The 55,070-nt window shown below is 72.0% G+C and carries 53 protein-coding genes and 1 pseudogene (1 of these 54 only partly in view); 26 read left to right on the plus strand and 28 right to left on the minus strand.

All coding sequences use genetic code 11. The features are described from left to right. The 9 genes from ABZ564_RS16495 to ABZ564_RS16535 form a co-directional block, all read left to right on the plus strand. Positions 1 to 1,633, plus strand: the 3' portion of a protein-coding gene (locus tag ABZ564_RS16495) for a SpoIIE family protein phosphatase (protein WP_360856106.1). It extends 434 nt beyond the left edge of the window; 1,633 of the gene's 2,067 nt are visible here — the last part of the coding sequence; the start codon falls outside the window, past its left edge; its stop codon occupies positions 1,631 to 1,633. Between the two features lie 148 nt (positions 1,634 to 1,781). Continuing rightward, positions 1,782 to 3,161 (plus strand): wax ester/triacylglycerol synthase family O-acyltransferase, encoded by a 1,380-nt coding sequence (locus tag ABZ564_RS16500; RefSeq protein WP_360856109.1) that lies wholly within the window; start codon positions 1,782 to 1,784, stop codon positions 3,159 to 3,161. Positions 3,162 to 3,292: 131 nt separating this feature from the next. After that, positions 3,293 to 4,276: an aldo/keto reductase gene (locus tag ABZ564_RS16505; protein ID WP_360856112.1), complete on the plus strand. Its 984-nt coding sequence runs from the start codon at positions 3,293 to 3,295 to the stop codon at positions 4,274 to 4,276. An 84-nt stretch (positions 4,277 to 4,360) separates the two neighbouring features. Continuing rightward, positions 4,361 to 5,218, plus strand: coding sequence for an amidohydrolase family protein (locus tag ABZ564_RS16510; RefSeq protein ID WP_360856115.1), 858 nt, complete (start codon positions 4,361 to 4,363; stop codon positions 5,216 to 5,218). Between the two features lie 33 nt (positions 5,219 to 5,251). Further along, entirely contained in the window at positions 5,252 to 6,112 is an 861-nt protein-coding gene (locus tag ABZ564_RS16515) for a DNA-formamidopyrimidine glycosylase family protein (RefSeq protein ID WP_360856118.1), read from the plus strand. Between the two features lie 37 nt (positions 6,113 to 6,149). Beyond that, positions 6,150 to 6,902: a LytTR family DNA-binding domain-containing protein gene (locus ABZ564_RS16520; protein WP_360856121.1), complete on the plus strand. Its 753-nt coding sequence runs from the start codon at positions 6,150 to 6,152 to the stop codon at positions 6,900 to 6,902. Positions 6,903 to 6,966: 64 nt separating this feature from the next. Beyond that, positions 6,967 to 7,329, plus strand: coding sequence for a hypothetical protein (locus ABZ564_RS16525; protein WP_037710719.1), 363 nt, complete (start codon positions 6,967 to 6,969; stop codon positions 7,327 to 7,329). Continuing rightward, entirely contained in the window at positions 7,326 to 8,807 is a 1,482-nt protein-coding gene (locus tag ABZ564_RS16530) for a cation acetate symporter (RefSeq protein WP_360856124.1), read from the plus strand. Before ABZ564_RS16525 ends, ABZ564_RS16530 begins: the two co-directional genes overlap by 4 nt. Then, the gene (locus ABZ564_RS16535; RefSeq protein ID WP_360856127.1) at positions 8,804 to 9,994 is read left to right on the plus strand and encodes a histidine kinase; all 1,191 of its coding nucleotides are present in this window, start codon (positions 8,804 to 8,806) and stop codon (positions 9,992 to 9,994) included. Before ABZ564_RS16530 ends, ABZ564_RS16535 begins: the two co-directional genes overlap by 4 nt. Positions 9,995 to 10,010: 16 nt before the next feature. Here the strand turns inward: ABZ564_RS16535 and ABZ564_RS16540 are convergent, their stop codons facing one another. After that, complete coding sequence (locus ABZ564_RS16540; RefSeq protein WP_360856130.1) at positions 10,011 to 10,514, minus strand: hypothetical protein; 504 nt, start codon at positions 10,512 to 10,514, stop codon at positions 10,011 to 10,013. A 151-nt stretch (positions 10,515 to 10,665) separates the two neighbouring features. Between ABZ564_RS16540 and ABZ564_RS16545 the strand changes: the two genes are divergently transcribed. Next, positions 10,666 to 10,863 carry a zf-HC2 domain-containing protein gene (locus tag ABZ564_RS16545; protein WP_360856133.1) on the plus strand — a complete coding sequence of 66 codons (198 nt, stop codon included), beginning with the start codon at positions 10,666 to 10,668 and terminating at the stop codon, positions 10,861 to 10,863. Here ABZ564_RS16545 and ABZ564_RS16550 read toward each other — a convergent pair. Together ABZ564_RS16550 and ABZ564_RS16555 are read right to left on the minus strand one after the other, a co-directional pair. After that, on the minus strand, positions 10,797 to 11,366 hold the full coding sequence (locus tag ABZ564_RS16550; RefSeq protein WP_360856136.1) for a sigma-70 family RNA polymerase sigma factor: 570 nt from the start codon (positions 11,364 to 11,366) through the stop codon (positions 10,797 to 10,799). The two genes, ABZ564_RS16545 and ABZ564_RS16550, sit on opposite strands and share 67 nt — an antisense overlap. Before the next feature lie 164 nt (positions 11,367 to 11,530). Then, positions 11,531 to 11,992 (minus strand): universal stress protein, encoded by a 462-nt coding sequence (locus ABZ564_RS16555; RefSeq protein ID WP_360856139.1) that lies wholly within the window; start codon positions 11,990 to 11,992, stop codon positions 11,531 to 11,533. A gap of 164 nt (positions 11,993 to 12,156) precedes the next feature. Between ABZ564_RS16555 and ABZ564_RS16560 the strand changes: the two genes are divergently transcribed. Next, positions 12,157 to 12,999: a polysaccharide deacetylase family protein gene (locus ABZ564_RS16560; protein ID WP_360856142.1), complete on the plus strand. Its 843-nt coding sequence runs from the start codon at positions 12,157 to 12,159 to the stop codon at positions 12,997 to 12,999. Positions 13,000 to 13,008: 9 nt separating this feature from the next. Here the strand turns inward: ABZ564_RS16560 and ABZ564_RS16565 are convergent, their stop codons facing one another. Further along, a complete protein-coding gene (locus ABZ564_RS16565) occupies positions 13,009 to 13,668 on the minus strand; it encodes a class F sortase (RefSeq protein ID WP_360856145.1) in 660 nt (219 codons plus the stop codon). A gap of 313 nt (positions 13,669 to 13,981) precedes the next feature. On the opposite strand from ABZ564_RS16565, the gene ABZ564_RS16570 reads away from it, so the two are divergent. Next, entirely contained in the window at positions 13,982 to 14,755 is a 774-nt protein-coding gene (locus ABZ564_RS16570; RefSeq protein ID WP_360856148.1) for a hypothetical protein, read from the plus strand. Positions 14,756 to 14,850: 95 nt separating this feature from the next. Here ABZ564_RS16570 and ABZ564_RS16575 read toward each other — a convergent pair whose 3' ends face one another. After that, complete coding sequence (locus ABZ564_RS16575) at positions 14,851 to 15,420, minus strand: hypothetical protein (RefSeq protein ID WP_360856151.1); 570 nt, start codon at positions 15,418 to 15,420, stop codon at positions 14,851 to 14,853. A gap of 172 nt (positions 15,421 to 15,592) precedes the next feature. Further along, positions 15,593 to 16,360: a hypothetical protein gene (locus tag ABZ564_RS16580; protein WP_360856154.1), complete on the minus strand. Its 768-nt coding sequence runs from the start codon at positions 16,358 to 16,360 to the stop codon at positions 15,593 to 15,595. Here ABZ564_RS16580 and ABZ564_RS16585 point away from each other — a divergent pair. The 3 genes from ABZ564_RS16585 to ABZ564_RS16595 all read left to right on the plus strand — a co-directional run bounded on the left by ABZ564_RS16585 (position 16,359) and on the right by ABZ564_RS16595 (position 20,462). Further along, positions 16,359 to 16,493: a hypothetical protein gene (locus ABZ564_RS16585; RefSeq protein WP_360856156.1), complete on the plus strand. Its 135-nt coding sequence runs from the start codon at positions 16,359 to 16,361 to the stop codon at positions 16,491 to 16,493. The two genes, ABZ564_RS16580 and ABZ564_RS16585, sit on opposite strands and share 2 nt — an antisense overlap. 979 nt (positions 16,494 to 17,472) lie before the next feature. Continuing rightward, complete coding sequence (locus tag ABZ564_RS16590) at positions 17,473 to 18,291, plus strand: SAM-dependent methyltransferase (RefSeq protein ID WP_360856159.1); 819 nt, start codon at positions 17,473 to 17,475, stop codon at positions 18,289 to 18,291. Then, positions 18,288 to 20,462 carry an EAL domain-containing protein gene (locus ABZ564_RS16595; RefSeq protein WP_360856162.1) on the plus strand — a complete coding sequence of 725 codons (2,175 nt, stop codon included), beginning with the start codon at positions 18,288 to 18,290 and terminating at the stop codon, positions 20,460 to 20,462. The genes ABZ564_RS16590 and ABZ564_RS16595 overlap by 4 nt, the downstream gene beginning before the upstream one ends. A 21-nt stretch (positions 20,463 to 20,483) precedes the next feature. Here ABZ564_RS16595 and ABZ564_RS16600 read toward each other — a convergent pair whose 3' ends face one another. Beyond that, positions 20,484 to 21,386, minus strand: coding sequence for a LysR substrate-binding domain-containing protein (locus tag ABZ564_RS16600; RefSeq protein ID WP_360856165.1), 903 nt, complete (start codon positions 21,384 to 21,386; stop codon positions 20,484 to 20,486). Between the two features lie 95 nt (positions 21,387 to 21,481). Between ABZ564_RS16600 and ABZ564_RS16605 the strand changes: the two genes are divergently transcribed. The 3 genes from ABZ564_RS16605 to ABZ564_RS16615 are packed head-to-tail and all read left to right on the plus strand — an operon-like array spanning position 21,482 to position 24,922. Then, positions 21,482 to 22,189: a succinate dehydrogenase gene (locus ABZ564_RS16605; protein ID WP_360856168.1), complete on the plus strand. Its 708-nt coding sequence runs from the start codon at positions 21,482 to 21,484 to the stop codon at positions 22,187 to 22,189. 1 nt (position 22,190) lies between these two features. Further along, positions 22,191 to 24,140: a fumarate reductase/succinate dehydrogenase flavoprotein subunit gene (locus tag ABZ564_RS16610; RefSeq protein ID WP_360856171.1), complete on the plus strand. Its 1,950-nt coding sequence runs from the start codon at positions 22,191 to 22,193 to the stop codon at positions 24,138 to 24,140. Then, complete coding sequence (locus ABZ564_RS16615; RefSeq protein WP_360856174.1) at positions 24,137 to 24,922, plus strand: succinate dehydrogenase/fumarate reductase iron-sulfur subunit; 786 nt, start codon at positions 24,137 to 24,139, stop codon at positions 24,920 to 24,922. Before ABZ564_RS16610 ends, ABZ564_RS16615 begins: the two co-directional genes overlap by 4 nt. Before the next feature lie 55 nt (positions 24,923 to 24,977). Here ABZ564_RS16615 and ABZ564_RS16620 read toward each other — a convergent pair whose 3' ends face one another. After that, entirely contained in the window at positions 24,978 to 26,750 is a 1,773-nt protein-coding gene (locus ABZ564_RS16620; RefSeq protein ID WP_360856177.1) for a glycosyl hydrolase family 18 protein, read from the minus strand. 246 nt (positions 26,751 to 26,996) lie between these two features. Further along, positions 26,997 to 29,420, minus strand: a complete 2,424-nt coding sequence (locus tag ABZ564_RS16625) for an excinuclease ABC subunit UvrA (protein WP_360856180.1) — start codon at positions 29,418 to 29,420, stop codon at positions 26,997 to 26,999. Positions 29,421 to 29,506: 86 nt separating this feature from the next. Between ABZ564_RS16625 and ABZ564_RS16630 the strand changes: the two genes are divergently transcribed. Next, entirely contained in the window at positions 29,507 to 29,992 is a 486-nt protein-coding gene (locus ABZ564_RS16630) for a hypothetical protein (RefSeq protein WP_360856183.1), read from the plus strand. Between the two features lie 51 nt (positions 29,993 to 30,043). On the opposite strand, the gene ABZ564_RS16635 is transcribed toward ABZ564_RS16630, so the two are convergent. Continuing rightward, a complete protein-coding gene (locus tag ABZ564_RS16635) occupies positions 30,044 to 30,259 on the minus strand; it encodes a dodecin (protein ID WP_330241841.1) in 216 nt (71 codons plus the stop codon). A gap of 202 nt (positions 30,260 to 30,461) precedes the next feature. Between ABZ564_RS16635 and ABZ564_RS16640 the strand changes: the two genes are divergently transcribed. Beyond that, entirely contained in the window at positions 30,462 to 31,718 is a 1,257-nt protein-coding gene (locus ABZ564_RS16640) for an extracellular solute-binding protein (protein ID WP_360856187.1), read from the plus strand. 53 nt (positions 31,719 to 31,771) lie between these two features. On the opposite strand, the gene egtD is transcribed toward ABZ564_RS16640, so the two are convergent. The 4 genes from egtD to egtA are packed head-to-tail and all read right to left on the minus strand — an operon-like array spanning position 31,772 to position 36,127. Next, positions 31,772 to 32,734 (minus strand): L-histidine N(alpha)-methyltransferase, encoded by a 963-nt coding sequence (egtD, locus tag ABZ564_RS16645; protein ID WP_360856190.1) that lies wholly within the window; start codon positions 32,732 to 32,734, stop codon positions 31,772 to 31,774. Continuing rightward, positions 32,731 to 33,486: an ergothioneine biosynthesis protein EgtC gene (egtC, locus tag ABZ564_RS16650; protein WP_360856192.1), complete on the minus strand. Its 756-nt coding sequence runs from the start codon at positions 33,484 to 33,486 to the stop codon at positions 32,731 to 32,733. The genes egtD and egtC overlap by 4 nt, the downstream gene beginning before the upstream one ends. Then, on the minus strand, positions 33,486 to 34,817 hold the full coding sequence (gene egtB, locus ABZ564_RS16655) for an ergothioneine biosynthesis protein EgtB (protein WP_360856195.1): 1,332 nt from the start codon (positions 34,815 to 34,817) through the stop codon (positions 33,486 to 33,488). The genes egtC and egtB overlap by 1 nt, the downstream gene beginning before the upstream one ends. Next, positions 34,817 to 36,127 (minus strand): ergothioneine biosynthesis glutamate--cysteine ligase EgtA, encoded by a 1,311-nt coding sequence (egtA, locus tag ABZ564_RS16660; protein ID WP_360856197.1) that lies wholly within the window; start codon positions 36,125 to 36,127, stop codon positions 34,817 to 34,819. The genes egtB and egtA overlap by 1 nt, the downstream gene beginning before the upstream one ends. Before the next feature lie 147 nt (positions 36,128 to 36,274). On the opposite strand from egtA, the pseudogene ABZ564_RS16665 reads away from it, so the two are divergent. Continuing rightward, positions 36,275 to 36,927: pseudogene (locus ABZ564_RS16665) on the plus strand (TIGR02452 family protein). 45 nt (positions 36,928 to 36,972) lie between these two features. Here ABZ564_RS16665 and ABZ564_RS16670 read toward each other — a convergent pair. Then, positions 36,973 to 37,434: a type II toxin-antitoxin system PemK/MazF family toxin gene (locus ABZ564_RS16670; protein ID WP_360856200.1), complete on the minus strand. Its 462-nt coding sequence runs from the start codon at positions 37,432 to 37,434 to the stop codon at positions 36,973 to 36,975. 76 nt (positions 37,435 to 37,510) lie between these two features. Here ABZ564_RS16670 and ABZ564_RS16675 point away from each other — a divergent pair, with 76 nt between their 5' ends. Continuing rightward, entirely contained in the window at positions 37,511 to 38,533 is a 1,023-nt protein-coding gene (locus tag ABZ564_RS16675; RefSeq protein WP_360856203.1) for a LacI family DNA-binding transcriptional regulator, read from the plus strand. A gap of 222 nt (positions 38,534 to 38,755) precedes the next feature. Next, the gene (locus tag ABZ564_RS16680) at positions 38,756 to 39,085 is read left to right on the plus strand and encodes a hypothetical protein (RefSeq protein ID WP_360856206.1); all 330 of its coding nucleotides are present in this window, start codon (positions 38,756 to 38,758) and stop codon (positions 39,083 to 39,085) included. Positions 39,086 to 39,132: 47 nt separating this feature from the next. On the opposite strand, the gene trxA is transcribed toward ABZ564_RS16680, so the two are convergent. Continuing rightward, entirely contained in the window at positions 39,133 to 39,516 is a 384-nt protein-coding gene (gene trxA / locus ABZ564_RS16685; RefSeq protein ID WP_360856209.1) for a thioredoxin, read from the minus strand. A 118-nt stretch (positions 39,517 to 39,634) separates the two neighbouring features. Between trxA and ABZ564_RS16690 the strand changes: the two genes are divergently transcribed. Next, complete coding sequence (locus ABZ564_RS16690) at positions 39,635 to 41,071, plus strand: NAD(P)/FAD-dependent oxidoreductase (RefSeq protein WP_360856212.1); 1,437 nt, start codon at positions 39,635 to 39,637, stop codon at positions 41,069 to 41,071. Between the two features lie 147 nt (positions 41,072 to 41,218). On the opposite strand, the gene ABZ564_RS16695 is transcribed toward ABZ564_RS16690, so the two are convergent. Further along, on the minus strand, positions 41,219 to 41,575 hold the full coding sequence (locus ABZ564_RS16695; RefSeq protein ID WP_360856215.1) for a tetratricopeptide repeat protein: 357 nt from the start codon (positions 41,573 to 41,575) through the stop codon (positions 41,219 to 41,221). 152 nt (positions 41,576 to 41,727) lie between these two features. Here ABZ564_RS16695 and ABZ564_RS16700 point away from each other — a divergent pair, with 152 nt between their 5' ends. Beyond that, positions 41,728 to 42,693 (plus strand): pirin family protein, encoded by a 966-nt coding sequence (locus tag ABZ564_RS16700; protein WP_360856218.1) that lies wholly within the window; start codon positions 41,728 to 41,730, stop codon positions 42,691 to 42,693. A gap of 573 nt (positions 42,694 to 43,266) precedes the next feature. On the opposite strand, the gene ABZ564_RS16705 is transcribed toward ABZ564_RS16700, so the two are convergent. Next, the gene (locus ABZ564_RS16705) at positions 43,267 to 43,485 is read right to left on the minus strand and encodes a hypothetical protein (protein WP_360856220.1); all 219 of its coding nucleotides are present in this window, start codon (positions 43,483 to 43,485) and stop codon (positions 43,267 to 43,269) included. Between ABZ564_RS16705 and ABZ564_RS16710 the strand changes: the two genes are divergently transcribed. Continuing rightward, positions 43,484 to 44,755, plus strand: a complete 1,272-nt coding sequence (locus ABZ564_RS16710) for a PHB depolymerase family esterase (RefSeq protein ID WP_360856223.1) — start codon at positions 43,484 to 43,486, stop codon at positions 44,753 to 44,755. The two genes, ABZ564_RS16705 and ABZ564_RS16710, sit on opposite strands and share 2 nt — an antisense overlap. Positions 44,756 to 44,969: 214 nt before the next feature. Here the strand turns inward: ABZ564_RS16710 and ABZ564_RS16715 are convergent, their stop codons facing one another. The 10 genes from ABZ564_RS16715 to ABZ564_RS16760 all read right to left on the minus strand — a co-directional run bounded on the left by ABZ564_RS16715 (position 44,970) and on the right by ABZ564_RS16760 (position 54,978). Continuing rightward, entirely contained in the window at positions 44,970 to 45,761 is a 792-nt protein-coding gene (locus tag ABZ564_RS16715; protein WP_360856226.1) for an alpha/beta fold hydrolase, read from the minus strand. A 414-nt stretch (positions 45,762 to 46,175) separates the two neighbouring features. Further along, the gene (gene dmpG / locus ABZ564_RS16720; protein ID WP_360856229.1) at positions 46,176 to 47,189 is read right to left on the minus strand and encodes a 4-hydroxy-2-oxovalerate aldolase; all 1,014 of its coding nucleotides are present in this window, start codon (positions 47,187 to 47,189) and stop codon (positions 46,176 to 46,178) included. After that, complete coding sequence (locus ABZ564_RS16725) at positions 47,186 to 48,130, minus strand: acetaldehyde dehydrogenase (acetylating) (protein WP_360856232.1); 945 nt, start codon at positions 48,128 to 48,130, stop codon at positions 47,186 to 47,188. The genes dmpG and ABZ564_RS16725 overlap by 4 nt, the downstream gene beginning before the upstream one ends. Continuing rightward, positions 48,127 to 48,933, minus strand: a complete 807-nt coding sequence (locus tag ABZ564_RS16730) for a fumarylacetoacetate hydrolase family protein (protein WP_360856235.1) — start codon at positions 48,931 to 48,933, stop codon at positions 48,127 to 48,129. Before ABZ564_RS16730 ends, ABZ564_RS16725 begins: the two co-directional genes overlap by 4 nt. Next, the gene (locus tag ABZ564_RS16735; RefSeq protein ID WP_360856238.1) at positions 48,930 to 49,250 is read right to left on the minus strand and encodes a ferredoxin family protein; all 321 of its coding nucleotides are present in this window, start codon (positions 49,248 to 49,250) and stop codon (positions 48,930 to 48,932) included. Before ABZ564_RS16735 ends, ABZ564_RS16730 begins: the two co-directional genes overlap by 4 nt. A 7-nt stretch (positions 49,251 to 49,257) precedes the next feature. Beyond that, on the minus strand, positions 49,258 to 50,262 hold the full coding sequence (locus ABZ564_RS16740) for an NAD(P)/FAD-dependent oxidoreductase (RefSeq protein WP_360856241.1): 1,005 nt from the start codon (positions 50,260 to 50,262) through the stop codon (positions 49,258 to 49,260). 160 nt (positions 50,263 to 50,422) lie between these two features. Continuing rightward, on the minus strand, positions 50,423 to 51,340 hold the full coding sequence (locus ABZ564_RS16745) for an IclR family transcriptional regulator (RefSeq protein WP_360856244.1): 918 nt from the start codon (positions 51,338 to 51,340) through the stop codon (positions 50,423 to 50,425). Next, entirely contained in the window at positions 51,337 to 52,296 is a 960-nt protein-coding gene (locus tag ABZ564_RS16750; RefSeq protein ID WP_360856247.1) for a catechol 1,2-dioxygenase, read from the minus strand. The genes ABZ564_RS16745 and ABZ564_RS16750 overlap by 4 nt, the downstream gene beginning before the upstream one ends. Beyond that, the gene (locus ABZ564_RS16755; protein WP_360856250.1) at positions 52,293 to 53,660 is read right to left on the minus strand and encodes a deacylase; all 1,368 of its coding nucleotides are present in this window, start codon (positions 53,658 to 53,660) and stop codon (positions 52,293 to 52,295) included. Before ABZ564_RS16755 ends, ABZ564_RS16750 begins: the two co-directional genes overlap by 4 nt. 115 nt (positions 53,661 to 53,775) lie before the next feature. Then, positions 53,776 to 54,978 (minus strand): Rieske 2Fe-2S domain-containing protein, encoded by a 1,203-nt coding sequence (locus tag ABZ564_RS16760; protein ID WP_360856253.1) that lies wholly within the window; start codon positions 54,976 to 54,978, stop codon positions 53,776 to 53,778. Positions 54,979 to 55,070 lie beyond the last annotated feature (92 nt).

Here is a 55,070-nt window from a genome sequence, read left to right on the forward strand (position 1 = left end):
CGAGGAGCTGAGGCGCCGGACCAGCCTCGTGGACGCCACCACGGCCGCGCTGGCCCACGCCCGTACCGTCAAGGACGTCATCGAGGTCCTGGACAGCTCCGAGGGCCTGGCCCTGCTCGGCGCGACCAGCCTCGTCATGGGACTGATCGAGGCCGGGCGCATCCACCTGGTCGCCGACGGGCCCGAGGGCTCGTTCGTGCCGGGGACGCGGTACACCCGGATGGACGAGCAGTACCCGATGAGCGAGGTCGTCCGCACGCTCGGCCCCCGCTTCATCGAGTCGGCCGAGGACTTCGCCGCCTCCTACCCCGTCCTGTGGCCGCACATCAGCCACCTCGGCATCACGGCCGCCGCCTACCTTCCGCTGATCGCCCAGGCCCGCCCCATCGGCGCGCTCGGACTGCTCTACAGCGGCAAGAGCGGCTTCACCGCCGACGAGCGGAACCTGCTGCTCGCCCTCAGCAGCTCCATCGCCCAGAGCCTCCAGCGCGCCATGTTCTACGAACAGGAGCACGACCTCGCCGAAGGACTCCAGCAGGCCATGCTGCCGCGCCGGATCCCCGACGTGCCCGGCGCCCGGATCGCCGTGCGCTACCGCTCGGCCCGGTTGGGCCGGGACATCGGCGGCGACTGGTACGACGTCATCCCGCTGCCCGGCGGCCGGGTCGGCACCGTCATCGGGGACGTCCAGGGCCACGACACCCACGCGGCGGCCGTCATGGGGCAGCTGCGGATCGTCCTGCGGGCGTACGCCGCCGAGGGACACAGCCCCGCGACGGTGATGGCCAGGGCCTCCGTCTTCCTGCACGAACTCGACACCGACCGCTTCGCGACCTGCATCTACGCCGAGGCCGACCTGACCACCGGCGTGGTGCAGCTGGTCCGCGCCGGCCACGTCGACCCACTCGTGCGGGACGCCGACGGCGGCTGCCGCAGGGTGGCGTCCGAGGGTGGGATGCCGCTCGGGCTCTCCGCCGAGTTCGGCCGGCTCGAGTACCCGGTCGGCACCGTCGAGCTGGACCCCGGCCAGACCATGGTGCTGTTCACCGACGGCCTGGTGGAGCTGCCGGGCGCCGATCTCGACGAGGGGATGCAACGGCTCACCGCCCTGGTCGCCAACGGACCGCAGGACCTCGAACGGCTCGCCGACCGGCTCTGCGCGTCAGTGGACGAGCGCGGCGGCGAGGACGACGTGGCCATACTGCTGCTGCGCCGCAAGGCCGCGCAGGCCCCGCAGGCGGGCGGCCGGCTCCAGCAGCACGTCGCGCAGAACGACCCCGAGGCGCTCAGCTCGGCACGCCACATGATCCGCGCGGCGGTCCGGGCCTGGGGTGCCAAGGACCGGGCCCGCGAGGTGGAGCTGGCCGCCGACGAACTGGTCACCAACGCCCTGATGCACACCGACGGCGGCGCCCTCGTCACCATCCGGGTGCTCACCGGAACCGAGCGGCGGCTCCGGGTCGACGTCGAGGACCGGTCGAGCGCACTGCCGCGCCGCCGGGACACCGGTGAGGCCGGGGTCTCCGGCCGCGGCCTGCTGCTCGTCGACCAGCTGGCGGACGCCTGGGGCGTCGAGTCCAGGGGGACCGGCAAGTGCGTCTGGAGCGAATTCGTCGTTCCGCCACGCGGCTGACCCGGCGGCCCTCCTTCGTCCGGACGGCGGAGGGATGAGCGTAACCTGAACTTAACTGAAAGTAATGTGTCTGTACTTGACCGTGATGGAGCGTCGGAGATTGACTGCGCCGTGATCGGTCTCCCGTCTTCGATGACATGAGGACCCGTTGGGCACTGAGCTACTGGCACCTCTCGATCTCGCCTTCTGGCACCTCGAGTCCGCTGCCCACCCCATGCACCTCGGCGCGCTCGCCGTCTTCGCACCGCCGCCCGGTGCGGAACCCGGCCCCGCCGCCCTCCTCGAACTGCTCGGCGCCCGCGCCGCCGCGATCCCCCGGCTGCGCATGCGGGTGCGTGACGTCCTGCTGCCCGTCGGAGGCGCGGCCTGGTCCGCCGACCCGGACTTCGATGTGCACCGCCACGTCCGGCACGTACGGCTGCCCGTCGAGGAGACCGCGCCCGGCGGCCCGGGTTTCATGGGGGCCGCGACCCGGCTGGCCGGCGAGCTGATGGAACAGCCGTTGCGGCGGGGCCTGCCGCCCTGGGAGATGTACCTCATCGAAGGGCCCGCCGGCGGCCCCTTCGCCGTGCTCGTCAAGCTCCACCACGCGCTCGCCGACGGGATGCGGGCAGTCAGCATCGGGGCCGGGATCTTCGACCAGATCGCCTCCGCGACCACCCGCCCCCGGCCTGCCGTCCGGCCGCGACCGGTACCGCCCCGGTCCTGGATGCCGGGCCCCCGCCAGGTCGCCGGGCTCGCCCTCGGCCGGATCGAGGACCTGGGGCGCGCCTTCGGCGTCGGCGCTTCGCTGGTACGGGCCGGCCGCCTCGATCCGCGTGGCGCACCGGTGCTCAGGGCGGGCTCCAGCGGAACCCGGCGGCTCGCCACGGCCGACCTCGACCTCGACGCCGTGCGGCGCATCCGCCGCGCGACCGGCGGCACCGGCAACGACGTGCTGCTCGCCGTCGTGGCCGGTGCGCTGCGGCGCTGGATGCTGGAGCGCGGCGAGACCCCGCCGGGCGACGACCCGCGCGCCCTGGTCCCGGTCTCCCGGCGCCGGCCGGGCGGTGCGGCCACGGCGACCGGCAACCGGCTGTCCGCCTATCTCCTGGGCCTGCCCGTCTCGGAGGCCGACCCCCGTGAGCGACTGCGCGCGGTGCGCGAGGCGATGGACCGCAACAAGGCGGCGGGGCCGCTGCGGGGAGCGGGCGCGGTCGCCGTACTGGCCGATCAGCTGCCCTCGCTGGCCCACCGTTTCGGCGCCCCGCTCGCCGGGAACGCGGCCCGGATGCTCTTCGACGTCCTGGTCACCAGCGTGCCCCTGCCGCGCTCGCGGCTCTCGCTGGCCGGGTGCCCGCTGAGCGCCCTCTACCCGATGGCGCCGCTGGCCCGGGGGCAGTCCATGGCCGTCGCGCTGACGACGTACGGCTCACGCGTGCACATCGGTCTGGTGGGCGACGGGAAGGCGCTGCCCGATCTGGAGCGGCTGGCGCGGTGCGCCGACGAAGAGGTGGCCGCGCTTCTCGCGGAGGTGGGAGAGAGCTGACGATCAAGGAATAGATCGGACTGGTCATTACGGGAACGTGGTGACGGATGGCCGCATGGGTGTTGACGTCTTCAAGTGATCCGATGAATATTCGCTGTGTTGCAGCGACCATCGGGGAGGACGGCGGCAGGATGCGGCGCAGCAGGCTGGGCGACACCACGGTCGAGATCACCGAACTCTCCTTCGGCGCGGCCGCCATCGGCAACCTCTTCGGCCCGGTGGAGCCGGAGCGGGCCGCCGCGGCCGTCGACGCCGCCTGGGACGTGGGCATCCGCTACTTCGACACCGCGCCGCACTACGGACTCGGCCTCTCCGAACGCCGCCTCGGCGAGGCCCTGCGCCGCCGTCCCCGCGACGCCTACACGCTCTCCACCAAGGTCGGCCGCCTCCTCGACCCCCTGCCCCCCGGGGAGACCGCCGCGTCCGGCGGGCTCTCCGAGGGCTTCGCCGTACGCGCCACGCACCGCCGCCGCTGGGACTTCAGCGCCGCCGGAGTCCGCCGCAGCATCGAGGACAGCCTCGACCGCCTCGGCCTCGACCGCATCGACATCGCCTACCTCCACGACCCCGACGACCACGCCGAAGCCGCCTTCCGCGAGGCGTACCCGGAACTGGAGAAGCTGCGCGCCGAAGGGGTCGTCGGGGCGATCGGCGCCGGCATGAACCAGACCGCGATGCTCACCCGCTTCGTACACGACACCGACGTCGACGTCGTCCTCTGCGCCGGCCGGTTCACCCTTCTCGACCACACGGCCCTCACCGGCCTCCTGCCGGCCGCCGCCGCCCGTGGCCGGAGCGTCGTCGTCGGCGGGGTCTTCAACTCGGGGCTCCTCGCAGACCCGCGGCCCGGCGCCACCTACGACTACGCCACCGCCCCGTTGAACCTGCTGGACCGGGCCCTGCATCTGAAGGGCGTCACCGAGGCCCACGGCGTGCCCCTGCGCGCCGCCGCCCTGCGGTACCCGCTCACCCACCCTGCCGTCGCGGGGGTGCTCGTCGGCACGCGTTCCCCGGACGAGGTGCGCGACGCCGCCGCGCAGCTGGACCGGGAGATCCCCGACGCCCTCTGGGACGACCTGCGCGACCAGGGCCTGCTGCCCGGGAACGGACACTGACATGCGTATCGCCCTTGGACGTCGTGCACGACTGCTCCGCCGAGAGCGCCGAAACCGGGCTCCCCGTCGTCCGGGAGCGGTGAGATGACCGCCCGGCCCCGCGTCGTCGACGCCCACCATCATGTGTGGGACCTCTCCGTACGCGACCAGGACTGGATCACCGGTGAGGCGCTGGCCCCCCTGCGCCGCGACTTCACCCTCGCCGACCTGGAGCCCGAGGCCCGTGCGGCCGGGGTGAGCGCCACCGTGCTCGTCCAGACCGTCACCGCGGCCGAGGAGACCCCCGAGTTCCTGGCGCTCGCCGACGGCAGTGAGCTGGTCGCCGGCGTCGTCGGCTGGAGTGACCTCACCGCACCGGACATCGCCGACACCCTGGCCGCCCTGCGCGAACTCCCCGGCGGCGACCGGCTCGTCGGACTGCGCCACCAGGTCCAGGGTGAACCCGACCCCGAGTGGCTGCTGCGGCCCGACGTGCTGCGCGGTCTGGCCGCCGTGGCCGACGCCGGACTCGTCTACGACCTGGTGATCCTCCCGCACCAGCTGCCCGCCGCCACCCGGGCGGCCGCCGCCCTTCCCGGCCTCGTGTTCGTGCTCGACCACGCGGGCAAGCCGCCCGTCGCCACCGGGCGCACCCAGCCCTGGGCCGACGACCTGCGAGCCCTCGCCGCACTCCCCAACACCGTCTGCAAGCTCTCCGGACTCGTCACCGAAGCCGACCGGCGCACCTGGAGCATCGCTGACCTGCGCCCCTACGCGGAGACCGTCATCGACGCCTTCGGGCCCGGCCGGCTCATGTTCGGCTCCGACTGGCCGGTGTGCCGGCTCGCCTCGACGTACGCCGAGGTGCTGGACACCGCCCGCGCCCTGATCCGGGACCTGGGCGACGAGGAGCGCGACGCCGTGCTCGCCACCACCGCGGAACGTGTGTACGGCCTCGGGTAGGCGTCCCGGGCGGGGCTGCGGCAGGCTGGGGCCATGCCCGAACTGCCGGAAGCCGAAGCCCTGCGGCTCTTCCTCGACGACCACCTCGTCGGCAAGGAGATCGACCGCGTCCTGCCGCTCGCCGTCAGCGTCCTCAAGACGTACGACCCGCCGCTCACCGCCCTGCACGGCGGAACGGTCACCGACGTACGGCGGCACGGCAAGTTCCTCGACATCGGCGTCGGCCCGCTCCACCTGATCATCCACCTCGCCCGGGCCGGATGGCTCCGCTGGAACGACGCCTTCCCGGCCGCCCCGCCGCGCCCCGGGAAGGGCCCGCTCGCCCTGCGTACCGTCCTCACCGGCGGCGACGGCTTCGACCTGACCGAGGCCGGCACCACCAAACGTCTCGCCGTCCACCTCGTGCACGACCCGGCCGAGGTGCCCGGGATCGCCCGCCTCGGGCCCGACCCGCTCGGGCCGGACTTCGGCCGGGACGCGTTCGCCGCACTGCTCGCCGGGGAACGCCGCCGGATCAAGGGCGCCCTGCGCGACCAGTCGCTCGTCGCCGGCATCGGCAACGCCTACAGCGACGAGATCCTGCACGTCGCGAAGATGTCGCCGTTCAAGCTCACCGCGAACCTCACCGACGACGAGGTCACCCGGCTCCACGCCGCCATGCGCAGCACCCTGGAGGACGCCGTCGCCCGCTCCGGCGGCCTCGGGGCGGGCCGGCTCAAGGCCGAGAAGAAGAGCGCGATGCGCGTCCACGGACGCACCGGCCAGGCGTGCCCGGTCTGCGGGGACACCATCCGCGAGGTCTCCTTCAGCGACTCCTCGCTCCAGTACTGCCCGACCTGCCAGACGGGCGGCAGACCACTCGCGGACCGCCGCCTGTCCCGGCTGCTCAAGTAGGGGCGCCCACCGCGGCCACCCCCTACACTCCGGCCTCATGCTCCGCGTACTCGCCGTCGACGACGAAGAACCCGCCCTGGAGGAACTGCTCTACCTCCTGCGCGCCGACCCCCGCATCCGCAGCGCGGAGGGAGCCACCGGCGCCACCGAGGCACTGCGCCGCATCGGCAGCGCCGTCGACGCCGGGCCCGACGACCCGTCCGCCATCGACGTCGTCTTCCTCGACATCCACATGGCGGGCCTCACCGGGCTCGACGTCGCCCAGCTCCTCGCCGGGTTCGCCGCGCCCCCGCTCATCGTCTTCGTCACCGCCCACGAGGGCTTCGCCGTGCACGCCTTCGACCTCAAGGCCGTCGACTACGTCCTCAAACCGGTCCGCCGCGAACGCCTCGCCGAGGCCGTACGACGGGTCGCCGAGCAGGTCCAGGGCCGTTCCGCCCCCGTCCACGACACCGCACACGACCAGATACCCGTCGAACTGGGCGGCGTCATCCGCTTCATCCCGATCGACGACATCACCTACGCCGAGGCCCAGGGCGACTACGCCCGGCTGCACACCGCCACCGGCAGCCACCTCGTCCGCGTCCCCCTGACCACCCTGGAGGAGCGCTGGCGGACCCGGGGCTTCGTGCGCATCCACCGCCGCCACCTCGTGGCCCTCGGCCGGATCGACGAACTGCGCCTGGACGCCGGCAGCATGAGCGTGCGCATCGGCACCGCCGAACTCGCCGTCAGCCGCCGGCACACCCGCGCGCTGCGCGACCTGCTGATGCGCCGGACCGGCCGCTGACCAGCGGCTACCGAGCCCCAACCCCCTTCCCAGCGGGGCCGGACGACGCCTACACTCCGGCCCCATGTCCGCAGAGCCCACACCCCGGCGCGAAGTGGTGACGGGGGAGCCCCGACGGGTGCGCCCGCTGCCGCGCTACCGCACCCAGTCGGAGATCGACGAGCAGACCGCGCTCGGCGGCGCCTACGTCCGCTCGCTGATGCGCGGGCAACTGCGGGCCGGTCTGACCGCCTTCGCGGTCCTCGCCGCCGTCGTGGGCACCCTCCCCCTCGTCTTCGAGGCCCTGCACAGCTCCGCCGTCGTCTGGGCCGTCCTCGGGTTCGCCGCCTACCCGCCGCTCACCCTGCTCGCCTGGTGGTACGTGCGCCGCGCCGAGCGCAACGAGAGCGACTTCGCCCGGCTCGTGGAAGGCCGCCCCGCCCCGTGAGCCGCACGTACGCGGTGGCGGCGGTCGCCGTCGTCGTCCTGGCCACCGTCCTCGTCGGCGGATTCGGACTGCGGATCTCCCGCACCACCTCCGACTTCTACGTCGCATCGCGCACCGTGCGCCCCCGGCTCAACGCCGCCGCGATCAGCGGCGAATACCTCTCCGCCGCCTCCTTCCTCGGCATCGCGGGCCTGGTCCTCGTCCATGGCCCCGACATGCTCTGGTACCCGGTCGGCTACACCGCCGGCTATCTGGTCCTGCTGGTCTTCGTCGCCGCGCCGCTGCGCCGTTCGGGGGCGTACACCCTGCCCGACTTCGCCGAAGGGCGCCTGGAGTCCCGGCAGGTGCGCAGACTCGTCAGCGTGCTCGTCGCCGGCGCCGGCTGGCTCTACCTCGTGCCCCAGCTCCAAGGCGCCGGCCTCACCCTCAAGATCCTCACCGGGGCGCCCGGCTGGCTCGGCGACGTGCTGGTCGCCTCCGTCGTCGTCCTCGCCGTCGCCGCCGGAGGCATGCGTTCGATCACCTTCGTCCAGGTCTTCCAGTACTGGCTGAAGCTGACCGCCCTCCTCGTCCCCGCGATCTTCCTGGTGCTGGCCTGGCAGGGCGACGGACAGCCCCACATCACCTTCGACGAACACCTCTCCCCCTTCCGCGCCGACCACCCGCTGTACGCCACCTACGGCCTCATCGTCGCCACCTTCCTCGGCACCATGGGCCTGCCGCACGTCGTCGTCCGCTTCTACACCAGCCCCAACGGCCGCGACGCCCGCCGCACCACGGTCGCCGTCCTCGCCCTCATCGGCGTCTTCTACCTCCTGCCGCCCGTCTACGGCGCGCTGGGCCGGCTGTACGCCCCTGAGCTGATCCACGGCGGCGACGCGGACGCCGCCGTGCTCCTGCTGCCCGGCCGGGTCATCGGCGGAGCCGGCGGTGATCTGCTGGGGGCGCTCGTCGCGGGCGGCGCGTTCGCCGCGTTCCTGTCCACCGCGTCCGGACTGACCATGGCCGTCGCCGGGGTCATCACCCAGGACGTGCTGCCCTCGCGCGGGGTCCGGCACTTCCGGCTGGCCACCGTCCTCGCCATCTCCGTCCCCCTGGCCGGCTCGCTGATGGTCAGCCGGGTCCCCGTCGCCGACTCCGTGGGCATGGCCTTCGCCGTCTCCGCCTCCTCCTTCTGTCCGTTGCTGGTCCTCGGGATCTGGTGGCGCAGGCTCACCCCGCCCGGGGCCGTCGCCGGCCTGCTGCTGGGCGGCGGCTCCGCGCTGCTGTCCGTCGCCATCACGGTCAGCGGCGCGGTACGCCCGCCCGGCTGGCCGCACGCCCTGCTCGCCTGGCCCGCCGTCTGGTCCGTGCCCGTCGGTTTCCTCGCGATGATCCTGGTCTCACTCGCCACACCGGGCCGGATACCCCCCGGCACCAACGCCGCCATGACCCGCTTCCACCTGCCCGAAGCGCTCACCACCGGGAGGCACCGGTGACCGGCGCCGGATATGCCGTCATCGTCGTGCTCGCCCTCCTGCTCTTCGGCGGCGGCCTCCTGCTCGGCCGCCGCACCGCGCGGCCCCTGCGCACCAGCGACGTCGGCACGCCCGTGGAGCACGCCACCTTCGAGACCCTGCACACCGCCTCCCTGGCCGCGCCCCCGCTGCGCGCCGGACTCACCGAGGACAGCGCCCGCAGATCCGCCCGCCGACTGCGCTCGCTGCTGGGCACCGACGCGCTGTGCCTCACCGACCGCGACGGGGTCCTGGTCTGGGACGGCGAGGGCGACCACCACGGCCGGCACGTCATGGAGCAGGTCGCGGGCGTCCTGGAAACCGGCCGCGACACCGCCTTCCGCAGCGACTGCGACGACCTGGACTGCCCGCTGAGATGGGCCGTCGCCGTGCCGCTCACCGTCGACCACCGGGTGCTCGGCACCCTCGTCGCCTACGCCCCGCGCGAGTCGGCGGTCCTCGCCCGGGCCGCGGGCGAGGTCGCCCGCTGGGTCTGCGTCCAGCTGGAACTGGCCGAACTCGACCGCTCCCGCACCCAGCTCATCGAGGCCGAGATCCGGGCCCTGCGCGCGCAGATCTCCCCCCACTTCATCTTCAACTCCCTGGCCGCCATCGCCTCCTTCGTCCGCACGGACCCGGAGAAGGCCCGCGAACTGCTCCTGGAGTTCGCCGACTTCACCCGCTACTCCTTCCGCAGCCACGGCGACTTCACCACCCTCGCCGACGAACTGCACTCCATCGACCAGTACCTCGCCCTGGTCCGGGCCCGCTTCGGCGAACGGCTCTCCGTCACCCTCCAGGTCGCCCCCGAGGTCCTGCCCGTCGCCCTGCCCTTCCTCTGCCTCCAGCCGCTCGTCGAGAACGCCGTCAAACACGGCCTCGAAGGCGCCGTCACCTCCAGCCGCATCACCATCAGCGCCCTGGACGCCGGCTCCGAGGCCGAGGTCGTCATCGAGGACGACGGCACCGGCATGGACCCCCAGCGGCTGCGCCACATCCTGCGCGGTGAGGGCGGCAGATCCACCGGCATCGGCCTGCTCAACGTGGACGAACGGCTCCGCCAGGTGTACGGGGACGCGTACGGCCTCGTCATCGAGACGGGCATCGGTGCCGGGATGCGGATCACCGTACGGCTGCCGAAGTACCGCGCCGGAGTGCACGGTTCCTGATCACGGCCAAGCCCTACTAGTACAGGTGGACCGCCAGATGTCCCAGCGGCAGGCCCAGTCGCCACGCCGGTGTCCACACCTGCGCGGCCTCCTCGACGTCCTGGTCCGCACCACCCTCCGGCTCCCGGGGCGGCGGGCCGAGCGCCTCCAGGTCGGCCGCCAGCAGCTCGGTCTCCTCCAGCCACCGCCAGGCCGCCCGGGCCAGCGCCAGGTCCGCGTCCGTGCGGCCGGGCGCCGGGGCGTGCAGCCGCTCGCACACCCAGCGGCGCCAAGGCGTCCCGGACGCGGTGAGCAGCCGCAGCTCGTCCACCCGCGCGGCCGGCAGCGCCTCGGTCACCGCCCCGTCCAGCAGGAAGATGGTCAGCGCCAGCGCATCCCGCCCCGCCCGGTACTCCAGCGTCGCCGGCTCCATCAGGTCGCCGGTGCGCAGCAGCTCATCGGCGAGGTACTCCGCGTACAGCCAGGCCATCGGGACCGACAACCCGGCCCGGCCAGACCCCTCATGACGTTCCGGAGGCATCCCGTATCGCCTCATTCCCTCGGTCTCGGGGCCGTGCGGCCGGTGGGCTCCCGGCCGGTTCCCCACGCAGCATTGAACCGGGGGAGCGCGCGCCGCGTGGCCAGAAGAGCAGGATCCGCCGGACCCGATCAGTCACAGACATGAGGTTGCGATGACCGCCGATCCCGGGGAGGGGCCGCATGTGCGGCAGCTGCTGGGCGCCTACGTCCTGGACGCGCTGACCGCCGCCGAGGCCCGCACGGTCGCTCACCACCTGCGCGGCTGCGACCGGTGCGCCGCCGACTACGCGGCGACCGCGGAGGCGGTGGAGCTGCTGGCGCTGCTGCGGGAGGAGGACCTGCTGGAATAGCCGGGCAGGCGGCGGGAGAGCAGCCGCAGAGCGTAGTACGAACGCGACTTGACCGTGCCCGCCGGTATCCCGAGCACCTCGGCGGTCTCGCCCACGCTCAGTCCGCGGAAGTAGATCTGCACGAGCACCGACCGGTGCTCCGGGCTCAGGGCGCGCACCGCCTCGCGCACGTCGAGCGCGGCGATCGCGGACTCCGCCGTGTCGGAGCCGGCCGGGGCGCACTCCAGGACGACGTCACTGACCTCGGCCGGCCGGGCCAGCCGGGAGCGCCGGGCATCGATCGCCAGCCGCCGCGCGACGGTGAACAGCCAGGGCCGCATCGACTCGTACGGGCCGTCGAACGCCTCCGGGTGCTGCCAGGCCCGCACCAGCGTCTCCTGGAGCAGGTCCTCGGCCCGCTGCCGGTCGCCGAACGTCAGGCCGAGCAGGAAGTGGAACAGGGCGGGTCCGTGTTCACGCTGGAGTTCCGCGAGGGCCCGCTCATCGGTCGTCGTCGTGGTCATGGTGAACGCCCTTCCCGCCAAAGTCGCCGCCTCGCTGCTGACCTGGCGTATACGAGCGCATTCAGCCGACGAGGAACAGGACAAACGCCGCTCCGTGCGACGAGCGGTCGCTCGGAGCGGCGAATGGTGCGGTGAACGGTCGGGCGGCACCCCGGACGGGGGCGCTACGGCACGACGGTGACCGGCCAGCGGCCCGCCTTCACCAGACGGACGGCCACCGAGCCGATGAAGCGGTGCCCGGCCGACTCCGACGCGCCCACCACGACGGCGTCCGCCTTGAGTTCGTCGGCAGCGGTCACCAGACCGTTGTAGGGGTCACCGCGGAAGGTGTGGAACTCCCAGCGCACGTCCCATATGTCCTTCAGTCGCTCCGTCCCGGCCCGGATCTCGCTCACCAGTCCCTCGGCGACCTCACCCGTGGCATCACCGACCGGGGCCCCGAGCGCCGCCCCCGCCGGCAGTACGGGCTGGACGTACACCAGGGCCAGCAGGGCCCTCTGGCGACGGGCGAGCCCGGCGGCGTAGGCGGCCGCGCGCATCGACGACTCGGAACCGTCGAGGCCCGCGACGATCACCTTCGGTCCGTCTGTGCCACGTTCGAACTGGTGGGAGTGCTGAGCTGTCACGGCAGTGAGGTTATCGGCTCGCCCCCCGACCCCCGGCCCGGCCTCCTGGGTGCCGCGCACCGCTCACCACGTGCGCGGACGCGTTCCCGCCATCCGGGTGCAAAAAACCCCGGCACCCGGTGTCGCTGAGGCGGGCGGCGGAGCGGACGTGCGAGCAGTGGGGCATGAAGAGTGATCACAGACCGCCCCTGCGCAGAACGGTCCTGAGGCTGGTCGCCGGCCTGGGTGCCGCCACCGCCGTGAGCGTCGTCGCCGCGGATCCCGTCGCCTCCCCGGGCCGCCCGGCGAAGCCCGCGGCGGGGGTGGCCGGATCGCGGGCCGCCACCCTCCGGAGCCGGCCGCTGGCCTATAGGCTGCGGCCCATGACGGGACACACGCCGCCCCGCTACCGGCCCGCGGCGCCGCCGGTCCGCACCCGGCCGTTCGAAGAGCTGACCGACATCGGCCACGCCATGGTGCTGTCCTTCGACGACGGCCCCGATCCGCTCTACACCCCGCACATCCTGGACACGCTGCGCGAGCACGACGTACGGGCGATGTTCTTCCTCTGCGGGGAGATGGCGAACGACAACCGCGACATCGTCCGCCGGATCGCCGACGAGGGGCACACCGTGGGGAACCACTCGTGGACGCACCCCCTGGTCACCAAGCTCTCCCGGGCCGGGATCACCGACGAGCTGGGCCGTACCAGCGACGTCATCGAGGAGATCACCGGCGCGGCGCCGCTCTGGTACCGGGCGCCCTACGGTGCCTGGAACCGCGACTCCTTCGAGATCGGTGCCGCGATGGGCATGGAACCGATGGCCTGGACCGTGGACACCCTCGACTGGACCGTGCCCGGCACCGACAGCATCGTCCGCCGGGTCAGGCAGGGGGCGGGCCCCGGAGCGGTGGTGCTCTCGCACGACGCGGGCGGCGACCGCTCGCAGAGCGTGGCGGCACTGCGGCGGTATCTGCCGCAGCTGCTGGACGACGGGTACCGGCTCACGGTGCCGCGGTGGCGCTGAACGCGGAGGTCAGCGGGTCTCCACCAGCCGGGCGAACACCACCACGTTGCCGTCGTAGCCGTTGGCCTTGGTGTAGCCGCCGCCGCAGGTGATGACCCGCAGCTCCGGCTTCCCGGTGTCGCCGTACACCCGGGCGCCGGGGAAGTCGTTCTTGGCGAAGACCTCGACGCCGTACACCTCGAACACCGCCACCCGGTCGTCGCTGCGCCCGACCTCGACGCGGTCGCCCTTCTTGAGCGAGCCGAGGCCGTAGAAGACGGCGGGGCCCGCCTTGTTGTCGACATGGCCGACGATGACGGAGGTACCGGTCTGGCCCGGAGCGATGCCGTTCTGGTACCAGCCGGCCAGGTTGGGGTCCTCCGCCGGCGGGGTCTCGATCCAGCCGTCCGGGTCGAGGTTCACATCGATGACCGGCGCGTCGACCTGGATCGAGGGGATGGCCACGCGGGCGACGGGCGCGTACGGGAGGGGCTTGACGGCCGGGCCCGCCACCGGGGCCACGGGGGCTTTCTTCTGGTGGCCCACCGAGGCGGCGGCGACCGGCTGCGGCGGGCCGGGGGAGAGGTCGGCGCCGTTGCGCATCAGGGCCAGACCGGTGAGCAGCGCCAGGGCGAGCGCGCCCCAGGGCGAGTGCCTGACCCGTTCCGGCCGCCAGTTGTCCCGGCCCATGGTTCTCCCTTCGTCGCGACGAGCAGAACGCTAGGCGCGGTGCGGCGGGGCGGCGATCCGAGAAGGGCGAACGGGTGGCGGCGAGCCACCCGGATGCTTATCGGAGTAGCGCGTGGATAAAACTTCTGACGGACTGTGACCTGCACATCCATCAGTTCCGGGGGTGCTCGCACGGCGTGTCGGATCACCGGTGTGGAGCAGTGCCGAAATGCGGTGGATCAAGGTTCTGGTGAGGGTTCGTCATGGGAGGCGTTCTCGTCGATCCATCCCGGCGCACAGAGCCCCGGGGCGCTTCCCGGTGGAGGTACGAACGATGCGTGCTACACGCGCTCTCGTTGTCGCCGCGGCCGCCGTCGCCGCCCTCGGGGTCGGTGCCCCGATGGCGGCCGCCGGCGGAGACGGCGGGCACAACCAGAGCAACGGCAACAACCAGAACGACTGGAACAACGGCAACAACCAGAACGACTGGAACGACTGGAACGACCAGGACGGCTGGAACAACGGCAACGGCAACGGCAACGGCAACGGCAACGGCAACGGCAACGGGAACGGGAACGGCAACGGGAACGGCAACGGGAACGGGAACGGGAACGGGAACGGCAACGGGAACGGGAACGGCAACGGCAACGGGAACGGGAACGGGAACGGGAACGGGAACGGGAACGGGAACGGGAACGGCAACGGGCGCAACAACGGCCCGAACAACGTGACCGTCGACCCCGAGCGCGTGCACCAGGGCGCGGCCATGCAGGTCAGCGCCGAGGGCTGCGGCCGGGGCGGCAGCGTCTCGTCCAACGCGTTCCGCACCACCCGGCTCTCGGCCGGCCGGGTCGGCCACGCCCGGGTCCGTATCTTCAACGACGCGACGCCCGGCACGTACAACCTGACGGTCCGGTGCGACGGCACCGACCGGACGGCCGGTCACCGCTTCACCGTGCTCGACAGCCGGGGCGCCCAGGGCGGGCTCGGCGGTTCGATGGCCGCGACCCCGGCGGAGATGGGTGTCGGCGCGGGCCTCGTCGCGTCGGCGGCCCTCGGCGGCGTGTACATCATGCGCCGCCGGAGGACGGGTCATGGGGCGGCCTGATCCTGAGGACGCCCCCGCCGGACCGATAACCGAAGTCGCCCCGAGTCCTGTGACAGGACCCGGGGCGACTCTCGTGGCCCATCCGCTCGCAGTGGTCAGTGCGAGCGGCTCTCCCTGCGGCGGCGCGCGAAGAACACGGCACCGGCACCGGCCACCACGGCGAGCGCGGTGCCCGCCACGATCTTGCCGGAGTTCATGCTGCCGATGCTGCCGCCGAGGCCGCCCTGAACCCCGGCCGGTGAGGCCGTGGTCGTGGCCGCGGCCGTGCTCGTCGAGCTCGTGTTGGGCGTGGTGGGCGTGCCCGTGGCCGCGTTGATCGTGAGATTCACCTTGGCCGTGGAGCTGGGCGAGGTGTTGCAGATGAACGTCACCTCGTAGGCGGTGCCCGGCCTGGCGTCCGAGTCGACGGTGGCCTGGCTGCTGCCGTTCACCGGGATGGTGACGGTGTCGAAGACCCCCGAGGAGGCCGTGGCCGTCGTCGAGCAGCCCCGGGCCGCCAGGGTGACCACGCCGCCGGGCGCGACCACCGACGGCGTGACGGTGTAGCCGTTCCCGCCGCCCGCCGCGGCGTCCGCGGTCGCGGCATACGCGGTCACCGCCGGGGCGGTCAGGGCGAGTGCTGCGGCGCCGAACAGAGCGACGGGGGCGACACGTATTGCGCGCATGGTGAATCCTCCGGGTCCCCGAGGAGCAGCTGCGGAACGGATTTCCACAAAGTGTCAGAAATGCACCTCGAATGCGGCCCACGCTAGAAGTGGTGCATTTCGCCCGCGATCGGGGTCCGGCGAATGGGGCACCGCTGTCCCCCGGGCGGCGCACCGGCCGGGGGACGGTCCGCTACCTGCCCGCCGCTTCCGGGAAGAGGTCGAGGAAGGGGGCGGCGGTGGCCGAGAACCCCCGCCCGAACGGCGAGTCGAAGTCCCAGATCAGAAAGAGGAGGAAGGCGATCAGCACACTGAAGAGGCCCGCCAGCAGGAGCTCACGGAACGTGCGGCGGATCTGCAGCGTGAAGATCAGGCCCACGGTCACCAGGGCGCCGATGATCAGCCCGAACCACACCACCCCGGGCATGGTCGCGCCGGCGCTCTGCCCCCGGGCACTGCGGGCGTCGTCGGCGGCGGCCACCTGGTCGACCAGCGGCTGGTACGCCTGCCCCTCGTGGTCCGTCCTGGGCCGGTAGTCCGTGACGTCGGCACGTACCTTGTCCAGCAGTTCGGTCCCGCGGTCGCTGAGTGTCCCGTGCTCGGTCATGGTCCGCCACTCGTCGTGCACCACGTAGCTCACGTACGTGTCGACGTCGGTCCGGATGCGGGTACGCACCTCCTCCGGGTAGACGGAGGAACGCGCGCTCACCTCGTGCAGGGCCTGGGCCTCCTGGCGTACGTACTCCTGCGCGGCGCTCCGGCCCTCCCAGACACCCGCGATGGCGAGCCCCAGCACGATCGCGTAGATCACGCCGATCATCATCGTCATGTACTCGATGACATCGGGGGTTTCGGACGGGTCGTCGTCCTCGGCGAGTCTGCGGTTGCTGAGGACGGCGATGGTCAGGACGACGGCGGTGGCCGCGACCAGGGCGAGGGTGAGAACGAGCCATTCCGACATGAGCGTCTCCGGGATTCATCGGGAACGGGGGCGCAGCACGGCGACGGCGAACACCGCGGGGGCCGTGATCATCAAGGTGAGCGTGACCAAGGAGGTGTGGCGCTCCGGTGTCTTCCGCACCGGTCTGCGGTAGGCGGGGAGCGCGACGTGGGCGGAAGGTGAAGGCCGTACGGACGGCGAGGGCTTCGGCTTCGGCTCGGGTTTCGGCGTGGGGGAGGGTGGAGGGGGCGGTGGGGGCGGCGGGGGCGGTGGTGCCGGCTCGGGCTCGGGCGCCGGAGGGGGCGGTGGCGGTGGTGGCGGTGCCGGTTTCGGGGGAGGGGGTGGCGGCGGGGGCGGCTCCGGTTTCGGCGTGGGCGTCGGAGTGGGCTCCGGCTCCGGGCCGGCGAAACAGTCGCCGTCGCCGCTGACGGCCACGGCCGTGCCGCCGTCGTCATCCCCGATGGACGCGTACGCGCAGCTGTCGGCGGTCGCGGGGGCGGGGGCGGTCAGCAGCCAGGTGAGCGCGAGCGCTGCGGCCAGCCGCCAGAAGAGTGATCCGTACACGACCGGGAGCATGTTCCGGGCCGTGCGGCGGCACGCCGGACCCCCTCCGGATTCGCCTGATGGAGGGGACCTGGGGTGCGCGGGGTTTGGGGCCGGCGAAAAGGAGCAGGCGCGTGCCTGGTTCAGGTCTCCGGAAATGGCCGATTGTCGACCCTCTTCCCGGGAATGGCGTCAAAGGGCGCGACACCGGATCCGCGCATTCCCCGCCTTGGGCCGGCACCCGGAGGCGAGCGGCGGACGGTGGGAGTCGCGGCCTCTCCCGGCCCTCCCCGGAGCATCCGTCTCGTGAACGCCAACGTCCGGGGCCCTCACGGGACATGATGCCCGGCCTTCGCCGCCTCCGAGGTCAGCGAGGTGCCAAAGTAGTCCGGGAGTGAACTATTCGATCCCTCTCGTTCGTCGAATGTGACGGGCAGCGACGAGCCGGTTGCACATGCCACGAGAGTGTGACCAATAACGGACGGCTAATTTCCGTTTCCACTCGCTCTCTTGGCGGTCGATCAGTAGCCTCTGGACCACACTGACCATGAACATGGCCGGATCGCCGTGGCGACTTGTTGGAGACATCGATGGAGCGTCCCGCCTGGGCACCGCAAGGCATTGACATTTCGGTGCCGAGCGTGTCCCGAATGTATGACTTCTATCTGGGCGGGTCGCACAATTTCGAGGTGGACCGGGAAGCGGCCCGGAAGGCCATGGAGTTCATGCCGGGACTTCCCAAGGCCATGCAGGCGAACCGGGCGTTTATGCGACGGGCGGTGCGCTACGCGCTGAGCGAGGGCATCACCCAGTTCCTCGACATCGGTTCCGGGATACCCACCTTCGGCAATGTCCACGAGGTCGCCCAGGCCGTCGATCCCGAGGTCAGGGTCGCCTACGTCGACCACGACCCGGTCGCGGTCGCGCACAGCCAGGCGGTCCTGGAGGGCAACGACCGCGCGACGATCGCCGCCGCCGACCTGCGCAGGCCCCAGGAGATCCGGGACAGCCCCGAGGTCGCCAAGCTCCTCGACTTCGACCGCCCGGTGGCGCTGCTGCTCGTGGCCGTACTCCACTTCGTCGAGGACTCCGACGACCCGCAGGCCGCCGTCGCCGCGCTCCGCGACATGCTCGCCCCCGGCAGCCTCCTCGTCGTCACCCATGCCGCGTACGAAGGCATCCCGCTGCCCCGGGAGGAGGCCGGCGGCACGGTCGGTGTCTACAAGGAGATCCGTAACCCGCTGGTCATGCGCACCCGGGAAGAGATCGCCCGCTTCTTCGACGGCTACGAGCTGGTCGAGCCCGGCCTCGTCGCGATGCCGGAATGGCGCCCCGAGAACACCGCCGCCCCCGAGAACGAGGACCCGTACGCCTTCTCGGGCATCGCGGGAGTGGGACGCAAGGCGTGAGTATTCCCGCCCAGTCGTCCGGAGCCCCGGACGCGGCACCCGACGGTCCCGAGGACCGGCTCCGGAGATTCGCCACCATCTGGAGCCGGACCATCTTCCCCTCGACGGCCACCTCCCTGACCCGGCCGGAGTTCGAGCAGCACCTGCTGCCGCTGGCCCGCACGCTCAGCGAGACCCTGCACGCCCGCCCGTTCGACCCCGCCGCGGCGACCCCGGTGGGCGGCGCGCTCGTCGCCGCCCACTGCACCGACCCGGACGCGCTCAGCTCCACGCTCGGTGTCGTCGACTCCTACCTGGTGCTCTACTGCGGCAGCAACGGGCCGGTGGCCCTGGCCACCGAGGAGAGCCGCTCCCGCTGCGCCCGCATCCAGCACGCGGTGGCGGCCGGCTTCACCCAGGCCCTGCGCGAACGGACGCTGGCCGAGCAGGAGGCCATCGCCCGCTCGGCGCTCGCCGCCCGCTCCCAGGCCGAACAGGCCCTGCACGCCACCGAGGCACGCTTCCGCGCGGTCTTCAAGGACGCGGCGATCGGCATCGGGATCGCCGACCTCGACGGCAACGTGCTGGAGGTCAACGACACCCTCACCCGGATGTTCGGCGGCCTGGAGAACCACGTCCTCAGCCACCGCGTCAACGAGTGGGTCCACCCCGAGGACTCCCCGCAGGTCTGGAAGTACTACAACGAGCTGGTACGCGGCGAACGCGAGCACTACCGGGTCGAGAAGCCGTACTACCGCAACGACGGCACCGTCCTGTGGACCAACCTGACGGTGTCGCTGCTGCGCGACTCCGAGGGCCGGCCCGAATACCAGCTGGCGCTGCTGGAGGACACCACCGAGCGCAGGCTCCTCAACCTGCGGCTTCGTTACGAGGCCACCCACGACGCGCTCACCGGCCTGCCCAACCGGACGCTCTTCTTCGAGCGCCTGGAGAAAGCGCTCGCAGCCGGCGACGGCAGCCGCTTCGGGCTCTGCTACCTGGACCTCGACGGCTTCAAGGCGATCAACGACAGCCTCGGCCACGCCGCGGGCGACCGGCTGCTCGTCGAGGTCGCCGACCGCCTCCAGAGCTGCGCGACCGCGCCCGGTGAGATGGTCGCCCGGCTCGGCGGCGACGAGTTCGTGGCCCTCACGACGAGCTTCGACACACCCGCCGAGGTCGACGAACTCGCCTGCCGCATCCTCGGCGCGCTCGGCACCCCCATCCGGCTCGACGGGCGCGAGCTGACCGTCCGCGGTTCGGTCGGGGTCGTCGAGGGCCCCGCCGGGGAACGCAGCGCCGCGGAGGTCCTGCGCAGCGCCGACATCACCATGTACCGCGCCAAGTCGGCGGGCGGCAACCGCTTCGAGCTGGCCGACGCGGAGGCGGACGCCCGGGCCATCACCCGGCACGGCCTGACCACGGCCCTGCCGGCCGCCCTGGAACGCGGCGAGTTCTTCATCGAGTACCAGCCGCTGGTGCACCTCGGCGACGGCACGGTGCACGGCGCGGAGGCCCTGGTCCGCTGGTGCCACCCGCAGCACGGGGTACTGGGGCCCGACCGGTTCATCGCGCTGGCCGAGCACACCGGCCTCATCGTCCCGCTGGGCCGCTGGGTCCTTGAGGAATCGGTCCGGCAGGCCAACTTCTGGCAGGAGCGGCACACCGACGGCGGCCCGCTGCGCATCAACGTCAACCTCTCACCGGCCCAGCTGCACCACCCGCACCTGGTCGCGGAGACCGTCGAGGTCCTGGAGCGCTCCGGGCTCGAAGCGGGCGCGCTGTGCCTGGAGGTCACCGAGTCGGCGCTCATCGGGGCCGACGAGGACCTGCTCAAACCGTTGCGACAGCTGGCCGAGATGGGCGTCGACATCGCGCTGGACGACTTCGGCACCGGCTACTCCAACCTCGCGAACCTGCGCAGGCTGCCGGTGAGCGTGCTGAAGCTGGACCGGTCCTTCACCCAGGGGATGCAGACCCATCCGGCGGACCCGGTGGACCTGAAGATCGTCGAGGGGATCGTGTCGCTCGCGCACAGCCTCGACCTGGCGGTGACGGTGGAGGGCGTGGAGACGGGCGCCCAGGCCGAGCAACTGCGGCAGCTGGGCTGCGACACGGCCCAGGGCTGGTACTACGCACGGCCGGGCGCGCCGGACCGCATCCACTCCCTGCTGCTGGCCGACGCCGTGTGAGCCGGGCGGACCCGGCACCCCTCATGGGGCCGCCGTGTCCGCCCGCCCCGCCAGCAGGACCCGCTGGAGCTCGCGGGCCGCACGCGGCGGGGCCACGTCGCTGCGGTGCGCCAGCGCGATCGTGCGGCGCAGCCCCGGGCGGGCCAGCGGGGTCGTGCGCAGGTCGGCGCCGGGCCGGGTGGCGACCATGTTCGGGACCACCGCGATGCCCAGGCCGGCGCGGACGAAGCCGAGCACCGCGTCCATCTCGCCGCCCTCCACGGTGAACGACGGCTCGAAGCCCTCGGCCCGGCAGGCGGCCACCGTCAGCTCCCGCAGGTCGTAGCCGTGCCGGAACATCACCAGCGGTTCGCCCTGGAGGTCCGCGATCCGGACCCGGCCGCCCCGGCCCGGCCGGGGACGGTGGGCCGAGGAGACGACCACCAGGTCCTCCTGGAGCAGTTCGACCGTGGTCAGCGCCGGGGAGGCGGCGGGCAGCGGCAGCACCACCAGGGCCAGATCGAGCGCGCCGCGCGCCAGCTTCCGTACCAGGTCGTGCGAACCGCCCTCCTCCAGCAGCAGCCGGATGCCCGGATGCAGGTCGTGGAAGGCGCGCAGCACCTCGGGCAGCAGCCCCGTGCACACGCTGGGCGTCGCACCCAGCCTGACCCGGCCCCGGCGCAGCTGCGCCAGTTCCTGCACCTCGTGCCGTGCGGTGTCGGCGTCGGCCAGGATGCGCCGGGCGAGGGGCAGCAGCGCCTCGCCCGCGTCCGTCAGCGTGATGTTGCCGCGCGCCCGGCTGAACAGCTCGGCGCCCAGCTCGTTCTCCAGGGCCCTGATCTGCTGGGAGAGCGAGGGCTGCGAGACGTGTACCTCCTCGGCGGCACGGGTGAAGTGCCGGGCCTCGGCGACGGCCACGAAATAGGTGAGCTGCTGGAACTGCACGACCCCACGCTACCGCGCTCGATAGGCAAGGGCTATGGACATCAGCCGTTCCATGACTTGGACTGATCGGGCCCTTCGGTCCTAGCGTCGTGTCCATGGCACTGGCAACCCGGACGGACAGACGGCCGTCCATGACGCGCACGCTCTGGGGCTCGACCGTCGGCAAGAAGGCGATCATGGCCGTGAGCGGTCTGGTCATGCTCCTCTACCTGGTCGTCCACATGATCGGAAACCTGAAGATCTTCTTCGGGTCCGACGAGTTCAACGGCTACGCCCACTGGCTGCGGGTGATGGGCGAGCCCTTCCTGCACCACGAGTGGGCGCTGTGGATCGTGCGCGTGGTGCTCGTCGCCGCCGCGGTGCTGCACGCGGTCTCCGCGTACCAGCTCAGCAGGCGCGACCTGCGGGCGCGCCCCAGCAGGTACGTCCACAAGCGGCCGCGCGCCAGTTACGCCACCCGCACCATGCGCTACGGCGGGGTCATCCTCGGGCTGTTCATCGTCTGGCACATCCTGGACCTGACGACCGGCACCGTGCACTCCGGCGGGTTCCAGTCCGGCCACCCGTACCAGAACGTCATCGACACCTTCTCCACCTGGTACGGCACCGTCGTCTACATCGTCGCGATGCTTGCCCTGGGGCTCCACGTCCAGCACGGGTTCTGGAGCGCCGCGCAGACCCTGGGCGCCGGCCGCGCGAGCCGCGACCGCGCCCTGAAGACCCTCGCCAACCTCCTCGCGCTGGTGCTGACGGTGGGCTTCATCTCCGTACCCGTCGCCGTCATGACCGGAGTGGTGAGCTGACATGAACGACTACACGCACTACACGACCGGTGAAACCGTCGCCGACACCAAGGCGCCGGCCGGCCCCGTCGCCGAGCGCTGGGACACCCGCCGCTTCGAGGCCAAGCTGGTCAACCCCGCCAACCGGCGCAAGCACACCGTCATCGTCGTCGGCACCGGCCTCGCCGGTGGCTCGGCCGGCGCGACACTGGCCGAACAGGGCTACCACGTCGTCCAGTTCTGCTTCCAGGACTCACCCCGCCGGGCGCACTCCGTCGCCGCGCAGGGCGGTATCAACGCGGCCAAGAACTACCGCAACGACGGCGACTCGGTGCACCGGCTCTTCTACGACACCGTCAAGGGCGGCGACTTCCGCGCCCGCGAGTCCAACGTGCACCGCCTCGCCCAGATCTCGGTCGAGATCATCGACCAGTGCGTGGCGCAGGGCGTCCCCTTCGCCCGCGAGTACGGCGGGCTCCTCGACAACCGTTCCTTCGGCGGCGTCCAGGTCTCCCGCACCTTCTACGCCCGCGGCCAGACCGGACAGCAACTGCTCCTCGGCGCCTACCAGGCGCTGTCCCGGCAGATCGCCGCGGGCAACGTCGAGCTGCATCCCCGTACCGAGATGCTCGACCTGATCGTCGTCGACGGCCGGGCGCGCGGCATCGTCGCCCGCGACCTCGTCACCGGGAAGATCGACACCTACTTCGCCGACGCCGTCGTCCTGGCCAGCGGCGGTTACGGCAACGTCTTCTACCTGTCGACCAACGCGATGAACTCCAACGCCACCGCCGTCTGGCGGGCCCACCGGCGCGGCGCCTACTTCGCGAACCCCTGCTTCACACAGATCCACCCCACCTGCATCCCGCGCACCGGCGACCACCAGTCCAAGCTGACGCTCATGAGCGAGTCGCTGCGCAACGACGGCCGCATCTGGGTGCCGAAGGCCAAGGGCGACACCCGCCCGGCCAACGAGATCCCCGAGGACGAGCGCGACTACTACCTGGAGCGGATCTACCCCGCCTTCGGCAACCTCGTGCCCCGCGACATCGCCTCCCGAGCCGCGAAGAACGTCTGCGACGAGGGACGCGGCGTCGGCCCCGGCGGCCAGGGCGTCTACCTGGACTTCGCCGAGGCCATCGCACGGATGGGCCGGGCGAAGGTCGAGGAGAAGTACGGCAACCTCTTCGACATGTACGCCCGGATCACCGCGGAGAACCCGTACGAGACCCCGATGCGGATCTACCCGGCCGTGCACTACACGATGGGCGGGCTCTGGGTCGACTACGACCTCCAGACCACGATCCCGGGCCTCTTCGCGATCGGCGAGGCCAACTTCTCCGACCACGGCGCCAACCGGCTCGGCGCGTCCGCGCTGATGCAGGGCCTCGCCGACGGCTACTTCGTCCTGCCCTCCACCATCAACGACTACCTCGCCCGCCACCCGCACCACGAGGAGGTCGACGCCTCGCACCCCGCCGTCGAGGAGGCTCTCGCGGAGACCGAGGACCGGCTCAACCTGCTGCTGGCCGTCGACGGTGACCGCACCCCCGACTCCTTCCACCGGGAGATCGGCGAACTCATGTGGGAGTACTGCGGGATGGCCCGCAACGAGGAGGGACTGCGCACCGCGCTCGCCCGCATCCCGCGGATCCGCGAGGAGTTCTGGCGCCGCGTCAAGGTCCCCGGCACCGGCGACGAGTTCAACCAGTCGCTGGAGAAGGCCAACCGCATCGTCGACTACCTGGAGCTCGCCGAGCTGATGTGCCTCGACGCCCTGCACCGCGCCGAGTCCTGCGGCGGCCACTTCCGCGAGGAGTCCCAGACCCCGGACGGGGAGGCCGCCCGGCGCGACGAGGAGTTCTCCTACGGCGCCGCCTGGGAGTTCACCGGCACCGGCGAGGCACCCGTCCTGCACAAGGAAGACCTCGTCTTCGAGTACGTCCACCCCACCCAGCGGAGCTACGCATGAAGCTCACCCTGCGCGTCTGGCGCCAGAAGAACGCCGACGCCCCCGGCGCCATGTCCACCTACGAGGTGGACGGCATCTCGCAGGACATGTCGTTCCTGGAGATGCTCGACACCCTCAACGAGGAGCTCATCCTCGCCGGTGACGACCCCGTCGCCTTCGACCACGACTGCCGCGAGGGCATCTGCGGCGCGTGCAGCCTGGTCATCAACGGCGACGCGCACGGTCCCAGTGGGGTCTCCCCTGCTCGAGCGGATTCGAGAGCTTGGGGAAGCACGACCACCTGCCAGCTCCACATGCGGTCCTTCGAGGACGGCGACACGATCGACATCGAGCCCTGGCGCGCCTCGGCCTTCCCGGTCGTCAAGGACCTCGTCGTGGACCGCTCGGCGTTCGACCGGATCATCCAGGCCGGCGGCTACATCTCCGCCCCCACCGGTACGGCCCCCGACGCGCACGCCACGCCGGTGCCCAAGCCGGACGCCGACTTCGCCTTCGAGCACGCCGAGTGCATCGGCTGCGGCGCCTGTGTCGCGGCCTGCCCCAACGGTTCGGCGATGCTCTTCACCTCGGCGAAGGTCAACCACCTGAACGTCCTGCCGCAGGGGACCCCCGAGCGGGAGACCCGGGTGCTCGACATGGTGGAGCAGATGGACAGCGAGGGCTTCGGCGGCTGCACGCTCACCGGGGAGTGCGCCACCGCGTGCCCCAAGGGCATCCCGCTGCCGTCGATCTCGGCCATGAACAAGGAGTGGCTGCGGGCGACCCGCAAGGCCCGCCGCTGAGCCCGCACGCCCCAGGGCCCCGGAGGTCGCCGCCAGCCTCCGGGGCCCTCAGCGGTCAGGACTTGGCGACGGAGAGGTCGTCCCCGTACACCGTGCCCTGGCCGTACCAGCCGTGCAGGTAGACCGTGACCGCACCGCTGGAGCCGGTGGTGAAGGTCACCGACTGCTTGGTGTAGCCGCTCGACAGGCCCCAGGCGCTCGCCGTCGCGCCGCCCCGTACGCTGAGGTAGGCGTAGTTCCCCTGCACGTAGCCCTGGAGCGTGTACGTGGTGTCGGGGGAGAGGGTGAGCGTCTGCGCGCACTCGCCGGTCTGCGAGGAGGTGGCCGCGACGGACAGCGCGTGCGCACCGCCGTGCACCGGTGAGGAGACGACCGCGCCTCCGGACTCGCAGGTCCAGGGGCCCAGCGCGCCGGTCTCGAAGTCGCCGTTGACCAGGGACCCCGTTCCGCCGCCCGCGCCGGCCACCGTCAGGGTGAACGACGCCGAGCGGCTGAGCGTGCCGGAGGTGCCGGTCACGGTGAGGGTGTACCTGCCGGGGGCCGCCGACGCCGAGGCGCTGAGCGTCAGCGTCGAGGAGCCGCCGGCCGTCACCGACTCCGGGCCGATCGTCGCGGTCACCCCGGCCGGGGCGCCGGTGGCGGAGAGCGCGACCGTCCTGGCGGCGCCCGAGGTCACCGCGGTCTTCACGGTGGCGGTCGTCGACCCGCCCGGTTCGACCGTCGCCGACGAGGGAGTGACGGTCACCGAGTAGTCGTCGGTCACCGGGCCGCCGCCACCGCTCGTGAACGGCGCGAAGGTGTGGCTGAAGTACCAGGTGTCCTGCGCGATGCCGGAACAGGTGTCGCTGCCGCCGGTACCGGGGCAGCCGCCGTTGTCGCGCTGGAGCGCCCAGAACGACAGGGTGCCGACGCCCTTGGAGACGGCCCAGTCGTACACCACGGGCGCGTTGGCCGTGGTGAAGGTCTCGGCCGGTCCGTAGTCGTCGATGCCGGGCATCTCGATGATGCCGGTCATGCCCCACAGCTGGGCGTCGGTCTTCGACGGGTAGAGCTTCGCCAGCTGCCCCTTCAGCCCGGTGATCGCGGTCTGGGTGTCCTGGGCCATGTCGTGCGCGGCGCCGTCGTAGTAGTCGAACGTCATGAGGTTGACGACATCGACGCGGGTGCCGTTGGACACCGCGTTCTTGAGGACGGCGAGCCCGCTGCCCGCCAGACCGCTGGTCGTGGTGGGCAGGGTGTACGAGATCTGCAGCGGACGCCCGTTGGCGGCGGCCCAGTCCTGGACCTTCTTGATCGCCTTGTTGCGGCGGTCGATGCCGGCGCTGTTCGTCAGCGAGTTGTCCTCGATGTCCATGTCGAGGCGGGAGACGTCGTAGGTCGTGATGACCTTCTCGTACGCGGCGGCGATCGAGTCGACGTCCGTGCAGCTGTCGGCGATCTCGGTGCCGGTGTTGTCGGCGGTGAAGCCGCCGAACGACGGGATCACGTCGCCGCCGCGCGAGCGGATCGTGGTGAAGTCGGCGCCGAACTCGGACTGGGCGATCGGGGTGCCCGAGTCGCCGTTCCAGTACGGGGTGCAGGAGCCGCGGGACTCCGTCTGGATGAAGGCCATGGTCAGGTACTTGGCACCGGACGCCTGCGAGAGCGCGGCCGGGCTGTCCCCGTTCCACGCCTCGAAGTACGGGGCGAAGACGTGGGCGGGCAGGGGGGTGGCGGCGGCGGTGGTGACGGCCTGCGCACCGGCGCCTGATCCGAGGACCAGACCCGCGGACGCGACCGCGGTGGCCAAGGCGCTCAGGACGGCGCCGACTGTTCTTGGACGTCTCATGGGGCAGCTCCGGCGGGGTGGGACAACGGGCGGATGCACGGCTCGGCCGCGCCCGGTGAGGGGCGCGGCCCGTTCCTGTGATTCCCGGCCGGGGTCACATGCCGCACGGCGACGAACGACCGCATGACATGCCCATGATTGGTATGGACCAGCTGACTGTCAACGTTCTTTACTGTTTCATTCCCCTTCCCCACCCGGTTCGCCAACCGGTCTGCCGCTTCCGTCGGTTGAGGCCGGGTCGGGCACTCAGGCGAGTCCCAGGGCCGCGCGCAGGTACCCCGCGGTACGGCTCTCCGGCGACCGCGCCACCTCCACCGGCGGCCCCTCGGCCACGATCCGGCCACCCCGGTCGCCGCCGCCCGGACCGAGGTCGATCACCCAGTCCGCGCCCGCGACCACCTCCATGTCGTGCTCCACGACCACCACCGTGCCGCCCGCCTCGACCAGCCCGTGCAACTGCCGCATCAGCACCTCGACATCGGCCGGATGCAGCCCTGTCGTCGGCTCGTCCAGCAGATACAGCGTGTGGCCGCGGCGGGCCCGCTGGAGCTCCGCCGCCAGCTTGACCCGCTGAGCCTCACCGCCGGACAGCTCCGTCGCGGGCTGCCCGAGCCGCAGATAGCCGAGCCCCACGTCGAGCAGCGTGCCCAGGCTGCGCGCGGCGGCCGGGGTGTCCGCGAAGAACCCGGCCGCCGACTCCACGGTCAGATCGAGCACCTGCGCGATGTTCAGCCCGCGCAGCGTGACGTCGAGCGTCTCCGGGTTGTACCGCGCACCGTGACAGTCCGGACAGGGCGCGTACGTGCTCGGCAGGAACAACAGCTCCACCGAGACGAAGCCCTCGCCCTGGCACGTCTCGCACCGCCCGCCCGGCACGTTGAACGAGAACCGGCCCGCCCGGTGTCCCCGCTCCCGGGCCGACGGCGTGGCCGCGAACAGCTTGCGCACCACGTCGAAGAGACCGGTGTACGTGGCCAGGTTGGAACGGGGCGTACGCCCGATGGGCCGCTGGTCCACCTGGACCAGCCGGTCCACCGCGTCCAGCCCCTCCGCCCGGGCGCATCCGGTCACCGGCTGCTCCGGACCCTGCTCCCCGGCGGCGGCGCTGCGCCGATCGGCCAGCGCACCTGCCAGCACCTGCCCCACCAGCGTCGACTTGCCGGATCCCGAGACCCCGGTGACCGCCGTGAACACCCCCAGGGGGAACGCCGCGTCCACCCCGCGCACGTTGTGCCGCTCCACCCCGTGCAGCCGCAGCCACCCCGAGGGTGCGCGGACCTCGCGCGGCGGGGGCGGGGCGTCGGCGAACAGGAAGCGCCGGGTGGCCGACTCCGCGACCTCGGCGAGCCCGGCGGGCGGCCCGCTGTGCAGCACCCGGCCGCCGTGCTCACCGGCCAGCGGCCCCACGTCGACGAGCCAGTCCGCCCGCCGCACCACGTCCATCTGGTGCTCCACCACGAAGACCGTGTTGCCGGCCGCCTTCAGCCGCCCCAGCACCGCGAGCAACGCCTCGGTGTCCGCCGGGTGCAGACCGGCGGACGGCTCGTCCAGGACGTACACCACGCCGAAGAGGCCGGCCCGCAGCTGGGTCGCCAGCCGCAGCCGCTGGAGCTCGCCCGAGGAGAGCGTGGGCGCCGTGCGGTCCAGGCTCAGGTAGCCGAGACCGAGTTCGGTGACGGTCCCGATGCGGGCGAGGAGATCCGCCGTCAGCACCCGGGCGGTCCCGTCGCCGCCCGCCGCCGTGAGCACGTCGGCGAGTTCGGTGAGGGCGAGCCCCGCGAGCTGGGCGATCGTACGGCCCGCGAACGTGACCGCCATGGCCTCCGGCCGCAGCCTGCTGCCCTCGCAGACCGGGCAGGGCTCGCTGGTCAGGAAGCGCTCGGCCTTCGCCCGCAGGGTGGCGCTCTTCGAATCGGCGAAGGTGTGCATCACGTAGCGTCGCGCGCTCATGTACGTGCCCTGGTAGGGCCGTTGGATGCGGCCGGCCTCGCGCACCGGATGGACGGTCACCACCGGCTGCTCGTCGGTGAACAGGATCCATTCCCGGTCGGCCGCCTCCAGCTCCCGCCACGGCCGGTCCACGTCGTAGCCGAGCGTGTCCAGTACATCGCGCAGGTTCTTGCCCTGCCAGGCCCCCGGCCAGGCGGCGATCGCGCCCTCCCGGACCGACAGGCCGGGGTCCGGGACCAGCAGTTCCTCGCTCGTGCGGTGCACCTGCCCGAGGCCGTGGCAGCGCGGACAGGCCCCGGCGGCGGTGTTCGGCGAGAAGGCGTCCGAGTCCAGCCGCTCGGCCCCCTCCGGATAGTCCCCGGCCCGGGAGAACAGCAGCCGCAGCGAGTTGGACAGCGTCGTCACCGTACCCACGGAGGACCGGGCGCCGGGCGCCGACCTGCGCTGCTCCAGCGAGACGGCGGGCGGCAGCCCGGTGACCTCGCCGACCGCGGGGGCGCCGACCTGGTGGATCAGCCGCCGGGCATACGGGGCGACGGACTCGAAATAGCGGCGCTGTGCCTCCGCGTAGATCGTGCCGAAAGCCAGCGAGGATTTCCCCGAGCCGGAGACGCCGGTGAAGACGGTGAGGGTGTCGCGGGGGATGTCGACGTCGGCGTTCCGCAGATTGTGCTCGCGGGCGCCTCGGACCCGGACGTACGGATCGTGGGGCGAGGTCATGGGGGCGGGATCTCCGTGCGCTCGGTCCGGAACGGTCGGTGGCGGCCGGTTCGCCGGATGACGCGGCCTCTTGGTTTGCTGGAGGCATGACGAACGACGTCCGGCCACTGGCCGTGTTCGATCTCGACGGTACGCTCGCGGACACCGCCCACCGTCAGCACTTCCTGGAGGGCCGCCGTGACTGGGCCGGCTTCTTCGCCGCCGCGGTCGACGACCCGCCGCTGGACGAGGGCGTACGCCTGGTGCTGAGCAGCGCCGAGGAGTGCGAGATCGTCTACCTCACCGGGCGGCCGGAGCGGTGCCGCAAGGACACCGTGGCCTGGCTGGCCCGGCAGGGGCTGCCCGAGGGGCGGCTGCACATGCGGCGCGACGACGACCGCCGGCCGGCCCGCCGGACCAAGCCGGCCATCCTGGAGCGGCTCGGCCGCGACCGTACGGTACGCATGCTCGTCGACGACGACGAGCTGGTCTGCGACGCCGCCGAACGGGCCGGATTCACCGTGGTGCGCGCCCGCTGGGCGCCGGCCTCGCCCGCGCTGAAGGACGCGCAGGAGCGGGAGGGGCGCACCTGAGCGGGGCACGCCTTTCCGGGGCGGTGGGCCGCCCGTGCCTCCCCGTTCGCGTCACTTCGGGTCGTCGAGCCGGAAGCCCACTTTCAGGCCGACCTGATAGTGCGCGATTCGGCCATCCTCGATCTGTCCGCGCACCTGAGTGATCTCGAACCAGTCGAGATTGTGCAACGTTTCCGAGGCTCTTGCGACGCCGTTGCGGATGGCCTCGTCCACGCCCTCTTGGGAGGTCCCTACGATTTCGGTGACGCGATACGTGTGATTCGGCATGGTTTGTCTCCTCTCGTCCTTACCAAGGTGCCCTAACTCGGCCCGGTTCGCGAGGGGTCGCGGACGTCGTGCCTGCCCGGAACGGCCCTTGACCAAACTATTGGTACATACCAAAATCCAGCCACGCCCGTGCGAGCGCAGCCCGCAGTCCCCCACATCGGGTCCGCATATGTCGTCCTGCCGTTCCGCAGAAGGTGAATCCGTGAAAAACCGCATGCTCGTCGGAGCTGTCGCCCTTGTTTCCACCGTTGCGCTGGGCGGGTGCGGCTTGATCCCCGGCTCGGGCGGCTCCGGTGACGAGAAGGTGACGATCTGGCTGATGAAGAACAGCGTTACCGCCGACTTCCTGGACCGGTTCAAGAAGTCGTACGAGGAGGAGCATCCCTCGATCGAACTCGAGTTCAAGATCCAGGAGTGGAGTGGCATCGGTCCGAAGGTCCTGGAAGCGCTCGGCGGCAAGGACACCCCTGATGTCATCGAGGTCGGAAACACCCAGGTCGCCCAGTACGCCGAGAGCGGCAACCTGCGCGACCTGACCCTGGAATCGATGCGTGACCTGGGCAGCGAGGACTGGCTGCCCGGCCTCGCCGAGCCGGGGAGCATCGGCGGCGTCCAGTACGGCATCCCGTGGTACGCGGCCAACCGCGTGGTGATCTACAACAAGGACCTCTTCGAGGCGGCGGGTATCAAGAACCCGCCGAAGACGCGCGCGCAGTGGATCGCGGACACCGAGGAACTCAACCGCGACGGAATCCAGGGCATGTATCTGCCGGGGCAGAACTGGTACGTACTCGCCGGGTTCATCTGGGACGAGGGCGGGGAACTCGCCAGCGACAAGGAAGGCGACTGGCAGGGCACTCTCGGTACGCCCGCCGCGCTCAAGGGGATGGATTTCTATTCCCGGCTCCAGTCGCTGGGCGAAGGGCCCAAGGACGCCGACGAGGAAAAGCCCCCGCAGGTCGACGTGTTCGCCGAGGGGAATGTCGCACAGATCATCTCCACCCCCAGCAGCGCGCCCCTGATCGAGAAGAAGAACCCCGAACTCAAGGGCAAGCTGGGCTACTTCCCCATCCCCGGAAAGACCGCGAAGGCGCCCGGCTCGGTCTTCACCGGAGGCTCCGACCTGATCGTGCCGCAGAAGGCCGACCAGCGCAGCGCGGGCTACGAGGTGATCAAGGCACTGGCCGGGACCAAATGGCAGGAGGACCTGGCCAGGACCATGAACTACGTGCCCAACAAGCCCGCCCTCGCCCGTGTCATCGAGGGCGAGGAGAGCACCGCCGCGATGGCCGAGGGCGCCACGCGCGGCCACGCCACCCCCAACTCCCCGCAGTGGGCCGCGGTCGAGGCCGACAACCCGATCAAGCCCTACATGACGGCGGTCCTCCAGGGCGGCGACCCGGCGACCGAGGCGAAGACCGCATCCGACAAGATCACCGCACTGCTCGCCGGCAGCTGACCCACCGGCGCGGGGCGGGGCCGGACATCCCCGCCCCGCCCCGCGCCACCCGCTCAGTCGACCGTGGCCAGGGACAGCGCGAACCTGTCCCCGGAGTCCGTCCACCAGTGGGCCAGGCGGAGCCCCGCCCCGGCCAGCTCGCGGCGCACCCCGTCCTCGCGGAACTTCGCGGACACCTCCGTGCGCAGCTCCTCACCCGCTTCGAACGGCACCACCAGATCCAGTTCCGGGATCTTCACCGTCAGGGAGCGGCGGGCCCGCAGCCGCATCTCGATCCACTCCTCCCGCGGATTCCACCGCGCCACGTGCGCGAAGTCCTCCGGTACGAAGTCCGCGCCCAGTTCCCGGTCGACGACCGACAACACGTTCCGGTTGAACGCCGCCGTCACCCCGGCCGCGTCGTCGTACGCCGCGACCAGCACCTCCTCGTCCTTCACGAGATCCGTGCCGAGCAGCAGCGTGTCCCCGGGCGCCAGCAGGTCGCGCACCGACTTCAGGAACACCGCCCGCTCGTTCGGCAGGAGATTGCCGAGGGTGCCGCCCAGGAACGCCACCAGCCTGGGCCCGGGTGTCTCCGGCAGCGAGAGCCCGGCGGTGAAGTCGGCGATCAACGCGTGCACGGACAGCTGCGGCCGCTGTGCCAACAGGGCCTCCGCCGCTCCGCGCAGCGCGCTCTCGCTGACGTCGACCGGTACGTAACTGTGCAGGTCCGTCAGCGCGTCCAGCAGATACCGGGTCTTCTCCGACGAGCCGGAACCCAGCTCGACCAGGGTGCGGGCGCCGGACGCGGCGGCGATCTCCGCGGCCCGGTCGATCAGGATCTCCCGCTCCGCGCGCGTCGGGTAGTACTCCGGGAGACGGGTGATCTCCTCGAACAGCTCGCTGCCCCGGGTGTCGTAGAACCACTTGGGCGGCAGCGTCTTCGGGTGCCTGGTCAGACCGTGCAGCACATCGGCGCGCAGCGCCGCGTCCGTCGCGTCCTCGGGCAGAGTGCGGGTCAGCAGGAAGGGACTCACGCGCAGGGCTCCTTCAGCGGGGTCAGCAGGACGTCGCCGGCGGTCGCGGTCAGCAGGGTGCGGTCGGGCACCTCGTACCAGCGGGGATCGTCGTCGTACGGCTCCGAGGCGACGACCGTGCGCCGGCCGGGCTCGGTCAGATGCCACAGGGTGTCGCCCCAGGCGGTCGCCACGACGGCGCGGCCGTCGGTGAGCAGCAGGTTGAGCCGGGAGCCGGGGGCGGCCTCCGCCACCTCCAGCACGGTGTCCGCCACGGCCTGGGCCGGCCCGTCACCCGCCGAGAGCCGGTGCCGGACCAGGGCCCACACCAGGGCGGAGTCGCTGCGGGCGGCGAGCCGCAGCAACTCCGCCGGGGGCAGGGCGGACACCACGGACGCCATCGAGCCCGGCCAGTCCTTCACCGCGCCGTTGTGGCTGAACAGGACGTGCTCCGCGGCGAACGGCGCCGCGGCCGCCTCGCCGTCCGGGTCCGCCCCGGTCGCGTCCCGGACCGCGGCGAGCAGGGCGTGGCTGCGGACCACCCGGGCCAGGTCGGCGAAGGTCTGGTCGCCCCAGACGGGGCCCTGGCGCCGGTAGCGGCCCGGGACCGGGTCCCCGTCCGCGTACCAGCCGACCCCGAAGCCGTCGGCGTTGACCGTCCCGTACCGCTGGAGGCGGGGTTCCCAGGACTGCCGCACCAGGGAGTGCGCCGGTCGCGACAGCACCTCGCCCAGGGCGACCGGCGGCCCCAGGTAGGCGATGTGGCGGCACATCAGAGGTCCCTCGCGGTACGGAACCCCGAGAAGATCTGCCGCCGGACCGGCAGGTCCCAGTTGCGGAACGTACCCCGGCAGGCCACCGTGTCCACCGCGAACGAACCGCCCCGCAGCACCTTGTGCTCCGGGCCGAAGAACACCTCCGAGTACTCGCGGTAGGGGAACGGCGCGAACCCCGGGTACGGCAGGAAGTCGCTCGCCGTCCACTCCCACACGTCACCGATCAGCTGCCCCGCCCCGCACGGCGCCCGCCCGGCGGGATACGCCCCCGCGGGCGCGGGCCGCAGATGGCGCTGCCCCAGATTGGCGCGTTCCGGCGTCGGGTCCTCGTCGCCCCACGGATAGCGGCGGGAGCGCCCGGACGCGGGATCGTGGCGGGCCGCCTTCTCCCACTCCGCCTCGGTCGGCAGCCTGCGGCCCGCCCAGCGCGCGTACGCGTCGGCCTCGTACCAGCTGACGTGCAGCACCGGCTCGTCGTCCGGGACCGGCTCGGTCACCCCGAAGCGGCGGCGCAGCCACTGCCCCGCGTCCCGGTGCCAGAACAGCGGGGCGTCCAGACCGTGCTCCCGGACCATCGCCCAGCCCCCGGGGGCCCACCAGCGCCGTTCGCGGTAACCGCCGTCCTCGATGAACGCCCGGTAGGCGCCGCACGTCACCGGAGCCGTGTCGATGAAGAACCCGGCGACATCGCGCCGGTGCGCGGGGCGTTCGTTGTCCAGCGCCCACGGCTCGGCCGACGTACCCATGGTGAACGGGCCGCCGGGCACCACGACCTCGGCCGGCGGCGCCGGTCCGTCCGCGGCGCGCGGCGGCTCCGGGGCCGTCAGGGCCGCCGGGCCCGAACGCAGCTGATGGGTGATCAGCATGGTCTCGTCGTGCTGCTGCTCGTGCTGCGCGATCATCCCGAAGGCGAAACCGGACCTGACCAGCGCGGGCCCGTCCCCGAGCGGGGCGGACTCCAGCACGTCCAGCGCCCTGCCGCGCACCTCCGACGCGTACGAGCGGGCCTCGCCGGGCGCCAGCAGCGGCAGCGAGGGCCGGGTGGCGCGCGGATGCTCGAAGGCGTCGTACAGGCCGTCGATCTCCGGGCGAATCGCCTCCCGGCCGGCGACACCGCGCAGCAGCCACAGCTCCTCCTGGTTGCCGATGTGCGCCAGGTCCCAGACCAGCGGCGACATCAGCGGCGAGTGCTGGGCGGTGAGCTCGTGGTCCTCGACGCTGTCGGTGAGGAGCGTGGTGCGTTCACGGGCGGTGAGCAGCGCGGCGAGCGCGCGCTCACGCAGCGCCTCGTCGTCCCCGGCGTGCGGGGGAGCGGGGGATTCGGACATCACAAGGTCCCCTTCGGATGGGCCGGGCGGCGCGCCCCGCCCGGGGTGAGCAGGTCCCGCAGATCGTCGGCGGGGCATCTGCCCCGGGCGACATAGCGGTCGTGGAAGCCGGCCACCGCGTCCCGTACCGCGACGCTCGCGCCCAGTCGGGGCAGCGCCTCCAGGGCGAGCCGGAAGCAGACGTCCGCCACCTGGCGCAGTTCCGGATCGGCCAGGCCGTCGCGGGCCGCCGCGGTCCACAGCGGATTGCGCGGAGCGGCGCCCGCACCGGCCGTCTCGGCGAGCGGCTTGACGGTCCGGTACACCGTTTCGGCGGCCTCCGGGTCGTCGAACAGGGCGGTCGTGACGGCGAGCGGCACGATCCAGCCGTCGTCACCGGGCTGCGCGTCGATCATCCGCAACTCCAGATGCCCGCGCGGGCGCACCGGCGGGAACAGCGTGGTGATGTGGTAGTCGAGGTCGCTCCGGTCCGCCCGTCTGGGCGCCCCGGACCGGATCCACTCGCGGAGGGTGAGCCCCTCCGGCACGGCCCACGGCCCCTCTCCCCGTACGCACAGCACGGGCGTGTCCAGGACGTGCGCGGCCCAGGCGTCCCGGGGCGCCGGCAGCCCGTCCGGGGCCAGCGTCCGCTTCGGGTCGAGGTCGGCCCACAGGGCCTGGCGGGTGGACTGCCACGGGGTCGGCCGGCCCTCCCGGAACGGCGAGTTGGCGAAGGCCGCCACCAGCACCGCGCCCAGCAGATGGGCCAGCCGCCAGCGCCGCGCGTACCCGAGCGGGCCCGGTTCCGCCTCCCCGGCGTCCAGGCAGACCTGGACGGAGGCGGTGGTGCACATCATGGCGCGCCCCGCCGGCCCCCACCGGTCGAGGGCCTGCTCCATGGCCTCGTACCGGGGCTCCCGCAGGAGCCGGCGCGGCGACTGCCAGGGATCGACGCCGAGACCGGCCGGAGCCAGGCCCAGCCCGTCCAGGGCGGCCCGTACGGCGGCGAGATCGGCGGCGGTGTCGTCGACACACGCCATCAGGGAAGGGGCGGGGCGCGAGCTGAGTTCCAGCTGGCCGCCGGGTTCGAAGGTGAGCGCCGCCCTCAGGGGCAGCGCCCGGACGGCCGTCGCGGCCGCCTCCAGACGGTGGGACGGGACGGGGCGGTGCGGGTGGTCGCGATCGTGCAGGAGCCATTCGAGTTCGACCCCCACCATGCGCGGCGGGCCCGTCTTGAAGCAGATGCCGCGCAGTAAATCCTCCGCCTCGCCCTCCCCGAGGGGCGGTGCGAGATCGGGCGGACCGTGGCCGCCGGGTGTGTCGGTCGACATGCCGGGCCTCCTTGTTCCGGTGCGTCCGTCCTACCCAAACCGCTGCAAAGGGATCGCACAAGAGTGCCTTGTGCGCCGGATGTTCGATTGCGTACTTCGTGAGGGGACGTCGATCATGCCCCGTATGCACCATAAGGGGGAGGCGTCATGAGCGCCCGGCTGCGCGGAATCGCGCGCGATACGGAACCCATCGTCCGGGCGGGTTCCCACCGCACCGGAAACGGCCGGGAAATCAGCATCGACAAGGAGTTGGCCGCCGCACTCGCGGGCACACGGCTGTACGGCCCCGAGTAGGTGCCGGCCACCCCGGACCGGGACCGGACCCCGGTCATCGAGGTCACCGGTGGGAGCAGCCTGGAGGCGGCCGCCCGGATGACCCGCGAGCGTCCCGGCGGGATCGCCGTCCTGAACCACGCGTCCGCCCGCAACCCCGGCGGCGGCTACCTCAACGGCACCCCGTACACCGTCGGCTTCCTCACCTCGCCCGCCCCCGACGCCGGGGTGATCCGCGCCCGTACCCCGCAGGAGGCGCGCCGCATCCCCGGCGTGCCCGCCGCCCGGGCCGAAGGGGTGCCGGAGGTCGCGGCGGTCTGCGGCTACCGCAGGCTGGTGCTGGGGGCCCGGGGATGCGGCGTGTTCCAGAACGACCCGGCGGTGGTGGCCGGGGCGTTCCACGCGCTGCTCACCGGCGGGGCAGGTTCGCGGGCCACTTCGAGCAGGTCGTCTTCGGCATCATCGGCCGCGACGACGATTCGCCCACCGGAGTGGCGTTCGACCGGGTGTTCGCCGAGCGAGGGTGACCTTCACCCTGGAGCCGAGGGTGAGGGCCGCCTCCCGCAGCGCCCTCACGTCCAGCCGTAGCGCTCCCTCAGCCGCCCGACGACCAGATCGAACCTGCCGTGGTCCAGGGCGCACGCCTCGCGCCGCATCCCGTCCTCGTGCACCCGCAGCACCCGGTCCAGATCCACCCAGGACGGGCGCCCCGAGCTGTCCCAGGGACCGGCGCCCAGGGACACCCACTCCCGGTCCATGTCGTGCTGCTTGCTGGACAGCTGCACGGCCAGCAGCGTGCCCGCCGCCTCACGCGCCACGACGAGGACCGGACGGTCCTTGCCGCGCCCGTCGTTCTCCTCGAACGGCACCCACGTCCAGACGATCTCCCCGGGGTCGGGGGCGCCGTCCCGGTCGGGGGCGTACGAGGTGCGGACCGGGCCCACATCGAGCGGGTCGGCCTGGGAGGTGGCTGCGGAACCGGAGCGGCCGGGGAAGCCGGCCTCATTGCTGTCGCTACGGTGCTGGATCGTCATCACAACACCCTAGGGGTCGCGCCCGCACAACCTGCGCGCCGGGCCGCCGCACAGGTCTGGAAGACTGCCCGGAGCCATGAGCCAGTTACCCGAGCAGCCCGCCGAAGGCCCCGTGCCGACCAGTGCCGATGTGGCGCGGCTCGCCGGCGTCTCCCGGGCCACCGTGTCCTACGTCCTCAACAACAACGCGCAGGTGCGGATCAGCGATCAGACCCGCCGCAGGGTACGGGAGGCCGCCGACGAACTCGGGTACGTGCCCCACGCGGCGGCCCGCACCCTGCGCGCCGGCCACTCCCGCATGGTGCTGCTGCCCACCGGCCACCTGCCGGCCGGGCCCCTGCACCTGCGGTTCCTGCGTGAACTGGAGGCGGGACTGCGCCGCCTGGACTACACGGTCGTCCAGTACGGTTCGCTCGGCCTCGGCGCCGACGACGCCGCCCGCGCCTGGGCGGAACTGCGCCCGGCCGCCGTCATCGTGCCGGGTTCCGTCCCGCTCTCCCCGCGCGGCATAGCCGTGCTCCGGCGCTCCGGAGCCAAGGCGGTCATCACACTGGGGCCCCAGCCGGTGGAAGGGGCCCACGCCCTGATCATGGATCAGCGGGAGGTCGGCGGCTGCGCGGTGCGCCATCTCCTGGAACGCGGCAGACGCCGCATCGGGGTGGTGATGCCCGAGGAGCCCGGCACCGCCCTCTTCGCCGCCCCGCGACTCGCCGGAGCCAGGGAAGCCGCACTGACCGGTGGCGTCCACGTCGAGGCGCTGCCGCTGCGCTACGACGAGGAGTCGGCCGCGTCACTGGCCGCCCGCTGGCCGGTACTCGGCCTCGACGCGGTCTTCGCGTACGACGACACCTACGCGATGCTTCTGATGCGGGCGCTGCAGGACGCCGGGACCGAGGTGCCGGCCGAGGCGGCCGTGGTGGGCGCGGACGACTCGATGCTCGGCCGGCTGCTGCGGCCGCGGCTCAGCAGCGTACGCATGGAACTGGCGACCACGCAGCCCCTCGCGGACCTGGTGGACCGCCTCGTCCGGCACCCGAGGACCCCGCCCGAACGGCACGACCTGCTGCGCGCCCGCACCGTACGACGAGAGTCCAGCTGAGCGCACGGGCCGCCCCGACGACATGCGCCGCGCACACCCCGTGCCCAAGGGCCGTCCCGCAATTCCTGGCGGGTGCACGACGACGGCCACGGCACCTCGCCGCCTTGTCGGAACGCCCGAATACCTCCGGTATGCGGACGCCCTTCCGCCTTGCGACGCACCGCATCCGACGCCGCGCGCTGATCCACCAGGAATTGCGGGACAGCCCTTAGCGTCATGACCATGAGCCATCCGCAGAGTTACGAAATCCTCATCGTCCCCGAGTTCACCGACGACAAGGCCCCCGGGGCCGGAAAAGGCGCCACGGGGGCCAGTGTCAGGGGCGCGGCGGCCAAGGGCTCCGACGGACGGGGCCCCGGCACCGCCATCCGGTCGGCCGTCGTCACCGCCACGGGCGAGACGGGCGAGACCGGCTACCCCCGGTACGCCGGCGAGGGCATGGTGGCCGACATCGACCCCAGGACCCGGGCCGTCGAGGGCCTGCTCGTCGACGGCGCGGAACTCGCCTACGGGCTCTCGGCCCGCGTCGCCGAGCGGGACACGGACGCCTGAACACCGCGCGCCCCCGCCCGGATCACCCGGTGCCGGAGGGACGGCCCCTACTGCTGCCCCTCCGGACGGCCCTTCTGCTCGGCCTCGATGGACTTGCGGACCTCGTCCATGTCCAGCTTCCTCGCCTGGCCGATGACGTCCTCCAGGGCCGCCTCCGGCAGCGCGCCGGGCTGCGCGAAGACCGCCACGTTGTCCCGGACGATCATCAGCGTGGGGATCGAACGGATCTCGAAGGCCGCCGCGAGTTCCTGCTGCGCCTCCGTGTCCACCTTGGCGAAGACCAGGTCCGTGTGACGCTCGGACGCCGCGTCGTAGACCGGGGCGAACTGCCGGCACGGGCCGCACCAGGAAGCCCAGAAGTCGATCAGGACGAACTCGTTGTCGCTGACGACCTGGTCGAAGTTTTCCTTGGTGAGCTCTACGGTGCTCATGCGTTGCTACCTCTTCCTGTGCCCGTGTGGGACGTGTCCGGGACAACGGTGCCCGTACGTGTGCTATTCCGCCCCTGCCCATGTGGCCACCGCCCACACCCATGGCCAGAATGGGCGCATGACACATACTGCGGAGCATGCCGCGTACGACGTCGTGGTCATCGGAGCCGGCCCGGTGGGTGAGAACGTGGCGGACCGGGCCCGGGCCGCCGGGCTGACCACCGCCGTCGTCGAGTCCGAACTGATAGGCGGCGAATGCTCCTACTGGGCCTGCATGCCCAGCAAGGCCCTGTTGCGCCCCGTCGTCGCCCGCGCCGACGCCCGCCGCGTCCCCGGCCTGAGCGGCGCCGTCCAGGGGCCGCTGGACGCCGCGGCCGTCCTCGCCCACCGCGACGAGTACGCCTCGCACTGGAAGGACGACGGCCAGGTCGCCTGGCTCGACGGGATCGGCGCCGACATCTTCCGTGGCCACGGCCGGCTGACCGGGATCCAGGAGGTCACCGTCACCGCGTTTGACGGCACGGAACACCGGCTCACCGCCCGGCACGCCGTCGCCGTCTGCACGGGCAGCCGGGCCGTGGTCCCCGCCCTGCCCGGGATCGAGGGCGCCCGCCCCTGGACCAGCCGGGAGGCGACGAGCGCCAAGGAGGTGCCCCGCCGGCTCGTCGTCGTCGGCGGGGGAGTCGTCGGCGTGGAGATGGCCACCGTGTGGAACGCGCTCGGCTCGGAAGTCACCATGCTCGTACGCGGCAAGGGGCTGCTGCCCCGCATGGAGCCCTTCGCCGGTGAGCTGGTCGCCGAGGCGCTCACCGAGGCCGGAGCGGACATCCGTACGGGCGTCTCGGCCACCGCCGTACACCGCGCGGCCCCCGACGGCCCGGTCACCGTGGAACTCGACAGCGGCGAGAGCGTCGAGGCCGACGAGATCCTCTTCGCCACCGGCCGCGCCCCGCGCACCGACGACCTCGGCCTGGAGACGGTGGGCCTCGAACCCGGTTCCTGGCTGACCGTCGACGACACCTGCCGGGTCGAGGGCACCGACTGGCTCTACGCGGCCGGCGACGTGAACCACCGCGCCCTCCTGACCCACCAGGGCAAGTACCAGGCACGCATCACGGGCGACGCGATCGCCGCCCGCGCGAAGGGCGAACCGCTGGACACCGCCCGGTGGGGCGCCCACGCGGCGACCGCCGACCACGCCGCCGTCCCGCAGGTCGTCTTCACCGACCCCGAGGCCGCGTCGGTGGGCCTCTCCCTGGCCGAGGCGGAGCGGGCCGGGTACCGGGTCCGCGCCGTCGACCACGACCTCGCGGCCGTGGCCGGCGCGGGACTGTACGCGGACGGGTACCGGGGCCGCGCCCGCATGGTCGTGGACCTCGACCGCGAAGTCCTGCTGGGCGTCACCTTCGTCGGACCCGGTATCGGCGAGCTGCTCCATTCGGCGACGATGGCGGTCGCGGGCGAGATCCCCGTCGACCGGCTGTGGCACGCGGTCCCGTCGTACCCGACGATCAGCGAGATCTGGCTCAGGCTGCTGGAGACGTACCGGGGGTAGAGGGCCCCGGGTCCCCGTCCGGCGGCCGGATGCGCCGTTTCCGGCCGCCGGCTCTCCCGTGCGCACCTCCCACCCGGCCGGTTCCGTTGCGAGCGGCCGGGGACGAACCGGGCGGCCATCCCGGATACGGCCGCCTCCGCCCCGGGGCTACACCCCGCTGTCCGGTCCCGACTCCCCGGAGAGCGCGGCGGCCAGTCGCAGCTGCGTGTCCGCCTCGGCCTGCCGCCCCTGCCGCTCCAGCGTGCGGCCGAGCATCAGCCGTGCGTAGTGCTCCACGGGATCGCGCTCCAGGACCGCCCGCAGTTCCGTCTCGGCCCGCCCGAGGCTCGCCGAGTGGTAGTAGGCGCGCGCAAGGAGCAGTCGGGGCGCGACCTGCTCCGGGACCTCCTCGACGAGTCCGCCCAGAATGCGGGCCGCGGTCCCGTACTCCTTCGCGTCGAAGAAGAATCCCGCGCGCTCCCAGCGCTCGGCGGCGGTGCCGAACTCGTAGTAGCTGTCGCTCATGTCGTCTCCTCGGTCGTACGGTCGCCGGGGCGGTCCCACGGGCGTCCGATCCGCACAACACCCCCAGATGGTTTAACATTCCACCAATTGCCCGGCGGGGGCCTGGCGTGGGCATCACCCGCCCCCACTCGCAGCGGAATAGGTTGAACGCCATGAGCAATCTCGATCGCCAGGCCGTCCCCACCGTCTGCGGGGGCCGGGGCTTCGTCGTCGCCGAACCCGTACGTGAACTGCTCGCCCCGCGGACGGTGCGGCTCGGCGAGTCCACCGAGGTCCGCAGGCTGCTGCCCAACCTCGGACGCCGGATGGTCGGTGCATGGGCCTTCGTCGACCATTACGGCCCCGACGACATCGCCGACGAGCCCGGCATGCAGGTGCCGCCCCACCCCCACATGGGCCTGCAGACCGTCAGTTGGCTGCACGAGGGCGAGGTCCTGCACCGCGACAGTCTCGGCAGCCTCCGGACGGTCCGCCCGCGCGAACTGGGCCTGATGACCTCGGGCCGCGCGATCAGCCACTCCGAGGAGAGCCCCAAGCAGCACGCCGCCCTGCTCCACGGCGCCCAGCTCTGGGTGGCGCTGCCCGAGGCGCACCGGTTCGTCGAGCCGCACTTCCAGCACCACAGCGACCTGCCCACGGTCACCGCCCCCGGCCTCACGGCCACCGTGATCCTCGGCGAACTCGACGGTGCCACCTCGCCCGGCACCGCGTACACCCCGATCGTCGGCGCCGACCTCGCCCTGGCCCGGGGCGCCGAGACGCGGCTGCCGCTGGACCCCGACTTCGAGTACGCCGTGCTGTCGATGTCCGGCGAGGCCGAGGTCGACGGAGTGCCGGTACTGCCCGGCTCCATGCTCTACCTCGGCTGCGGCCGCACGGAACTGCCGCTGCGCGCGGAGTCCGACGCGGGACTGATGCTCCTGGGCGGCGAGCCGTTCGAGGAGGAGCTGGTGATGTGGTGGAACTTCGTGGGGAGGACCCAGGAGGAGATCGCCCGGGCCCGTGAGGACTGGATGAACGGTGACCGCTTCGGCACCGTCCACGGCTACGACGGTCCGCCGATCCCCGCGCCCGCGCTGCCCGGTGTGCCGCTGAAGCCGCGGGGGCGGGTGCGTTGAGCTGCGGCTCTTCGCTTGCGCGGGGTGCGGCTTCCTTCTCGGAGGTGAGGTCTCTGGGGGCAGGCGTGCAAGCAGGTCGAAACCGCCCCGGAGGGCGCTTGCTGCTGGGCGGGGCAATCTCATCTGTGCCAGGGTGTCTCCGGGTGTGCCAGGGCGGATGCTGACTCAATGCCGATTTTCCTGATGAGGTGCCAGGAAAGTTCGTTCGCCGATCGGGGTGCTGGCGCCGGGTGCTCCCCGGAGAGCACGGGTGCGGCCGGAGCCGGTGCCGCCCCTGAGGGTGACGTGGGCGCCGACTCCGCACCCGGCGACGTTGCCGGATGACGCGATGGGCAGGGCCCGATTTCCGCTTCTTGAGCTGCCCGGCGGGCCATGCCGTGCTCTGCCGCAGGCCAGGTCAATACCTTGGACGCGACCCGGCGCGCCAACCGTCAAACTCCTGAAGTCCAGCGCGAATTCGCGCCGGAGATCGGCTTTTCCCGCGCCGTGGTCCGCTGAGCGGAACCCAGGCGTGGCATACCTGTCGAGCGAGCCATAGGATGACTTCCTCGTCGCTCCCGCCTCTCAGGAAGCTCAGCGCCATCCGCTGTCCGGCAGCGCATTTCCTGCCTGACGCACCGCCTTGTTCCAGCGCCGCTGTGTCAGCTGCAGCCGCGTCAGCTGCTCCAGCTCCAGCTGTTCTCGCTTCAGCTCCGGGCGGATGAGATCGGCCCTTCCGCAACCCAACGGCGGCTGTGCCCGGTTCGGCGCGCGGGCCGCGACAAAGCCTTCGCACCCTTGAGGAGTTCGCATGGCAACACCTATCAGCCGTCGCGCCATCCTGGCCGCCGGCGCCGGTGCCGGCGCCCTGTCCCTGCCCGGTGTCGCCGCGTACGCCGTCGACCGTGCGCCCACCAGCGTGAGATTCACCCTGAACGCACAGGTGCTGGACGGTGGCGAACAAGTCACCTCCATCACCCTCGAGACCGCCCGGCTCGGCTCGATCGACCCGGCCGGCCTGACCACCGGCACCTTCAGCGTGCACGCCAAGGCCACCCGCCCGTTTCCCCTCACCCCCGACGACACCATGCTCGCGTACGACCTCGACCGCACGGTGAGCGCTGTTCGGCTGGACCGCCGCGGCGACATCGTGCTCGAACTGAGCCATGGCGAGGGCCAGGCCGGGGGGAGCACGCTCGGCTACCTCGCGAGCGAGGGCCGCAACGTGATGCTCGACCTCGCCTACACCCTGACTCAGCGCGCCCCGATCGCCCTGCGCGATCACCGGTCGATCGTCATCGACGCCTTCGTGCAGAACCCTCGACTCTCCGACCCCGAGGTGGACGCGTTCAGCTCCCACACCTCCGGCTCGGGAATGAAGTACCGGCTGTACTCACCCCTCGGTGCCCGCTCCCCCCGACGAGGCAAGCGCCCTCTGGTCGTCTGGCTGCACGGCGGAGGTGAGGGCGCCTCACTGCCCAACAACTACTACGACAACGAAGTCACGCTACGAGCCAACCGCGGCGCACTGGGCTTCGCCACCCCCGAGGCGCAGCGCATCTTCGACGGCGCCTATGTCGTCGCCCCGCAAAGCACCTCCTATTGGATGGAGGACGGCCCAGGCTTCGCCCCTCTCATTCACGAGATCATCAGCGACGTCACGCGCGGGAACCACATCGACCGCGACCGGATCTACGTTGCCGGCTGCAGCAACGGTGGCTACATGAGCATGAAGATGACCACCGTCTATCCCCATCTGTTCGCCGCCTCCGTGCCGATCTGCGGCATCGTCACGGCCTTCCCGCCCGGGGGCGCACCGCTGCTCCCCGACAGCGAGCTGGCGCAGATCACCACGCCCAGCTGGCTTGTCGCCTCCGACGACGACCCCACCGTGGACCCGCAGGCCAACACCGCCCACGCGCACGATGTGATCCCCGGCTCGCTGATGACGCTCTACGACCACGTCGACTGGAACGGCTACCGGTTCCCCGGCCACTGGTCGTGGATCTACGTCGCCCGCAATGACCCCAGCACCCAGGGAACTCACATCTGGCAGTGGATGGCCGCCCAGCGTCGGCACTGAGAGTGCGGTATGCGGGTCGTCGGTGGCCGGCACTGCCGACGGCCCGCGCGACGAAGCGCGTCAGCGTGTCACACCGTCTGCGGCTGGGGCAGGCGTGACGCCTCCGTCACGCCGCTCGGGCCCGGGGCGGGCATCGGCCTCACGTAGCGCAACGCGCCCGGGTCCGGCTCCCTGCGGGACCCGGACCCGGGCCACGCAGTCTCGTCCTGCCGGGTCAGCCGCGGCCGGCCCACTCCAGGACGGTGTCGGCGAACTCCTGCGGCACCTGCTCCGGCGCCGCCGCGTGTCCGGCGGACAGCACCCGGGTCGGACAGCCGATCGCGGCGGCGAACTTCGCCAGGGACGGCATGGAGAACCTGTCGTCGGGGGCGCAGACCGCGAGCGTGCGCGCGGTGATCCTCGGCAGGCGGGGTTCCATGGCGTAGCGGCGTACCGCCTGGTGGCCCTCCTCGACACGGTCGAGGACGGTCAGCGCGTCGATGACGTAGCGGCCCAGGGCCGCCTCCTCGCCCGGCTGGTAGAAGCCGCGCCGGTTGTCCCACAGCTGCCGTAGGTGCGCGCCGTCCGGCGTGGGGTCGACATGGTCGACGCGCCCGTGGGAGCCCCGCTTCTCGTCGTCGACGAACGATGTCGCAGAGAGGAGCAGGCTTGTCACGCGGTCCTGGAATCGGGCCGCCACCTCGACGGCGACCACCCCGCCGGTGTGGTGCCCGACCAGGTGGAAGTGGTGCAGGCCGAGCGCCTCGATCAGGTCGCCGACGCCGTCCGCGAAGCGTTCGATGGTGTGCGGCCCCTCGGGTTTCGCGGACGCTCCGTAGCCCAGGGTGTCCATTGCGATCGCCCGGTACCGGGCACCGACCAGGGGGAGCACGTCGAGGTACTCCGTCCAGGAGCGGGGCGTCTGGTGGAGCAGCAGTACGGGCTCGCCGTCGCCGGTTTCCACGTAGTGCAACTGGCCGAAGCGGCTGGGCACATAGCCCTTTTGCAGCGTGTTCGTGTCCGTCATGCGGGAGTCGCTTTCGTCACAGGGCCGGCAGCACCGAGGCGCCGACGGATTCGATGAGGCCGGTGGGTGGGGCGTACGAGCCGACGTGCTGGAGGAACAACGCCCCCTGCACGCCGGCGAGCAGGGCGCACAGCCGCCGGGCGATCTCGTCGGCGAAGGGGCAGCGCCACCGCTCGCCGGCGAGCCGGAGGTTGCGTCCCGCTCGCCGCCACGTTCAGCGGCACCGCGGGCTGGGGGCCGCGCAGCCGGAGCGGACCATCCCCCGGGACCAGCGAACGCGCACTCGTCACCGTTCAGGAGCGCACGCAGCATCGTGAGGCCCTCGCGCAGCTCGGCGACGCTGCGCGAGGCCGAAGCGACGACGGTCGGATGGCGGGATACGGATGCCGACCTTCAACCGGTCCGCCCAGTAGCTCACTCGGCGCCTCGGGCCGTCAGGTCGAGCGCGATGTCCGTGATCATGTCCTCCTGGCCGCCCACCATGCCGCGGCGGCCGACCTCGACGAGGATGGTGCGGGTGTCCAGGCCGTAGCGGGCGGCTGCCGCCTCCGCGTGGCGCAGGAAGCTGGAGTAGACCCCCGCGTAGCCGAGGCTCAACGTCTCCCGGTCCACGCGCACGTCGCGGTCCTGGAGGGGGCGTACGAGGTCGTCGGCGGCGTCCATCAACGGGAACAGGTCGCAGTGGTGCTTCCAGCCCAGCAGATCGGCGACCGCGACGAACGCTTCGAGGGGACAGTTGCCGGCGCCCGCGCCCTGACCGGCGAGGGAGGCGTCGACGCGGGTGACACCCTCCTCCACGGCGACGACCGTGTTGGCGACACCGAGCGCGAGGTTGTGGTGGGCGTGGATGCCCAGCTCGGTGGCCGGGTCGAGGACGTCGCGGTAGGCGCGGAGCCGGTCGCGTACGCCATCCATGGTGAGACGGCCGCCCGAGTCTGTCACATACACGCAGTGCGCGCCGTAGGACTCCATCAGCTTGGCCTGGCGGGCGAGTTCGGCCGGCCCGGCCATGTGGGACATCATCAGGAACCCGGCGACGTCCATGCCCAGCTCCCGCGCCGCGGCGATGTGCTGTGCGGCGATGTCGGCCTCGGTGCAGTGCGTGGCGACGCGCACCGAGCGGATGCCGAGCGCGTGGGCCTGCTTGAGGTCGTGGATGGTGCCGATGCCGGGCAGGAGGAGCGTGGTGGGGATCGCGGTCTTCGCGGCGTCGACGACGGCCTCGATCCACTCCCAGTCGGTGTGCGCGCCGACCCCGTAGTTGACGCTGGATCCCGCGAGGCCGTCGCCGTGCGCGATCTCGATCGCGGCGACCCCGGCGGCGTCGAGGGCGGTGGCGATGGCCCGGGCCTGATCGATGGTGTAGCGGTGCCGGACGGCGTGCATTCCGTCCCGTAGGGTCACGTCCTGGACGTAGAGACTGGTCACTTGGCGGCCTCCGTCGCGTGGTGCGCGGCCATGCGCTCCGCGGTGCGCAGCGCGGCCGACGTCATGATGTCGAGGTTCCCGGCGTAGGCGGGCAGGTAGTGGGCGGCACCCTCGACTTCGAGGAAGACCGACACCTTCAGCGCCTCGCCGGTTCCGGCGGGGGCGAGGGCGTGCAGGGGATCGCCGGGGTGGACCGTCTCGTACTGCACCTTCTGCTTGAGGCGGTAGCCGGGCACGTAGGCCTGGACGCGGCCGACCATCTCCTCGACGGACGCCGTGACGGCCTCCTCGGCGCAGGCGGAGACGACGCAGTGCACGGTGTCCCGCATGATCAGCGGGGGCTCGGCCGGGTTGAGGACGATGATCGCCTTGCCCCGGGCCGCGCCGCCGACCTGCTCGATCGCGGAGGAGGTCGTCTCCGTGAACTCGTCGATGTTGGCGCGGGTGCCGGGGCCCGCCGAGCGCGAGGAGATCGAGGCGACGATCTCGCCGTAGTGGACCGGGGTGACCGCGTCGACCGCGGCGACGATCGGGATGGTGGCCTGGCCGCCGCAGGTGACCATGTTGACGTTCGGGGCGGCGAGATGGGCGTCGCCGTTCACTGGTGGGACGACGTAGGGGCCGACGGCCGCCGGGGTCAGGTCGATGAGGGTGCGGCCGAGGGGGCGCAGGACGTCCTCGTGGTGGCGGTGGGCCCCGGCGGAGGTCGCGTCGAAGACGTACTCCACGTCCGCGAACTCCGCCATCCTCACCAGACCCTCGACGCCCTCGTGGGTGGTCGCGACCTTCAGACGGCGGGCGCGGGCCAGACCGTCGGAGTCCGGGTCGATGCCGGCCATCGCGGCGATCTCCAGCGTCTCGGACAGCCGAAGAATCTTGATCATCAGGTCGGTACCGATGTTGCCGGAGCCGATGACGGCGACCTTGGTGCGGACACTCACGCGATGCCCTCCTTCTGTGCGAACCGCACGCTGATACGGCCCAGTTGACTGATGCGGGCCTCGAAACGGTCGCCGGGCGCGGCGACGGCCATCGGGCCGAGCGCCCCGGTGAGCACGACGTCACCGGCCCGCAGCGGGTCGCCCGCGGCGGCGAGTGTCGAGGCGAGCCAGGCGGCGGCGTTGAGCGGGGAGCCGAGGCAGTCGGCGCCCCTGCCCGTGGACACCGGTTCGGCGGTGCCCTCGCGCGTCATCGTCATCCGTACGGCGCGCAGGTCCAGGCCCGACAGGGGCACGGGCGTGCCGCCGAGTACGTACAGGCCGCTGGAGGCGTTGTCGGCGACGGTGTCGACGATGGTGATGTCCCAGTCCGCGTTGCGGCTGTCCACGATCTCCAGGGCTGCGAGCGCGAAGTCGGTCGCCCGGATCACGTCCGCCACCGTGCACTCCCGGTGCGGCAGGTCTGCTTTGAGTACGAGCGCGACCTCCGCCTCGACCTTCGGCTGGATGAGCCGGCCCGCCGCGACGGTGCCACCGTCGGGGACGGCCATGTCGGCGAAGAGGGTGCCGAAGTCCGGTTGGCCGACGCCGAGCTGGGCTTGCACGGCGGGGGAGGTCAGCCCGATCTTGCGTCCGGCGATGCGGCGTCCTGCGGCCAGGCCGCGCTCGACGATGACGCGTTGCACCGCGTACGCGGCATCGACGTCGCCCTCGGTGAGCAGGGACCGTACGGGCGGACAGGGCTCGCCCGTACGCTCGGCCGCCAGCAGCGCGTCGGCCGCCTTCGTCACCTCGGCGGCGCTCATCGGGCGCTCACCAGCGCCGTGTCGACGCCCACCGGGCCGAGCGGGGTCGCCCCGCCGGGGGAGCCGAGTGCGCTGTCGCGGCCGGGCAGGACCTCCACGAAGAAGTTCCGGTTGTCCTCACGGAAGGCGGGGTCCGCCTTGCGGTCCACCGTGATCGCCTGCTCGGGGCAGGCGACTTCGCAGGCCCCGCAGTCGATGCACTCCATGGGGTTGATGTAGAGCTTGCGCTCGCCCTCGTAGATGCAGTCGACCGGGCACTCCTCCATGCAGGACCGGTCCATGATGTCGACGCAGGACGCGCCGATGACGTATGCCATGGTGTGTTCAGTGCTCCTTCTCGGTGGAGTGCCCGGGGAACAGCGCGGCCTCCGGGTCGATGACGGTGGCCGCGTTGTTGACGGCGGTGGCGGCCTCGCCGAAGCCGACCGAGATGAGGCGGACCTTGCCGGGGTAGTCGGTGATGTCGCCGGCGGCGAACACCCGGGGCAGGTTGGTCGCCATGTGGGTGTCGACGGTGATCTTCCGGGCGTTGAGGTCCAGGCCCCAGTGCTGCAACGGGCCGAGATCGGCGAGGAAGCCGAGCGCGGCGACCACGGTGCCGGCCGGGACGAGACGGGTCTCCTTGGTGACGCGGTGCCGGATCTCCGCCCGCTCCACCCGGTCGGTGCCGATGAGCCGGCTCACCTCGCAGTCGGTGACGATCTCCACACCGAGGGCGCGGACCTTCTCGACGGACGCCGCGTGGGCGCGGAAGCGGGCGGTGCGGTGCACGAGGGTGACCGAGCGGGCGATCGGCGCGAGGAGGGCCGCCCAGTCGAAGGCGCTGTCGCCGCCACCGACGATCACCACGTCACGGTCCGCGTGCACGGACGGGTCCGGCACGAAGTACTCCAGGCCGCGCCCGAGGAACTCCTCCCCGGCGGGCAGCGGGCGCGGGGTGAACGTGCCGACGCCGCCCGTGATGACGACGGCCCTGGCCCGCACTGCCGCGCCTCGGTCGCTGCGGACCACCGGCAGGCCGTCCGCGTCGTGTGTCAGTTCGGCGGCCCGGTGGCCCAGGAGGTAGCGCGGGGAGTACGGCTCGGCCTGGGCGACGAGACCGTCCACCAGATCGCGGCCGCGCACGGACAGGAACCCGGCGATGTCGAAGATCGGCTTCTCGGGGTACATCGCGCTGATCTGCCCGCCGAGCTGCGGCAGGACGTCCATCACGGTCACGGTCAGGCCGCGGAACCCGGCGTAGTACGCGCCGTACAGGCCCGCCGGGCCGGCGCCGATGATCAGGACGTCGGTGGTCAGGACGTCGGGGTCGTCGGTGAGTTGGCTCATGTCGGTGAGCGTAGGAACGAGGGGCGGTTCTCCCTACGGAGTCGTTCCGGTGAGCAGGACGCGGCTGGTCAGGGGCGTGCGGCGAAGACGTCGCGGCACCGGAACACGGCGAGGGGCCCGCCGTCCGGCGGGCCCCTTCGTGCTCGTGCGAGTGGCGCGGCTAGGCGAGCGATCTGCCGATGCCCAGTGCGGCGGTCCGTAGCGCCGTCGCGTACCCCGTCGCGTCCATCCGGTAGGTGGGCGCGGTGATGGACAGCGCGCCCACCAGCGTGGTGCCCCCGGCGAACACCGGAACGGCCAGGCTCGCGTAACCGAGCCGGATCTCCTCGGACTCCAGGACGATGCCCTCCTCCCGGATCCGGTCGAGCTGGGCGCGCAGGCGGCCCGGCGAGATTACCGTGTGCCGGGTGATCGGCTTGAGACCGCCCCGGACCACGTCGACGAAGAGCGACGGCGGCGAGTACGCGAGGATCGCCTTGCCGGTGCCCGTGCAGTACAGCGGGAGCCGGCCCGCCACCCGGGACTCGGCGTTCAGCCCGCGGTGCGGGAAGATCTTGTCCAGGTAGACGACGTCCAGGCTGTCGTGGATGGCGAAGTGGATGGTCTCCCGGGTGATCAGGAGAAGGTCCTCCATGTACGGCTGCACGGCCTCGCGCAGGATGCGCTGGCGATGCACCCGCTGACCCAGCTCGAAAAGGCGCAGACCGAGCCGGTAGTCGCACCCTTCGCGCTCCAACAGCCCCCAGCTGACCAGCTCTTGGGCCAGCCTGTGCACGGTGGCCTTGGCCGCCCCCGACCGGCGCACCAGCTCGGCGAGCGAGAGGGCGGCGTCGTCGGAGGTGAAGGCCTCCAGGATCGGGCGCACCTTCCCCAGAACGGAGTTCATGGAGTCGGCCCCGCCCACCTCGCCCCCGCCCACCTCGCCCCCGCCCACCTCGGCCCCGCCGCCCTCGGCGCCGCCCGCCTCCTCGCTCTCGGGCCCCTGCTCGGCGCGGTGTGAGGAGAGCACGAGGCTCTGCGGCGCCGGGGCGGCGACGGGGTGGTGACCGGCCAGTGCTACGTCGGCCGGCGCCTTCATGCCGACTGCCCCGCGTCCGCGGCCGCCGGGTCGATGACCGCGACGCCCATCCCGGTGAGCCACTCGGGCATCGGCTCGTACGCCAGACGCCGGGCCGGCGCGTGATCCAGGGCCGCGGCCATCAGGAGCCACGTACGCAACTCCTGCGCACCGTTTCCCGCGGCCTTCTCCAGTTCCTCGGACGTGAACTCGGTGAGGCGGTGGGCCTCACCACGCTCGAGGAGGCCGAGGAACTCGTCGTCGAACTCCGGGGTGAGGGATGCCTCGGCGGCCCGGATGATCTCGCGGCGGCGGGCGTCGTAGTCCTGCCAGTTCTCACGGCCGTTGAGCCAGGCGCCGACCATGAACTCCTCGTCATCGCCCCGCGGTTCGCGCCAGTCGGGCCAGGGCAGCCGGTGCGAGAGCCCGCCCGAGCCGACCACCGCGACCCGCCGGTCGCCGGGGAAGGAGAAAACGGCCTCGCGGACGGCGCGCCCCAGCGCCTCGCAGCGCCGAAGGGTCGGCAGCGGGTGCGCGAAGACGTTCACGACCAGCGGCACGATCTCCACGTCGAGGCCGTCCAGCAGGTACTGGATGGCGTGCGACTGCCCGTGGTCGATCTGGAGCCGGGCGGAGAACGCCGGGTCGAACCGTCCGCTCTCCACCAGCGAGTCCGCGATGTGCTGCGCGAGCGGCACGTCCACCGGCTGCGGGCCCTTCGGGGTCCCGGACTCGCCGCTGGCAATACACTCCCCGACGCCGAGCGTGAACGGCGGGATGAGGTCGAGCCAGAACCCGCGGAAGTGGTTCGAGCCGATCAGGACGACGGTGTCGGGGCGGACCCGGGCCAGCTCGGCGCGGGCCGCGCCGAGCGCGTCGCGGAACCGTTCGGCCCGGTCCTTGTGGATCGTCTCCTCCCAGTGCGTGTTCATCAGGGTGCTGTGGGAGGCCCCCACGCCGAGCACGATCTCGCTCATGCCGATGCTCCTTCCGGCTGTGCGGGTGCCTCGCACTCCGCGCGGGAACGGGTGACGGTGTCGACCGCCGTGCGGATCAGGTGGCGGGTCAGTCTCTGCATCTCGGGTACGGAGACGGTGTTCATGCCGCGGGCGAAGTCGATGTCGAAGGGTGCGTCGCTCACCTTCGGCATGCCGACGCGGACGGTGGGGATGCCGCGCCCGCGCAGGATGTTGGCGTCGGTCGCGCCACTGTTGCCGTTCACGACCTCATGCGGCTGCCCTTCGAGCGCCTCCCACCCGGCGACCGCGCTGCGGAAGACCCAGCTCGTCCGGGTGGTGGTGGTCCCCGGGATGGCGAGGATCATCTCGACCGTGGCGTCGAGCCCCGGCATCGAGGACCTCAACTCCGCTATCGTCGCCATGAATTCACGCTTCGCGTCCATGGGTGTCGTCTCCGGGGCGATCCGCAGATCGACGCGGAGGGTGCAGGCCGCCGTGGTCACGGCCGCCATGCGCGGCCAGCCGCCCCGCACCGACGACACGATGCCCTGCGGCGCGACGGTGCCGCCGGTGTGCCGCTTCGCGTACTCGGCGAACCACTCCTCCAGGTGCCGTACGACGTCACCGGCGCGGCTGATCGCGTTGTCGTACGGGAGCCGGTGGCGCGAGCCCGCATAGGTGTGGGTGCCGTGCACCGTCACCTCGAACCAGACCAGACCGACCTCGTCCCACGAAACGGTCCATCCCGGCTTGGCGATGACCGCGTAGTCGGTCCACACGCCCTGCTCCAGGAGAAAGGAACAGCCCGCGCCCTGTCCGGTGTTGAGCCGGTCGCTGCCGGGCCGGGCGTTCGTCGGCATGCCGCCGGCCCCGAACGCCGCCACCAGGTCCCCGGTCAGCGGCACACCGGCCAGCGCGATCGCCTCGGCAGCCATCATCACGCAGGCCGCGTGCCCTTTGGGGTTGGAGGCGCCGAGGCCCGTCACCAGGTCGTCGTAGACGGTGGCCTCCGGCCGCATGTCCTCGCGCAGCTTCGGCCCGATCCACGGCACGTCCTCGCTTTCCTCACCCACGGTGAGGGTGTCGATGGGCGCGTACAGCATCAGGTCGGGGCCGGTGCCGTCGCCCTCGAGGCGGGCCCAGGCGTTGGCCTGCCGCGCGTCGATCGGTTGACAGGCCGCGCGCAGACCGACCGAGGCGAGGGTCCCGGCGATGTGCTCGGCGAGAGGCCGCTCGTCGCCGGTCGGACTGGGGATGCCGACGAGCCCCACGATCAGCTCGCGCAGCCGTTCGTCGGTGACGTGCCTCCACGCCTCCGACACCCAGGCACGACGCTGCTCGTCGAGCCCGGAGAGCCCGTCGGGCTCAGCGGCGCCGGTCACTGGTTGACCCGGTGGACCTGGGTCATGGTCTTCTCCGCGAACAGCTGCTTGGCGCGGGGGAGTGCCACGGCGACGGCGACACCGAGCAGGATCTTGAACAGGGTGCGGGCCATGATCAGGCCTCCGTTTCGGTGATGGTGTCCGTGGGGGGTTCGGTGACGCCGGCGGCGGCGAGCTTCTTGGCGTACTCCTCCTCGCCGAGGTTGCGCCAGGCGGTCAGCGACACGTCGGGGCGGTAGAGCTTCTCCGGCGGCGCGTCGGTCACGTCGACCATCCAGGCGTCCTGGCCGGAGAACTGGCCGTGGAACAGCCAGCGGATGGCGCCGAGGTACTTGCCGTAGAAGCGGAGGGTGTCCCAGCCCTGTTTGAAGTTGACCATCACGCCGACGTACATGTGGTGGTCGGCGTCGATCGGCACGTAGAACTCGTAGTGCATGAAGTTGGGATAGGCGATCCGCAGCATGCCCGGCATCGACAGCGACGCGAAGCCGGGGAAGTCCTGGGACTCGATCACCGGGTCGACCTTGTCGGTCGCGCCGGTGTTGCCGAGGTTGAACGTCCCCTCCGACGGCTGCTTCATCCACCACCGCTTGTTCGTCCAGCGGCCCACACCCGGGAAGTCGGCCTCCCAGTAGACCTCGTCCTGGACGCGGTAGATCCAACGGCCCTTCGGCACGATCCGGGTGACGTTCCACGTCGGCATCGGCTTGAGAAGGCGCCAAAGAGCCGTGCGGTGCAGGTACTTGGCGTGCCCTTCGTCGAAGCCGTTCTCGCAGGCGAAGCGCCAGTTGCCGCCGCGCGGATCGAAACGGCCGCCCATCACGAAGGCGTTCGACACCAGCTCCTCGGGGAGCTGCTCGTCGAGGGGGTGCGGCTCCTCGTCGGCGATCGGCATGTACACCCAGACCATGCCGAGCCGCTCCTCGACGGCGTACGTGCGCACGCCGAGCTTGCCCGTGAGACGGCAGCCGGGACCGTCGGTGATGACCGCGGACAGGTTGCCGGTGGGCAGGTCGAAGGTCCAGCCGTGGTAGGGGCAGCTGACGGTGCCGGGGAACTGCTGATTTCCCTCGGACAGCGGGACGCCACGGTGCGGGCAACGGTTGTGCAGCGCGTACACCTTGCCGTTGTCGCGGATCAGCGTGATCTTCTCGCCGCAGAGCGTGAAGGGCTTGGGGTCGCCTGTGATGTGGCTCGCCCAGGTGACCGGGTACCAGTAGCCGCGGAAGCCGGACGCCGCCTTGTCGTAGTGGGGCCAGGACGACCAGTCCTGCCGGCCGATCTTGTCGGCGGATGCGCGGGGAGCCTTGGCGGGCACCTTCGCTGCGGTCTTCCGTGCGGCGGGGGGGGGGGGGGGGGGGCGAGTGCATAAAGTGGGGGGGGCACCGGGTTGGGGGGGTGGGCGCCCAG

The sequence above is a fragment of the Streptomyces sp. NPDC019224 genome (assembly GCF_040632605.1).
Lineage (GTDB): Bacteria > Actinomycetota > Actinomycetes > Streptomycetales > Streptomycetaceae > Streptomyces.

Bases quoted from the DNA above. Each gene is read 5' to 3' on its own strand.
- ABZ564_RS16585 (WP_360856156.1), top strand. From the start codon at position 16,359: ATGAGCGTCTCCGGGATTCATCGGGAACGGGGGCGCAGCACGGCGACG.
- ABZ564_RS16570 (WP_360856148.1), top strand. From the start codon at position 13,982: ATGCGTGCTACACGCGCTCTCGTTGTCGCCGCGGCCGCCGTCGCCGCC.
- ABZ564_RS16545 (WP_360856133.1), top strand. From the start codon at position 10,666: ATGACCGCCGATCCCGGGGAGGGGCCGCATGTGCGGCAGCTGCTGGGC.
- ABZ564_RS16690 (WP_360856212.1), top strand. From the start codon at position 39,635: ATGACACATACTGCGGAGCATGCCGCGTACGACGTCGTGGTCATCGGA.
- egtB (WP_360856195.1), bottom strand. From the start codon at position 34,817: ATGTCCGAATCCCCCGCTCCCCCGCACGCCGGGGACGACGAGGCGCTG.
- ABZ564_RS16605 (WP_360856168.1), top strand. From the start codon at position 21,482: ATGGCACTGGCAACCCGGACGGACAGACGGCCGTCCATGACGCGCACG.
- ABZ564_RS16695 (WP_360856215.1), bottom strand. From the start codon at position 41,575: ATGAGCGACAGCTACTACGAGTTCGGCACCGCCGCCGAGCGCTGGGAG.
- ABZ564_RS16540 (WP_360856130.1), bottom strand. From the start codon at position 10,514: ATGCCTCCGGAACGTCATGAGGGGTCTGGCCGGGCCGGGTTGTCGGTC.
- ABZ564_RS16565 (WP_360856145.1), bottom strand. From the start codon at position 13,668: ATGGGCCGGGACAACTGGCGGCCGGAACGGGTCAGGCACTCGCCCTGG.
- ABZ564_RS16525 (WP_037710719.1), top strand. From the start codon at position 6,967: ATGTCCGCAGAGCCCACACCCCGGCGCGAAGTGGTGACGGGGGAGCCC.
- egtC (WP_360856192.1), bottom strand. From the start codon at position 33,486: ATGTGCCGCCACATCGCCTACCTGGGGCCGCCGGTCGCCCTGGGCGAG.
- ABZ564_RS16615 (WP_360856174.1), top strand. From the start codon at position 24,137: ATGAAGCTCACCCTGCGCGTCTGGCGCCAGAAGAACGCCGACGCCCCC.
- ABZ564_RS16590 (WP_360856159.1), top strand. From the start codon at position 17,473: ATGGAGCGTCCCGCCTGGGCACCGCAAGGCATTGACATTTCGGTGCCG.
- ABZ564_RS16670 (WP_360856200.1), bottom strand. From the start codon at position 37,434: ATGACGATCCAGCACCGTAGCGACAGCAATGAGGCCGGCTTCCCCGGC.
- ABZ564_RS16635 (WP_330241841.1), bottom strand. From the start codon at position 30,259: ATGCCGAATCACACGTATCGCGTCACCGAAATCGTAGGGACCTCCCAA.
- ABZ564_RS16740 (WP_360856241.1), bottom strand. From the start codon at position 50,262: ATGAGCCAACTCACCGACGACCCCGACGTCCTGACCACCGACGTCCTG.
- ABZ564_RS16700 (WP_360856218.1), top strand. From the start codon at position 41,728: ATGAGCAATCTCGATCGCCAGGCCGTCCCCACCGTCTGCGGGGGCCGG.
- ABZ564_RS16550 (WP_360856136.1), bottom strand. From the start codon at position 11,366: ATGACCACGACGACGACCGATGAGCGGGCCCTCGCGGAACTCCAGCGT.
- ABZ564_RS16620 (WP_360856177.1), bottom strand. From the start codon at position 26,750: ATGAGACGTCCAAGAACAGTCGGCGCCGTCCTGAGCGCCTTGGCCACC.
- egtA (WP_360856197.1), bottom strand. From the start codon at position 36,127: ATGTCGACCGACACACCCGGCGGCCACGGTCCGCCCGATCTCGCACCG.
- ABZ564_RS16710 (WP_360856223.1), top strand. From the start codon at position 43,484: ATGGCAACACCTATCAGCCGTCGCGCCATCCTGGCCGCCGGCGCCGGT.
- ABZ564_RS16745 (WP_360856244.1), bottom strand. From the start codon at position 51,340: ATGAAGGCGCCGGCCGACGTAGCACTGGCCGGTCACCACCCCGTCGCC.
- ABZ564_RS16735 (WP_360856238.1), bottom strand. From the start codon at position 49,250: ATGGCATACGTCATCGGCGCGTCCTGCGTCGACATCATGGACCGGTCC.
- ABZ564_RS16580 (WP_360856154.1), bottom strand. From the start codon at position 16,360: ATGTCGGAATGGCTCGTTCTCACCCTCGCCCTGGTCGCGGCCACCGCC.
- ABZ564_RS16505 (WP_360856112.1), top strand. From the start codon at position 3,293: ATGCGGCGCAGCAGGCTGGGCGACACCACGGTCGAGATCACCGAACTC.
- ABZ564_RS16575 (WP_360856151.1), bottom strand. From the start codon at position 15,420: ATGCGCGCAATACGTGTCGCCCCCGTCGCTCTGTTCGGCGCCGCAGCA.
- ABZ564_RS16625 (WP_360856180.1), bottom strand. From the start codon at position 29,420: ATGACCTCGCCCCACGATCCGTACGTCCGGGTCCGAGGCGCCCGCGAG.
- ABZ564_RS16750 (WP_360856247.1), bottom strand. From the start codon at position 52,296: ATGAGCGAGATCGTGCTCGGCGTGGGGGCCTCCCACAGCACCCTGATG.
- ABZ564_RS16680 (WP_360856206.1), top strand. From the start codon at position 38,756: ATGAGCCATCCGCAGAGTTACGAAATCCTCATCGTCCCCGAGTTCACC.
- trxA (WP_360856209.1), bottom strand. From the start codon at position 39,516: ATGAGCACCGTAGAGCTCACCAAGGAAAACTTCGACCAGGTCGTCAGC.
- ABZ564_RS16630 (WP_360856183.1), top strand. From the start codon at position 29,507: ATGACGAACGACGTCCGGCCACTGGCCGTGTTCGATCTCGACGGTACG.
- ABZ564_RS16675 (WP_360856203.1), top strand. From the start codon at position 37,511: ATGAGCCAGTTACCCGAGCAGCCCGCCGAAGGCCCCGTGCCGACCAGT.
- ABZ564_RS16715 (WP_360856226.1), bottom strand. From the start codon at position 45,761: ATGACGGACACGAACACGCTGCAAAAGGGCTATGTGCCCAGCCGCTTC.
- ABZ564_RS16515 (WP_360856118.1), top strand. From the start codon at position 5,252: ATGCCCGAACTGCCGGAAGCCGAAGCCCTGCGGCTCTTCCTCGACGAC.
- ABZ564_RS16560 (WP_360856142.1), top strand. From the start codon at position 12,157: ATGAAGAGTGATCACAGACCGCCCCTGCGCAGAACGGTCCTGAGGCTG.
- ABZ564_RS16610 (WP_360856171.1), top strand. From the start codon at position 22,191: ATGAACGACTACACGCACTACACGACCGGTGAAACCGTCGCCGACACC.
- ABZ564_RS16520 (WP_360856121.1), top strand. From the start codon at position 6,150: ATGCTCCGCGTACTCGCCGTCGACGACGAAGAACCCGCCCTGGAGGAA.
- ABZ564_RS16510 (WP_360856115.1), top strand. From the start codon at position 4,361: ATGACCGCCCGGCCCCGCGTCGTCGACGCCCACCATCATGTGTGGGAC.
- ABZ564_RS16730 (WP_360856235.1), bottom strand. From the start codon at position 48,933: ATGAGCGCCGCCGAGGTGACGAAGGCGGCCGACGCGCTGCTGGCGGCC.
- ABZ564_RS16705 (WP_360856220.1), bottom strand. From the start codon at position 43,485: ATGCGAACTCCTCAAGGGTGCGAAGGCTTTGTCGCGGCCCGCGCGCCG.